The sequence below is a fragment of the Sphingopyxis sp. H053 genome (assembly GCF_001468225.1).
Lineage (GTDB): Bacteria > Pseudomonadota > Alphaproteobacteria > Sphingomonadales > Sphingomonadaceae > Sphingopyxis.
In genome coordinates, this window is sequence record NZ_LNRU01000001.1 from 230,687 (window position 1) to 284,147 (window position 53,461).

Consider the following 53,461-nt stretch of genomic DNA (forward strand, 5'->3'; position numbering starts at 1 on the left):
TGATGCGGCTGACTTTCGACGACGCCGATGTCGAGACCAAGAGCGACGACGATAGCGACGTTGTGGAAGTCTATATTCCGACACTCGACGACGGGCGGCTGGTGGTGTGGCAGGTCGAATTCGAGTCCGACGATCCGCGCTTTTCGGGGACGATGGAGATGCACTGGTATCTGTCGCGGCAGAGCGGCGGCACGCTGGTCACGATCGACGCGCATCATGTGCCGCCGGGAATTTCGGCGAAGGATCATGTCGAGGGGTTGAATAGCTCGCTGGCGAATTTGGCGGGGGTGGTGGAAGCGGCTAAGTAACTGCCCGTTTCCGCCCGCATCGAGCGAAGTCGAGATGCCCGTCAGTACGGCGCCACCCCGATGGGTGTCTCGACTTCGCTCGACACGAACGGAATTGGTGGGCAGCCCTAACCTTCGACCCCCTTTGCTTTCCCCCACGCCCGCGCGGCCGTGTAACCCAGATAACCCGTGCCGAAGAGCGCATAGAGCGACTCCGGGATACCCGCGAGATAGGCGTTCATGCCGTCGGCGATCCCCTTTGCCATCTCGGGCCGCGCCGCTGCGATCAGGCCCATCGGGATCGCCCAGAGCAGCAGCGCGTACATGACATAGAGGAAGCTCGGCCGCGCGCGGCTGGTCCACGGGTCGGCGCTGTTCGCCTCGGCGACGATCGCAGTCATTCGCGTGCGGATCGCTTCCATCTCCTGGCTGCCCTCCATCTTCAGCAACTCAAGCTTGGCGCGGTCGCGCGCTTCGGGGTCGGGGATGATCTTGTCGATCAGCTTGGCGATGGGGCCGATCAGGCCTTCGATAATGCTCATGGTCCTTTTCCTTTTTGCTAGAGAATCCTCACAACTTCACTCGGAATCGACATGTTCGCGGGGTCAGTGCTCGCCGATGCGATTGGCCAGCCAGCCGTAGAGGAAGGCTTCCTGACTCGGGCGACGTTCGGCGAGCGCGATGTAGCGTTCGCCCTGCAGCGCCTCCATCGCGCGCAGGAGGACGGTTTCGCCGTCCTTGCCGCGCGCTTTCAGGAAACCGTCGAGCGCCGACAGCGTGCGCGGACCCACCTCGCGATCGACCGCGATGTCGGGATAGTCGCGCGCCGCGCGGTTGAGCGCGTTGAGCGCGCGCTGGAGGAAACCCGCCGCGGTGCCGGTGCCCATATTGACGCCGGTGTCGAACAATTCGGCGGCGATTTTGGAGGCGCGCAGCGCGACCTTGTCGAAGCCGGGGCGCAGCCAATAGAGGCGGCGATAGATCGAGGCGGCCTCGCCGCGCGGCAGCTCGCGCATCGCGCCGGCATAGCCTTGCGCCCGCGCGACCGCCTCGGTGATCCCCCAGCAGGTCGGGCCGCCGCGGTCGGCGGGGTGGTTTACATATCGGCCTTCGCGGTCGATGACGGCATCGATCAAGATATCTGCATCGCAGGCAGACGGGTCTGGTCTTGGCATGATTCGCTCCTGTGGTTTGTTGGGCAGGTAAAACGAACCATATGGGAATATTGTAGGAAAGGATTTTCGCCATGCGGGCTTTGCAAATACGCGAATTGCTGTCCGATCATGCGGGGGCGGCGCTTGCGGATTTGCCCGTACCTTTGCCCGGACCCGGCGAAGTTCGTGTGCGGGTGCGCGCGGCGGCAGTGAATTTCCCCGATCTGTTGATGACGGGTGGCGGCTACCAGTTGAAGCCCGACCTGCCGTTCGTGTCGGGGCTGGAATTCGCGGGCGAGGTCGATGCAGTGGGTGAGGGTGTCGATGGCTGGGCGCCGGGCGACGCGGTGATCGGCGGCAACCGGTTCGGCGCGATGGCTGAATATGCCGCCGTTCCGGCGGTAAATCTTCGCCGGAAGCCCGAACGACTGAGCTGGGACGAGGCCGCTGCCTATCCGGTCGCTTATCTGACCGCCTATGTCGCACTGGTCCGCTGCGCGCGGGTCGAGCCGGGCGAGTGGGTGCTGGTCCATGGCGCCGCGGGCGGCGTCGGGCTGGCGACGGTCGATCTGGCGAAGGCGCTGGGTGCGCGTGTCATTGCGGCGGCGAGCAGCGCGGAAAAGCGCGAGGCGATTGCGCGGCTCTACGCGCCCGATGCGGTGATTTCCGCGGCACGGGGATTTCGCGAGGAGGTGAAGGCGCTGACCGATGGCAAGGGTGCCGATGTGATTTTCGATCCGGTCGGCGGCGACATATTCGACGAATCGACGCGCTGTATTGCGTTCGGCGGGCGCCTGCTTGTTATCGGTTTTGCGTCGGGGCGCATAGCCGAGGTGTCGGTGAACATGCCGCTGATCAAGGGCTTCTCGGTCGTCGGGGTGCGCGCGGGCGAATATGGGCGGCGCTTTCCCGAGCGCGGAGCGGAGAATGTCGCGGCGATCGATGCGCTGGCGGCCGCAGGGAAAATCCGGCCGCACGTCCATGCTTCGCTCGACCTTGCTGACTGGCGCGAAGGCTTTGCGATGCTCGAGCGGCGCGAGGTGGTGGGCAAGGTCGTGCTGAAACCGTGACGAGCCGAAGTCGCTGCCATAGTTTTGCGACACGCAAGCTGCCATGTCCGCGGCGGGGCGTCCCGGCGCTATTGCCGATATGACCAAAGGACATGGAATGAAGAAATTGACGATGATCGCCGCCTCGATCGGCATGGCTGTTCCGGGCATCGCTGCCGCCCAGCCGCCGCAGGATGGCGGCCGCATGTTCGCGATGATCGACACCAATGGCGATGGGAAGCTGGACAAGGCCGAGATTACCAAGATGGCTGAAATGCGTGCCCAGCAGCAGGGCGATCCGGCGATGGCCTCGCCCGAAAAGGTCGATGCCTTCATCAAGTTTCTCGATGCGAACGGCGACGGCGTGGTCGACAAGGCCGAACTGGCCGCGAAGCAAAAGGCGCGCGCGGAACCGCCGCCGTCGGCGGAGGAGGGCCAGCCCTAAAAGAGCGTCCAGAGCGGGTTGGCGGGGTCGGCGAGGAGTTTGGCGGTCAGGGCGAAGGACATGACCACAAGCAGCGGCCGCACCCCGCGCCCACCGAAACGGATCGCGAGCCGCGCGCCGAGCTGGTTGCCCGCGACATTGGCGGCGGCCATCGAGAGGCCGAGCAGCCACAGGACATGACCACCGACAATCATCGCGAGCAGGCCGGCGACATTGGTCGCGAGGTTGAGGAACTTTGCGTTGCCGATCGCGCGAACGAGCCCGAGCCCGCCGAGCGCGACGAGCGTGAGCGTCAGGAACGAGCCCGCGCCCGGGCCGAAGAAGCCGTCGTAGAAGCCGAGCGCCGTAACGATGAGGGTGAGCCCGAGCGGGCCGACGCGCGCGTGGCGATCGACGCTGCTCATCGGCGGCGCGAACAGGAAATAGAAGCCCATCGCGATGAGCAGCAGCGGAACGAGCGCGGCGAGGAAATCGGACCGGACATATTGGACCGCGGTCGCGCCGAGCACCGAGCCGGCAAAGGCTCCCGCCGCGGGCCATGCGAAGCGGCGAAGATCGACATGCCCCGAGCGCCAGAAGGTCAGGAAGGCCGAGCCGGTGCCGATCGTGCTTTGCAGCTTGTTCGTCGCGATCGCCGAGACCGGCGGAACGCCGACCGCCATCAATGCGGGAATGGTGAGGAGACCCCCGCCGCCCGCCATCGCGTCGATCGTCCCAGCGAGAAAGGCGACGCCGATCAGGAAGGCGAAGATTTCGGGGGCGAATTCCATGCGGCCGCTCCTAGGTGCGATCGCCTGGCTTGGCCAGCATGGAGCGGCGCCGCATAGCAATGCGGCAGACGCGCTGCGTCACACCGGCGTGTCGAGCTCGGCAAGGCGGCGCGGGAGAGTGAAGCCCGCACCGAAGCGGTCGCCGGGCTCCCCGATCATCTCGCTGCGCCCCGAATACCAGGCCTGGCCGGCGACCCGGACGCGCGACACGGCATCGAGTCCGGTTCCGCTCATCGCGGCGAGCGTTCCGACGAAGCCTTCGCCCGATACGCCCCGGATTTCGCAGCTGTCTCCCACTGTCATCTCGTCCTTCGCGGCGGCGAGCGCGATACGCGCCGTTACCCCGCTGCCGGTCGGGGAGCGGTCGATCTGTCCATCGGCGAAGATGCAAAGATTGTAGCTGGGCTGGCCGCCATGCATGCCGAGCGCCACATCGTCGGTCAGAATCGTGCCGTAGAGAAAGCCGAGATCGGGTTCGGTCGGATGGACGATGGGCCCGTTGGCACGGATCGCCTCGGTGATCGCGGTCGCGGCCTGTACGAGCTCTGCCAGCGGCGTTTCCATCAGCGACAGGCCGATGCGGCTCGCGGGCAGGATCGCGTAGAAGGCGCCGCCGAAAGCGATGTCGACGCGGACCGGGCCCAGGCCGGGAACCTCAACAGTCCGATCGAGCGCGCTCGCAAAAGATTCGACGCTCTCGAATGCGACACGGGTGACGCCGGCTTCGTCCGTCTCGACATCGACCTGGATGACGCCGCAAGGGGCCTCGAGCCCGAAGTGGGCCTTGCCGTCAACGCGCGCGACGCGCCCCGTGTCGACCGCCCAGCGGCCGATCGCGATGGTCGCGTGGCCGCACATCGTGCTGTATCCTTCCTGATGCGTGAAGAGCACCGCAAGGTCGGCCCCCGCTGCGCAGGGCTCGGTCGGGATCACGCCGTACATGCCGTCATGCCCGCGCGGTTCGAGCATCAGCATCGTGCGCAGGTGATCGAAGCGTGTCTGGGCATCGCGCCTTTTTTCCAGGATCGTGTTGCCGGCGAGTGGGGGATATCCGGCCTCGACGATACGGACGGGCTCGCCTGCGGTGTGCATGTCGACGATGCGGATGATCGTGGTTTCGCGATTCGATGTCATATCCGTATCTCAGTCGAGCGCGGCGCTTCAGGCAAGCACGATCTGCGCCGCCTGAAATAGGAAGGTCGCGCCGATGATCGTGACGATCCAGCGGCGGCCGGCGCGGAAGTGCGCGTCGCTGATGCGGTCGAGGATAAATGCCCGAAAGGATGGAAGTCAGAAATGCGGCCGCAACGATCAGAAGGCCCGCCTGCATATCCCCGCGCTTTCCGCTCGTGCGCTGCCCGCGCCTTGATGGGGTGGACGACGCCGATGCGTCGCGCCCGGCCCCGATGGCACGCTATCCTGTCAGGATGCTGTCAGATTGTCCGTTAAATTGGTCGGGACGAGAGGATTCGAACCTCCGACCCCCACACCCCCAGTGGCGGGTCATAGGATTACTCGCGATTGCTACAGATTGCGCAAGTTGCCATTAACCACGAAAAACGGCGACTTATAGATGACTTTTCCTTTACCGCGCTCGATTGCGGTGGCATCAGATTACCGAATGTCACCTACCCAAGACCTACCCGAAGGGATTTCACCTTGGCTAAGCCCAAACTGAATAACGGCGTCGTGGACCGGCTAGAGGCGCGCGTCAGCGACTATGTGACATGGTGTGGCGGCTTGCCGGGCTTTGGCGTCCGCGTGCGCCCATCGGGCCGCAAATCGTTCATCGTGCAATATGATTTCGAAGGTCGATCTCGCAAAGTGACGGTCGGTACGTTCCCCACGTTGACGGTTGAGCAAGCGCGGAAGAAAGCAACGGAATTGCTGGCGAAGGTCCAATTGGGTGAAGACGTTGCCGCGAAGCCGGTCGTCGAAGAAAACCCAACCGTCACCGAACTGTGCGACGAATATCTGAAAAAGGGTTGTGGGCATAAGAAGGCTTCGACGAAGGTTACGGACAAGGGGTGTATCGAGCGGCATATCAAGCCACTGTTGGGGCATCGCCGCGTCAAGGATTTGAAGCGTCGCCACATTGAAGATTTCTTCAGCGCGGTCGCGGCTGGCGAAACCGCGAAGAACGAAGTCATCGACGGCAAGCGTATTATCGTGAAGGGCGGCGAAGGCGCTGCCCGTCGCACGGTGCGCCTGTTCGGTGGCATTCTCACCTATGCCATTGGTCGCGAATACATTTCGGAGAATCCGCGTCGGGGCGTCAAAATCGGTAAGGATAACGCCAACGAACGCTATCTGTATGGTGATGAACTTCGCCGTCTTGGCGATGCGTTGCGCGAAGCTGAAACGATAGGCTTGCCATGGCAATTCAACGAAGGCGCGAAGGCAAAGCACAGGCCGAAGAACGCCGACATGTTGCGCGAAGTGATTTCGCCCCACGCCATCGCGGCGCTTCGTCTGTTGCTGTTGACCGGCTGTCGCTTAGGCGAAATTTTGACGCTGGAATGGACGCAAGTTGATTTGGAACGCGGCTTTCTTCGTCTGCCAGATTCGAAGACCGGGAAGAAGGAGGTTATCCTTGGCGCGCCCGCGTTGAAGGTGTTGGCGGAAATTCCGCGCGTGAAGGACAATCCATATGTCATCGTCGGTGAAACGAAGGGCAAGCCGCGTAGCGACCTAAAGCGGCCATGGCGGCGCGTGACTGCCCACGCTGGCTTGCCGGGCCTACGGTTGCATGACCTTCGCCATAGCTTCGCCAGCATGGGCGCGGCATCGGGCATGGGGCTTCCCATTGTGGGCAAACTGCTTGGCCATGCCTCGCCATCGACGACGGCGCGTTACGCGCATCTTGCCGACGACCCGCTTCGTCGTGCGTCGGACAGCATCGCTGGGAGCATCGCCGCCGCCCTCGGCGTAGCTTCGGAAACGTCCAATGTCGTTCCGCTTAAAGAAGGTGCGGCATAGTGTTCGACTTAATCGATAACGCCAACGTGCCGGGCTTTAACAACGCCGTTGTCATCGCCAAGGGAAGGGCGTTGGTCGCAAACGGAATGTCGGGCCGCGCCGCTGCCATCGAACTCTACGATATGTATTTTGCTAAAATCGACGTCCAACAATCAACGCGTGAACGGCGATTGAAGTATTTGGCTCGCGAGTTCAAAACGGCTTAGGTCGTCGAAATGTGTCCCTAGAGGTCTGTAATCTTGGGTAATATCTAGTCGTCTCCACTCTTTAGCAGTCAGGAGACGACAGTTGGCTGAACCAGCCTATCTTCGCCGCAATCAGGCGGCTGATTACCTTCAGGAACGCTATGGGTTCGGCACAACCGAAACCCTTGCCAAGCTGGCTTGCATCGGCGGCGGGCCGCGTTTTCGCAAGCTTGGCCGTTTCCCGGTCTATACCGCCGATGACCTTCAAGCATGGGCAGAAAGTCGTCTGTCGGACCCGGTGGCATCCACGTCAGAATATGCCGAACAGCGGCGCCAACATGTTATCGCCGCGTCATAGTTCACATGTTCTTCGAAAGTGCGCCGTCGCAGGACGAAAAGCAAATCATCATGCGCGAAGTGCTGGCGTTGATTCCGCCGGACTCTACGGAAACCGTTCGCATCGTCGCGCAATCGCTGAAGACTGACGGGCAAACATATGAACCAATATTTCTTGAATGGTCGAAGCCCTACGGGCGGCTAAAGGCGCGTAAGCTTTGGTCGTTGGCGAAGCCCGACCCGGACGTGCTTCACGACCTACTCGAAATGCGTGGCGAAGCCGCGAAGCGCCGCGAACGATTCAAGTTTCGAACAGCCGCCGAACTACAGGCGTTGCCATCGCAGCCATCGCGAATTGATGGCGTGTTCCCCGCCGAAGGATTTGCCGTCGTGTTCGGCGCGTCGGGGTCGGCCAAGTCGTTTCTATGCACAGCGGCAGCGGCGGCAATAGCAACTGGTGAACACTTCTTCGGCCATCGCAGCCGCCCCGCGCCGGTGCTCTACATCGCGCTTGAAGGCGAGGGCGGGTATCGCAACCGGACCCGCGCTTGGGAGCGACATAACAATCGGCCGTTCCCAACGGACGTTCGCTTTTCCATCGAAGCCTTCAGCCTAATTGATCCGCAGGACGTTGACGACCTTGCGTCGTTATGCCCGCCGGGCGTCGTAATCTTCATCGATACGTTGAATCGAGCAGCCCCCGGCGCGGACGAAAATAGCAGCAAAGACATGGGCGCCATAATCGCGGGGGCAAAGAGGCTTCAGCGCCTCACAGCCGGACTGATCGTTCTCGTTGCCCACAGTGGGAAAGACGCGGCGAAGGGCTTGCGCGGACATTCCAGTTTGTTTGCAGCGCTGGACGCCGCGATCTACGTCGAACGCAACGGCGACGCTCGAATGTGGCGCATCGATAAAGCGAAGGACGGCGAAGACGGAAAGGCGCACGGTTTTCGCCTTCACAGCATTGTTGTGGGTACAGACGAAGACGGCATCGACCTTACCAGTTGCGTAGTCGTGTCAGACGATGCAGCGGCCCCGCGCCGGGACTTCAAAGAACTTACACCCAATCAGCATTTGGGTATGTCGTCATTTCGCGAAGCCGCTGGCGAACATGGGGTCGTTGACGACAGCGGCACCTTTGTCGGTGTTCACGTCGAAGCTTGGCGTCCAAAGTTTTACCGCAATTCGACCAGTGACAATGACGATACCAAACGCAAAAATTTCAACCGCGCCCGGTCGGACTTGGTTCGGGATGGCTATTTGACGGTCGAAAGCGATCTCTATCGCGTGGGCGGCGCGCAAGGCGCGGTACAAAATGCTGTGATTGCCGCCGTGCTGATCGCGGAGCGGGACACCGGGACAACAGCGGGACATTCACGGGACAGTCCCGGTGCGCTCAGCGGGACGGGACGGGACACCACCCTTTAGGGGTGTCCCGCTGTCCCGGCGACGGTTGTGTGTTGGTTTGGCTACCCATTACCTGCCCAACGGTCAACGCGGTAAGTTGCGTCAAATTATATATTTGAAATTACGTCGAAAGTTTCGGCGAAGTTACCATCGGACCGCGCCTCTAGACGGCGACGGTCGTAGGTTGAAGGCAATAACGCAATGACCATCTCAGGATTTAACAACCGCGCCCACGAAATCATAAGCGGCGTTCTCGACCGTGCCGAAGATTGGATTGCGCGCAACGGCGTCTGCCCGGCCCACCAAGCCGACGCACACCTGACAACGAAATACATCGAAGCTTGCGCCAACATCATTCGCGGCGGCGTCGTCTATCTAGCCGCAGATGAACGTATCGGCGCTGACATATTCCTGTCGGGCCTTGGCGACGCGAAGTTCAAGCGACTTTCGCCGCGAACGCAGACGATGTGTGCGGAGCATCTATCGCACCATACGCACGTCTACTTCCCCAACTATCATACGGTGCTTCGGCTTGCCTACCTTCACGTTCTCCGGTCCGCATGTGGGCAAGTCCCATTCCATAGTCACGGCGTAGTCTTGCTTGCGGCGTCGACGTTGCCCGGCGTCTTGAGCGACGTTCGGCGCGAATGTCGTCGTCGTGGCCTAAATTATGATCGTGTTTTAGTTCCTGAAACGGAGAAGCATAAGAAAAGTATGTCGTTAAAGGTTATCGCGAATAAATGATTTAATATTACATTGAAGATTGAGTATTTGAAATAATATTATTGACTTGTGCTCGTATTGACTGGATTATGCAGCCGTATTGATTGTTTCATTTGTCTTATTGGCGGAATTATGTGGTCTTCATCATCGGCACCGGTAGGAAGTGAGCGGGTTTCCGCTCCGACCCCACTCCCCCCGAAGCCCAAACGCTATCGGTGCAAGCTATCGAGCGTCGCCGACGTGAACCGGGAAATTCAGCGGGTCTATCGTGAGGCGCGGTCGAATGTCCTCGATACGGGGGACGCGTCGAAGCTGGCGCATATCCTGTCGATGATTGCCCGCATTCACGAAACGACCGACCTTGAAACGCGGCTCGCGGCTTTGGAAGCTCGGTCGTGACATGGTCAGCGCCATCGCTCGTCGTATCGCCCGGCTCGAAAGCGATAGCGCCGCCGTCGTCCCCAACATCGTCGAAGTGGCGCACGGCGAAACCGACGACGAAGCCGTCGTTCGCTTCATCGCGAAATATGGCGCGCCGCCAAGGTCGTGCATCGTCGTGCCAATGCGCGTCACGGCCGACCAACGCGTCGAACGCGAAGCGGCATGGGCCGCGATGCAACGAAAGCTGATCGCGGACGCCCGCGACCGAAGATCGAAGGAAAGGAACGAACATGAATACGACCCCCGGTTTCACTCCGGTTCAAACGGACAAAGCCGTCGCATTCTGTCAGCAGCTTCGACTGCCGACGCAGCGGACGCCGATGCTTGGCGACCCCGCAAACTTCAAAAATGACAACGTCGTCTACAACGCGATGCAAGAGGTTCATTCCGTCGCCGACAGCAGCGCGGAAATGCTCGGCCGTATCTCGCAAGATTTGACGGTGACAGAACCGGTGCGCCACGAAAAGGCGGCGAAGGTTGCCAACAGGCTCGCAGCTACCGCTGAAACGACGCAGCGGACGCTGGAATCGCGGGCGAAGGAACTCGTCAAATCGAGCAGCGAAATTATGGGAACGCGCTTCACGGCGGACCCGTCCCGCAATGCGATCTACACTCGCGCGCTTGATTGGATTGCTCGCGAAGCGAAAAACGGTGACGGCGGCTACACAAATATTCGCGAAGCCATCTTGGACGAACCCGACTTCGCGCTGACGATGTATAACCATTCGTGGCGCCTGTTGGGTCTGCCCGAAGACGTCGTTTTGGACTTCAAAGAGAAGATCGTCGGGAAGTTCGCGCCGGAAGCACTCGAATATATCGACACATCGGTGAAGCTGGACAGGGTCGCGAAGCGTTATCCCGGCTTCATCGCGAATGTGCATTCGTCCTTCTATTCGCCGATTGAATTGGCGAAGCTTCAGACGCGCGTCGAAGTATGACCGTCGCTTCGACACGCCTTGCCCGGCTGGCCGCATGGCTGGACGTGTCGAGCGCCAACAAACCTAGCCCAATGGGCGATACGATGGTCTTCGGCCGTTATGCCGAAATCCTGCCTTGGGACTTCGACGAAGCCCCGACCGAAGACTTCGCCGAACATGCGTTGCCGCTGTTCGTACCGTACGCCCAAGCGGTCGGCGTCGCGTTGCCCGAAGCGGCCGACCTTAGCGCCCCGCCGGGCCAGCAACGAGCCTTCTTCAGATTGCACCATTTGCTGTTCCGCTTGGAAGACGCGGCTCTCGCGCTGCCTTGGCGCGGGAAGGCCCAGGGCGATCACTTGCCCCTATGTGCGGTCGTCGGCCTGACGGACCCCGCGCAGCCCATTGTCGACGCCGTCAGCGCGTCAGGGGCCGGTGCGATCGACCTAGACGCCATCCCGCTGCTCGCGGTCCCACTGTGGGCATTGGCGCCCAAAGAGCGCAACGAAATCGCCGGTCGGCTTCCCTTCGTGCCGCCCGGCTAGTCGGGGAGCGTTTCCTTTTCCTTCCGCACCCCCGACTGCCCCGGCTACGTTATGCCATGCGTGGTCGGGGCTTTTGTGTTAGCCGAATAGCAACTTGTTTGCGGTTATTTGGTCGCACGGAGGACGCGATGAATTTCGAAGTTAGCGAGCGAATTATTACGGATAAGTCGGAGAGTGAAATCCTCGACCACGCCTTCATCCAATTTAAGAAGGTGTCCGACAGCGCCAAAATGAAGGGCGACGAAATTGTCGCCAAGTCCATTGAAGCGACATTCGGCTCTATCAATCGTGCGGACACAACTATCGTTTCGGCTCGCAGGATCGACGACGGAATTTTGATCGTTGCTGACGTCCACTATCGCCCGTCGTTTGCGTTTTGGATTCTGCTGATATTGCTCGCGTTCACATGGATAGGCTGGATTCTTCCAATCGTGTTCTACCTGTCGCACAAATCGACGGTACGGAAGGCGGTCGAATCGTGTTTGCAGCGTGTGAACAACGAATGCAGCCGCTCGGCTCGCGCGGGATATGCAGCGCCGGTCGAAACCCAACCTTCGGCGATGGATGAACTCGCGAAGCTTGCAGATCTCAAAGAGCGAGGTTTCGTCACTGACGAAGAATTCGCCGCGAAGAAGCTGCAACTGCTGCGCGCTCGATAAACGTCGCAACCACATTCCTTCGCCTCATTGATGCGACGAGCATTTGTCGTTGAACAATGAAAAGTTCAATGAAATCAGCGTTGAAATGGTTGACGCACTTCGAAGCTCACTATTGGGCAGGGAATGGGTAGGCAGGCTGCGGACTTACGCCCCTTTGTTTGTGGCTTCGTGTTCTTCGACGTGCTGTTTGATAATGGCGTTAACGCGCGCGGCGCCCTTCTGAACGTCACCTTCGATGATGATGCTCGCCAAAACTCCAGTCAACACTACAAACGCCAATCGAATGAAGGTCTGGTCCTCTCGATAGCTTTCGACAGATTCATCGTCCAACATCGTGAAGACGGCATCACGCAATGCATCGTCGCGGAACGTCAATGGGTTTTGAGAATGTGCGCACGCATTTCGCATTTCGCGAATCATTTCAATGTGGGCACGTGTCTGACGGTCGATAATTCCGAAAGCTTGGGCGCACTTAATTCTTGAGGAAAACGTCCCCATCGGGCCGTTGAAATCGAACAGCGCGTCGATTTCGTTGTGATTTAAATGAGCGAGACGCTGTTTTATTGATTGAGTTAGCGTGTCCTCTATCATTGCAGCGGTCATAATTACCGTTCCACGGTCACTCTCATGTTGGAGAGATGCGCCGTGAGCTTCAATTGTCGCTTCGGTAATCTTTGCGCGTGAATGTGTTTTCAAAGACTTGGTGACTGCATTGCGTCCCGGTCGCGTCGAGCCTTTTTGCACCCCGTTAATCCTCCCGCATTTCAACGCTTTTTACATAATAAGATGCGATGGCTGAAGCTAAACTTCGACCGATGTTGTTCGAAATGAGGGCAAGTGAAATGAGGAATGGTGGACGGGCGAGGCATGCATTGAGTATCACGACCGCAATTGCGTTGAGCGGGGTGATGGCGACAAGCGCCGAGGCCGCTGAATATCTAACTGAAGTTGCAAGTGGAGTGTATCAAACTCCCGGCACCGCGCGTGAAATCGCGACCCGCGCTCAAACGTGTATTTCGCAGCACTTGGCGTCGGGGACGGTGGGCGGCCAACTCATTATCAACGCTGATTTGGACGGCGGTATTATCGTCGCAAACAGCGCCATTGAGTACGGCAGCATGCCGCGCTGGAAGATACGAAGCCGCTTCACGTTCGAAGCGAGGGAAGGGCGCTTTCGTATCCAGCAAAGCAGCCTTGAACGGTTCAGCGACCAGTTCAACGTAGGCTGGAATCCAATAGGCAAATGGACCGGCTCGCAATGGCGCAAAGCCGAAGAAGCGTTTGTCGGTTCGGCGGCGACCGTCGCGCAATGCGTCCAGAACAAAGTTGCGCGCGACGATTGGTAAAATCGCCGGGACAGGTTCCGTAGCCTACCCATAACCTGCCCGAGCGCTGATTGGCGCCGGGTAGGTTTGTCTAACTCATTGAAATAATTGGTCGGGACGAGAGGATTCGAACCTCCGACCCCCACACCCCCAGTGTGATGCGCTACCAGGCTGCGCTACGTCCCGACCGGCCCCCGTAAGGGCAGGCGAGGCCCCTAGCGCGGGTTGGCGGACGATGCAAGCGGGGATGGCGCGTTATTGCCTCGATTGACGGGGCGGGGTTGATATGGCGGGTATCATTCCCATTTCGGCCACGCTTGCCAAGGGGGAGGGGCGCAGCGACCGGTTGCGCGCATCTTCCCTGCGTGATAGGCGCCGCGCCATATTTGCGTGCCGGTTCCGCAAGGGGAATTGGCAATGCCTACGAACGGAAAGTTTTTCACTCATGTCGACGCAATTGCTTCTGACCCAGGCGGCCGGATCGGGCGGCGGGGCTGCCGGTTTCCTGATGCTGGTTCCCTATCTGCTGATCTTCGCGGTGTTCTGGTTCTTCCTGATCCGCCCGCAGCAGGTCCGCGCCAAGGAACATCGCGCCAAGGTCGCGGCGGTGAAGCCGCGCGACCAGGTCGTGACCGGCGGCGGCATCGTCGGCAAGATCACGCGCGTCGACGATGATTTCGTCGATGTCGAAATCGCACAGGGCGTGAAGATCAAGGTCGTCAAGTCGACCCTCGCCGACGTCCTGCAGCCCGGTGGCAAGCCCGCCAACGACTGACGCGGCGGGCTCCGCGCCCGCTGTGGTCCCGCTCTTGCTATCGGATTTCTAGACCATGCTCGATTTCCCGCGCTGGAAGACCATCGGCATCAGCATCATTCTGCTGCTCGGTATCCTTTTTTCCATCCCCAGCTTCCTGCCTGAAAAAACGAGGGACAGCTTGCCGTCGTTCCTGCAGGCGAAGGTCAATCTGGGCCTCGACCTCGCCGGCGGCAGCCACTTGCTGCTTGAAGCCGACATCGCCGACCTGCGCAAGACGCAGCTCGCGAATATGGAGAAGACCGTGCGCGCCGCGATGCGCGGCGAGAGCGGGCCCGACGACGATATCGCGATTGGCGAGTTGTCGACCGCGGGCGGCAAGATCAGCTTCCTCGTCCGCGATCTCGCGAAGCTCGACGAAGCCCGCGAACGCCTGTTCAACGAGACGCGTGGGGCACAGCTGACGGGCCAGCGCGACTGGACAGTCACCGTGGTCAATTCGACGCGGATCGAGATGACCCCGACGGGAGCCGGACAGGCGCAGGCCGTCGCGAACGCGATGGATACGGCGCGAGATATTATCGACAAGCGCGTCAACGCGCTGGGTACGCGCGAACCGACGATCATTCGCGAAGGCACCGACCGCGTCGTCGTGCAGGTCCCCGGCCTGCAGGACCCGGCGGCGCTGAAGGAACTGATCGGCAAGACCGCACGGCTTGAATTCCGCATGGTCGATGCCAACGCCGATCCCGCCGAAGCCGCCGCGGGCCGCGTTCCGGTCGGCAGCGAAATCGTCCCCTATGCCGAGGGCGAGGGCAGTGGCGCCGCGTTCGAAGTGCTGCGCCGCCAGGTGATGATCAGCGGCGAGCAGCTGATCGACGCCAAGCAAAGCTATGATCCCCAGAACAACCAGCCGGTCGTTTCGATCCGTTTCGATTCGGGCGGGTCGAGCACCTTTGCCAAGGTGACCGCGCAGAGCGTCGGAAAGCGTTTCGCGATGGTGCTCGACGGCAAGGTGCTGTCGGCGCCGTCGATCAACGAGCCGATCCTGGGCGGCAGCGCGCAGATTTCGGGCAGCTTCAGTGTTGCGAGCGCGAATGCGCTGGCGATTTCGCTGCGCTCGGGCGCCTTGCCGGTGAAGATGACCGTCGTCGAGGAACGCACGGTGACCCCCGAACTCGGCGCCGATTCGATCCGCAAGGGGGCGATCGCGGGTATCATTGCCACGGTGTCGGTGCTGGTACTGATGCTCGTCGTTTATGGCCGCTTCGGCGTCTATGCGTGCGTCGCGCTGGTCTTCAACGTCTTCCTGATCATCGCGGTCATGGCGGCATTCAATGCGACATTGACGTTGCCCGGGATCGCGGGCTTTGTGCTGACGATCGGCGCCGCGGTCGACGCGAACGTGCTGATCAACGAACGCATACGCGAAGAGCTGAAACGCGGGCGAAAGGTCTTTCAGGCCGTCGAACTGGGTTATAGCGAGGCGAGCCGCGCGATTTTCGACGCGAACGTCACCAACGTCATCGCCGCCGCTTTGATGTTCTGGTTCGGTTCGGGGCCGATCAAGGGCTTCGCGGTTGTTCTGACCATCGGGATCGTCACCAGCGTCTTCACCGCCGTTACCGTCACGCGCATGTTCGTAGCCCATTGGCTGCGGACCAAGCGCCCGACGTCGATCAATATTTAAGGGAGCGAAACGATGCGCTTGCTGAAACTCGTTCCTGACGACACCAACATCGACTTCCTGCGGTGGCGGAAAATCGCGTCATTCATGAGCTTTTTCCTCGTGGCCGTGTCGATCGCACTGGTCGCCGTGAAGGGCCTGAACCTCGGCGTCGACTTCGTCGGTGGCCAGTCGGTTCGCGTTGAATTCACTCAGGGGATGCCGCCAATCGACGAAATTCGCGAAAAGGTCGGCGACATCGGCCTTGGCGAAGCGACGATCCAGCAGTTCGGATCGGACAAGGCGGTGTCGATCCGCACCGCGCTCCCTGACGGCGACAAGGCCGCCGCCGAGCGCGCGGGGCAGCAGCTGGTATCGGGCATTCAAAAAGCCTTCCCGACCGCGAAGACCGGCTCGGTCGAAACCGTTTCGGGCAAGGTCTCGGGAGAATTGATACGCACCGGGGCGATCAGCCTGGGCCTCGCGATCCTCGGCATTTCCATATATATATGGATACGCTTCGAATGGCAGTTCGGCGTCGGTGCGCTTGGCCGCCTGTTCCATGAGGTATCGCTGACCTTCGGCCTGTTCGCGGTGACGCAGATGCAGTTCGACCTGAACAGCGTCGCGGCGCTGCTGACCATCGTCGGCTATTCGCTGAACGACACGATCGTCGTTTATGATCGAATTCGCGAGAATCTGAAAAAATACCGCAAGATGGAGATCGTTCCGCTTCTCAATCTCAGCATCAACGAAACGCTGTCGCGTACGGTCATGACGACGGTCGCCATGGTCCTGGCGCTCGGCATGCTGTTGCTCTTTGGCCCGGACGTGATTTTCGGCTTTACCGCGGCAATGCTGTTCGGCGTGTTTATCGGCGGCTATTCGTCGGTGCTGATGTCGACCCCGGTGCTCGTGTGGCTGAAAGTCGGCCCGCACAGCTTCGTGCCGCGCACGACGGCCGGGATGGACGGCGGCGAGCGCGTCGAGCGCAAGGACGACGGCGCGGTCGTCTGAGGCCCGTAGCTTTTAAAAAAACGGCGCCGGCCTGCTCTGCGAGTGGGCCGGCGTTGCCGTATCTAGAGACTTGCGCAGCGGCGGAGATGCGCGGCGAGTTCGCGGCCGTTGCGGTCCCAGTCGAAGCGGCCGCCAAGGCTGGCCGCGACGTCGGACGGTGAGGGCGGATTTGCGAGAACGGCCTGCACGGCCTCGACAATCGCGCGCGGTGTGCGTTCGACGATCCGGCCGGCGATTGGCGACGTCACCAGCTCGGCAGCCCCGCCCGCATCGCTGATCACGATGGGCGTGCCGCAAGCGAGCGCCTCGACCCACGCATTGGCGAGCCCTTCGCTGGCCGACGGCATCACGACAAGATCGGCGGCGCGATAGAGCTGCGGCAGGTCGGCGTTGGCGACGGGGCCCATGAAGTGGACGCGGGTTGCGACACCGAGCTTTTGCGCGAGCGCGCGGTAACGGCCTTCCTCATCGCCCGCGCCGGCAAGCCAGTAGTCGACGTCGGGCAGCGCGGGCAGCGCCTCGATGACGAGCGCCTGACCCTTGCGTTCGATCAGCGCGCCGACGGTGAGGATTGCGGGGCTGGCGTCCATGCCGAGCGCTACGCGCGCGGCGGCACGGTCGCCGGGGTGGAAGCGTGCGGTGTCGATGCCGGTGTAGTGGACGGCGACTTTCGCCGGGTCGATGCCGATCGCGGCCATGTCGCCGCGCATCGCTTCGGAGACGGCAAGCAGGCCGGCGGCTTTCCTGCCCGCTTCGATCACCTGCGACTGCGTCGCCGGGTCATGGCCGAAGTGGCTGATGTCGGCGCCGCGCGCCTTGGTCGAAAAGGGGAGGCCGAGCGCGTCCGCGACACGCATCGCGGCGGGGCCATCGGGATAGAAGAATTGCGCGTCGATCACGTCGAAGGACTGGCCGCGCACCGCGGACAGCGTGGCTCTTGCGACCTTTGCCGGATTGAATCTTGCGCCGACGCGCGGGATCAGCGTGAAGCGCGGGCGGAGGACGGTAAGCCCGTTCCAGACCTCGCTTCGCGGGAGGCTACGGAGCGCGCGATAGCGTTTGTGGAGTGAGAGCGGGAAGGGTGGCAGGCCGACCGGTGCGACGATAGCGAGGTCGATGCCGGGCTGCGCCGCGAGCGCGCGCAGGCTTTTTTCGACGAACAGGCCGAAGTTGGGCCGTGCCGCGTCGGGGAACAAAGTCGCGATCGACAGGACGCGCAAGGACGGAGCGGCGGACACTCAGAGCGTGCGGAGCAGGCGGACGGCGACCGCGGCCCACGGCGGGTTGCTCACGACCTGCTGGCGCTGGCCGGTGCCGAGCGGGAGCAGGTGGAGCTTTTCGCCGTCGACGTTGAGCAGGCGCGCGAAAAAGAAGCGGCCGGCGGGGCGCGGGACGAGCAGATCGCGGTTGAGCACGCTCGCCCAGTCGCCCTCGATGCGGCGGCACCAGATTTCATCGCCCGCGCGATAGTCGCCGATCGAGGAGGTGACGCGCACCGCGACCATATCCTCGCCCGGGCGGGCGGTCAGCGCCTGTTCGACGCGCGTCGGCGCCTGCGCGCCCTCGGCGCCGAGCAGCGCGGTGATCGTGAGCTGCGTGTCCTGCGGCAACTGGACGAGTTCGGCGGCGTCGACGCCGAGCGCGGCGGCGATGCGGTTCATCCAGCCGAGCGAGAGCGTGCGCGTCCCCGTTTCGAGGCGGCCGATCGTCTGCGCCGTCGTCGGCGGAACGCAGCGCTGGCCGACCTCTTCGAGCGTCAGCCCCTTGGCGCGGCGGACCGAGCGGATGCTGTTGATCATCGCAAAACCCTCAAATAACCAAATCGGTTTCTTCTTTCCTACAAAATATTCCAGTGTCAAGCCCGGTGTGTAGCAAAGGAGAATCGCATGACCGCACGCCGCCTCGAAACGCATCTTCATCCCGACGACCGGATCGATCCGGGCAAGGCGGGGCCGCAGGTGATGCGCCATGTGACGGTCAATGTCGGCGAAAGCCCGATCGCCTGGCTGGCGTCGCGGGGGTTGTTGACCGACGCGCAGCTTTGCGCCGGTGAACGGCTACGCGCCGATTATGAGCGCGCGGGGCTGGCGGCGCGGGTGACGATGCGGTGGGATGCGGCACCGCCGGGAAAGAGCCGCGGCGGCGCGCGCGCCTCGGATGCGTCGCTGGCGCGGATTGATGCGCACCGGCGCTTTCATGCCGCGCTCGACGCGGCCGGGCCGGGGCTGGCCGACATCTGCTGGCGCGTCATTTGCGCGGGCGAGGGGATTGGTGGGGCCGAGAAGGCGCTGGGCTGGCCCGCGCGGTCGGGCAAGCTGGTGCTGGGGCTGGCGCTCGACCGATTGGCGCGCTTTTACGGGACGGCATTATAAAACCGCATGACTGGAAGCGACTGGAAGTTGCCGGTCCACCTTTTTACTTCGTCATCCCCGCGAAAGCGGGGACCCAGCGAGCCGACGTTGCTACTGGGTTCCCGCTTTCGCGGGAATGACGATTGTTGGGAATGGCTCTAATCCACGCCAATGCCGACCCGTCGCGGAAGCGGAGGGTGCGACTTAACCGAGCGCCTCAACCTCTTCGGCCAGTTCCAGCCAGCGATCCTCCGCCGCCGCTTTTTCCTCCCGCAGCGTGTCGAGCTTCGCTGTCAGCGCATTGAAGCGCGCATTGTCGCGCGTGAACAGGCTGCCGTCGGAAAGGTCGATTTCGATTCCCGTCATTTCCTTTTCGATCTCCTCGATCCGGCCGGGCAGCATGTCGAAGTCGCGCTGGTCCTTGTAGCTCAATTTCTTGCGCGCGGTGGGGGGGGGCGGCGGCGCGGCGGTCGCGGCCTTGGCTTTGATGGTGTTGGGCTTGATCCGCTTGGCTTCCCAATCGGCATAGCCGCCCGCGACGATGTCGACCCTGCCCGATCCGTCGAGGCCGAGCGTGACGGTGACGGTGCGGTCGAGGAAGTCGCGGTCGTGGCTGACGAGCAGCACGGTGCCGGCATAGTCGGCGATGACTTCCTGCAACAGGTCGAGCGTTTCGAGGTCGAGATCGTTGGTCGGTTCGTCGAGCACGAGCAGGTTCGATTCGCGGGCGAATTCGCGCGCGAGGAGGAGGCGCGAGCGTTCGCCGCCCGAGAGCGCACCGACGCTGGCCTCCATGACGCCGGGGTCGAAGAGGAATTCCTTCAAATAGCCCTGGATATGTTTTTTGACGCCGCGCACCTCGACCCAGTCGCCGCCGTCGGAGAGGATGTCGCGCACGGTTTTGTCCGGCGACATCAGGCTGCGCTGTTGGTCGATGATGATGCCGTCGAGCGTCGGGGCGAGGGTGATGCTGCCTTCGTCGGGCTGGATTTCGCCGGTCAGCAGCTTGAGCAGGGTCGACTTGCCCGCGCCGTTCGCGCCGACGATGCCGATGCGGTCGCCGCGCTGGACGCGGAAATCGAAGTCCTTGATGATCGTGCGGTCGCCGAAGCTTTTCGATACGCCCTCGGCGACGATCACCGATTTCGAGCGCACATCGTCGTTGGCGAGGCCGAGCTTGGCGACCCCGGGGCCGCCGATCATCGCGGCGCGGGTCGCGCGCATTTCCTTGAGCTTCTCGAGGCGGCCCTGGTTGCGCTTGCGGCGCGCGGTGACACCGCGTTCGAGCCAATGCGCCTCGAGCCGCAGTTTCGAATCGAGGCGCTGGGCGGCGCGCGCTTCCTCGGCTGCGACGGCGTCGCTCCATTCCTCGAAGCCGCCGAAGCCGATTTCCTTGCGGCGGATGCTGCCGCGGTCGAGCCACAAAGTCTGGCGCGTCAGGCGGGTGAGGAAGGTACGGTCGTGGCTGATCGCGACGAACGCGCCGGTGTAACGCGCGAGCCAGCTTTCGAGCCAGTCGATCGCGGCGAGGTCGAGGTGGTTGGTCGGCTCGTCGAGCAGCAGCACGTCGGGGTTCTGCGCAAGCGCACGCGCGAGCGCGGCGCGGCGGCGCTCGCCGCCCGAGGCGCTGGCGGCGGTGCGGCTCATGTCGATGCCGAGCTGGTCGGCGATCGCGGCGACCTCATAGGCCTCGGGCGCGTTCGGCGCGGCGACGGCGAAATCCATCAGCGTCGCGAAGGGACGGAAATCGGGCTCCTGTTCGAGCATCACGACATGCGTGCCCGGGACGATCACGCGCTTGCCCTTGTCGGCGTCGATCTGGCCGGCGAGCAGTTTGAGCAAGGTCGTCTTGCCCGCGCCGTTGCGGCCGATCAGCGCGAGCCGGTCGCGTTCGCCGACATAGATGTCGAGGTCCTGGAACAGCCAGCCGCTGCCCTGCACAAGGCCAAGGCCTTCATAAGATAAAATCGGTGCTGCCATGATGAACGGCTCGCTACTGGCGCGTTCAGCATCATGCAAGCGCGCAGCGCACAAAGGCCGGAACGGGTTCGCTCCGTCTGCGTTACGGGGCGGACATAACAGATGACCGAAAGCCCGGTTCACAGGAGAATGAAATGACGAAGCAAATGTTCGCCGTTATGGCAACCGGACTGGCGCTGATGGCGGCAACGCCCGCGCTTGCTCAGCAGGGAGGTTCGACGGTGACAGCAGCAACGACCCAGGGCCCGATCCTGTCCTTTGCGGTCAGCGAGGAAGTGCGTTCGCGTCCCGACCAGGCGACCGTGGGCGCCGGCGTGACGACGACCGCGCCGACCGCGGTCGAATCGATGCGCGCCAATGCCGCCGCGATGGACAAGCTGATCGCCGCCGTAAAGGCGCGCGGGATCAAGGCCGAGGATATCCAGACGAGCGGCATCAACCTGTCGCCGCAGTATGACTATAATAATCGCGGTGATGGCCAGCCGCCGCGCTTCCTCGGTTATCAGGTGTCGAACAGCGTGCGCGTGACGACGTCGAAGATCGAAGACATCGGGCCGCTGCTCGACGCACTGGTCGCCGCGGGCGGCACGAACATCGACGGCCCGTCGTTCGGCATGAAGGATCCCGACGCGCAATTGGTCGGCGCGCGCGGCACCGCGATCAAGGCGGCCGAAGCGAAGGCGCAGGATTATGCGCGCCTCGCGGGCTTCCGCGGCGTCGAGCTGGTGTCGATCAGCGAAGGCGGCAGCTTTGGCCCGCAGCCGCCGATGCCGATGGTGCGCATGGCGATGGATGCCGGTTCGGCAAAGGCCACGCCGGTCGAGCCCGGTCGGGTCGCCAACACGCTGACGCTGAATTTCCAGTATCGTCTGGTGAAGTAAGCCAAAGATAGGCGTCGCCCCAGCGAGAGCTGGGGCCGCTATCGACCTTGCGCTATGTCGCGAGCGATCCCAGCTTTCGCTGGGATGACGTCAAATCGCCAACTCCCCCTCGGCCCATGGCCAGGGCCGTTCGCGAAACCATTTGGTGATGATATATTTGCGGCCCTTGCGGACCTTCATCCCGTGATGAAGCGTGTCGGGGTTCGCGGTGCCGTCGAGATGGACATTGTTCCACGCGAGCAGCTTGCCGGCCTCGGGCTGATGCATTTTGCCGGTCGCGAGGAAGCGCGTCGCGCCGCCGGCATCGGGTTCGTTGAGATAGATCATCAGCGTCCAGCTGCGCTGGCCGGGGATCGCGCAATAGGTTTCCCAGTCGGCGCCGTGCGGATCGAAATAGTCGGTGTGCGCCTTGAACTCCTGTCCGACGTCGTAACGCTGGCCCTGCATCGGCTCGCCATATTCGTGCGGGATGCCGGTGAGCTCGTGGAGGCGGTTGTTGACCGCGATCACGACCGGATCGCGGTGGTCGAGGTCGCAGGTCGTGCTGGTGCGAAAGGCGTCGTCGCCGTTCGGATCGGCGATCGTCGAGGGCCGCACGTCGCGGTCGATTTGCGTCATCAGCGCGGCGCAGGTTTCGGCGTCGAGAAAGCCCGACAGCATGAACTGTTGCAGCTTTGGCGTTGGCGCGCGGCGGATGCCGGGGACGGCGGCGAGCCGCTCGGCGGTACGGTCGGCGCCCGAGGTCGCCATGTCGACATGTTCATTCGCAGCCATGGCGCGCTTTTTAGCAGGGAAGCGCGTGCGAACAATGCTTGACGAGCGGGGGGATGCGCGCCTATTCGCCGCGCGCTGTCGAGGGTGCTTCGTGCGCCGCTCTTCGCTTATGTGGCGACCATAGCTCAGTTGGTTAGAGCGCCGGTTTGTGGTACCGGAGGTCGCGGGTTCGAGCCCCGTTGGTCGCCCCATTTTCTCTATCTTCGCGCATATGCGGGATTTGGGGTGACTCTCAGTCCCTATCGGATTATTGCGTCCTAACGTAATTTTCTAATGCGAGGATGAGTCTATGTCCGCTGTCTGGGATTTCGCCGATTTCGACGATCATGAACATGTCCACATGTTCCGCGATCGCGCCAGCGGGCTGACGGCGGTCATCGCCGTCCACTCGACGCACCTTGGCCCCGGTGCGGGCGGTGTGCGATACTGGCACTATCCGCAGCGCGCGGCGGCGATCACCGATGCGCTGCGCCTGTCGCGCGGCATGAGCTACAAGAACGCGATGGCGGGGCTGCCGATGGGCGGCGGTAAGGGCGTGATCCTCGCCGACGAGGGCGCAGCGAAGACCCCCGAACTGCTCGCGGCGTTCGGCCGCGCGGTCGAATCGCTGGGCGGCGCCTATGTGACCGCCGAGGATGTCGGGATCACCGACGCCGACATGGTCCAGATTTCGAAGCACACCAAGCATGTCAGCGGCCTGCCGGTGGCGAGCGGCGAAGCGGGCGGCGACCCCGGCCCGCTGACCGCGCTCGGCGTGTACCTCGGCATCAAGGCGGCGATTCGCGAAGGGTTGAAGACCGACAGCGCCAAGGATGTGCGCATCGCGATCCAGGGCGTCGGCAGCGTCGGTGGCGGCGTCGCGCGGCGGCTGGCAGCCGAGGGCGCGAAGCTGACCCTCGCCGACGTCAATCTGGCGCGCGCGAAGGAACTCGCCGACGAACTCGGCGCCGAACTCGCCGATTCGGCCGCGATCATGGAGGTCGAGGCCGATGTGCTGAGCCCCAATGCCTTGGGCGCGATCCTGACCGAGGCGAGCATCGAGAAACTGCGCGTGCCGATCGTCGCGGGCGGCGCGAACAACCAGCTCGCGACCGCGGCCGACGGCCAGCGCATCCACGACCGCGGCATCGTCTATGCCCCCGATTATGTGATCAACGCGGGCGGCATCATCAACGTCGCGCTCGAATATCTGGGGCAGGGCAGCCGCGAGGAAGTCGAGAGCCGCATCCACCTGATCCCCGGCCGGCTTGCCGAAATCTGGGCCGAGAGCAAGGCGAGCGGCACGCCGGCGTCGGTTGTGGCCGACCGGATGGCGCAGAAGCTGATCGGGCGGGGCTAACTCTTGAGCGTCGCCCCCGCGAAGGCGGGGGCCGCTGGAGAGGTAGCGTAAGGCCGATAGCGGCCCCCGCCTTCGCGGGGGCGACGGTTGTGGGATGGCCTCGGCGAGAAAACCCGCTAAGCCATCCCCCGATGAAACGGCATTTTTATCTGGTCGCGGGCTGGGCGTCGTTGGGGCTTGGTGCGATTGGCGCGTTCGTGCCGTTGTTGCCAACGGTGCCGTTCGTCATCCTTGCCGCCTTTTGCTTTGCGCGCTCGTCGCCGCGGCTCGAGAATTGGCTGCTGACGCACCCGCATTTCGGGCACCATATCGCCGCGTGGCGCGCGAAGGGCGCGATCAGCCGCAAAGGCAAGATCGCCGCGACGGCCGCCTTTGCCTTCAGTATTGTCCTTGCCGCGATCTTTTCGCCCTGGCCGTGGGTGATGGTGCCGGTGATCGCCGCCGCCGTTACCGGAAGCTGGATATGGACGCGGCCTGAGGGTTGAGGATTGCGTGTTCCCCGGCGAAAGCCGGGGCCCAGAATGCCACCGCAGCTTGCGCGCTCTGGGCCCCGGCTTTCGCCGGGGAGCAGAAAGGCAAATTGCTGGACCGCTTTCTCCGGCTCGCCTAAGGACGACGCGATCCGATGCACGCCTACGCTAATCCCACGCGCTTTCTTGCGATTGCCAAGCCGCTGACGCCGTGGTTGCTCGGCGCCGGGCTGTTGCTTGTGCTGGGCGGTGCGTGGGCCGGGCTCGCGATGGTGCCGGGCGATTACAAGCAGGGCGAAACCGCGCGCATCCTTTACGTCCATGTCCCGTCGGCCTGGCTCGGCATGGGCGGCTGGACGTCGCTGGCGATCGCCGGGCTGATCCAGCTTGTGTGGCGGCATCCGCTGTCGGGCATCGCCGCGCGCGCGATCGCCGTGCCGGGGATGCTGTTCACCGCGCTGTGCCTTGCGACCGGATCGATCTGGGGGCGCCCAACCTGGGGAACCTGGTGGGAATGGGACGGGCGGATGACGTCGATGCTCGTCCTCCTCTTTCTCTATGCGGGCTTTATCGCGCTGACGAGCGGCGACGACGGGCAGCGGCAGGGCGGTTCGTTGTCGCGCGGCGCGGCGATCTATGCGCTGGTCGGCGCGATCAATATTCCGATCATCAACCGCAGCGTCGTGTGGTGGAACAGCCTGCATCAGGGGCCGAGCATCACGCTGGGCGGATCGAGCATCGACGGGGCGCTGCTGTGGCCGTTGGGGTTGACCGTGCTCGGCTTTTCGTTGCTATTTGGCGCCATCGTCCTGATGCGGATGCGGCGGATCATCGCCGACAACCGTGTCGCGGCGCGGCTCAGGCGGCTGGCGGACGACGAGGGGATTTGACGCGTGACGGGGGTGATCAGCGGGGGCGGGCAATGGGCGTTTGTCGCCGCGGCCTATGGGCTGACGGTCGTCCTGACCGGCGCGGTACTTTGGGCGAGCTGGCGCGCGATGAAAAAGGCCGAGAAGCGCAGCGACGCGCTGCGAAAGGATCGTAAGTGAAGGCCAAGCATCAACGGCTGATTCTGGCGCTGGTCGCGCTGTGCGGCGTCGGCGGTGCCGGTGTGCTCGCGGCGAGCGCGCTGCGCGACGAGGCGGCCTATTTCCGCACGCCGGTCGAGATCGAGGGCGGCAAGGCGGAGGTCGGCGAGCCGATGCGGCTGGGCGGCATGGTCGCCAAGGGCAGCATTCAGCGGCAGGCCGATGGCCTCACGATCCGCTTCGTCGCGACCGACGGCAAGGCCTCGGTTCCGGTCGAATATAAGGGCATCGTCCCCGACCTGTTCGGCGAAGAGAGCGGCATGGTCGCCGACGGCCGGATGCGCGCCGACGGGACGTTTGTCGCCGATCGCATCCTCGCCAAGCATGACGAGCGCTATATGCCGCCGCAGATGGGCGATATGCCGAAGAATATGAAAACTGTGCCCAAAGCATGAGGGCGAAAAAAATCCGTCGCCCCCGCGAAGGCGGGGGCCGCTGGCGGCCTGAGCCAGCGACGCTGTGTAAAACGACGGCGGCCCCCGCCTCCGCGGGGGCGACGGTTAGATGATCGCCGAACTCGGTCTCGCGCTGTTGTGGATCGCGGCCGCGCTCGCGTGCCTCTCGCTTGTCGCCGGGACCTTGTTCCTGCGCGGCGGTTCGAAGGATCTGGCGGCGCTCGTGCGCCCGGCGAGCGTTGCGCAGGGCGTGCTCACCGCGGCCGCCTTCGGTTTGCTGATCGCGCTGTTCGTGCGCTCCGACATGTCGGTCGAACTGGTCGCGCGCAACAGCAACAGTTTGAAACCGATGATCTTCAAGGTCGCGGGGACGTGGGGCAATCACGAAGGCTCGATGCTGCTGTGGCTGATGATCCTGTCGCTGTCGGGCGGGCTGATCGCGATCTTCGAAAAGCGGCTGCGCGAGGACACGCTTGTCGCGACCCTCGCGGCGCAAGCGGCGCTGAGCCTCGGTTTCTTTGCCTTTCTTCTCTTCTCGTCGAACCCGTTCAAGCGGTTGCCTGTGGCGCCGCCCGACGGGCAGGGGCTCAACCCGCTGCTCCAGGACATCGGGCTCGCCTTCCATCCGCCGACGCTTTACGTCGGCTATGTCGGGCTGTCGGTCGCGTTCAGCTTTGCCGTCGGCGCGCTGATCACGCGCGAGATCGGCCCGGCGTTCGCCCGCGCGATGCGGCCGTGGGTGCTCGGGAGCTGGATTTTCCTGACGCTCGGCATCACTGCGGGCAGTTACTGGGCCTATTATGAGCTCGGTTGGGGTGGCTGGTGGTTCTGGGACCCGGTCGAGAATGTCTCGCTGATCCCGTGGCTTGCGGGCGCGGCGTTGCTTCATTCGGTCGCGGTGACCGCCACCCGCAATGCCCTGCGCGCGTGGACGGTGATGCTCGCGGTGATCGGCTTTTCGATGTCGATGGTCGGCACCTTCATCGTCCGCTCGGGACTGCTGACGAGCGTCCACAGCTTTGCGGTCGATCCCGAGCGCGGCACGTTCCTGCTCGCGCTGATGGCAATCTATATCGGCGGCGCTTTGACCCTGTTCGCGCTGCGGGCGGGGAGCGTGGCGGAGGGCAAGAAATTCGCGTTGCTCAGCCGCGAAGGCTCGCTCGTCATCAACAATCTGCTGCTCACGACGATCCTTGCGCTCGTCCTGCTCGGCACGCTTTATCCGATCGTCGCCGAGGCGATGGGCGAGAAGATTTCGGTCGGCCCGCCCTATTATAACAAGGTCGCGGGGCCGCTCGCGCTGATCCTCTGCCTCGTGATGGTTGCGGGTCCGCTGCTGAGCTGGCGCAAGGACGACGGGAAACGGCTGTGGTCACGCCTGCCGCTGGCGATTTTTGCGGGGGCGGTCGTTCTGTTCGGCCTTGTCCTGTTCGGTGGCAAGGTCGGAATTTTGCCGCTGCTCGGCATGACCGTCGCGGGCGTCGTCGCGGTCGCGAGCCTTGCGCCGCTGTGGGGACGCAACCTGCGGCGCACGCCGCTGCCGACGTGGGGCATGGTCGTCGCGCATTTCGGCGTCGCGGTGTGCCTTGCCGGCATGGGCGCCGAAAGCGCCTTCATCAAGGAACGGCTGGTCGCGGCGGCGCCGGGCGACGTGGTGAAGGTTGGCGATTTCGCGGTGAAGTTCGTCGGCGTCAGACCGATCGCCGGGCCGAATTATACCGCGATCGAGGGCACGCTGGTCGCGACGACATCGTCGGGCGGCAGCTTTACGATGCGGCCCGAAGCGCGCACCTTTCCGGGACTGATGGGCACGGCGCCGACCGAAACCAACGAGGCGGCGCTGCTGACGCGGCCGGGCGGACAGCTCTATGCCGTGCTCGGGCAGCCGGTGACGAGCGACGACGGCAGCGCCGACCGCTACCAGATCCGCCTGTGGTGGAAGCCGCTGGTGTGGTGGATCTGGCTCGGCGGCGCGCTGATCGCGATCGGCGCATCGCTGTCGCTGCTCGGCCGCGCACAATTGCTGAATATCTGGCGCGCGCGGCGCAGCCGCAAATCACAGGAGCGTTTTGCGCCATGAAGAACCGCTGGGTCCTATTCGCGCCGCTGGCGATCATGGGGCTGCTGTTCGGCGCCTTCATCTATCGGCTGACGACGCCCGCCGAGACGCTGATCCAGTCGCAGTGGATCGACAAGCCGATGCCGCTGTTCGACCTGCCGCCCGCAACCGCGGGCGTCGAGGGGCTGAAGAGCAGCCAGCTTGCCGACGGGCGGCCGCGGCTGGTCAATGTGTTCGCGAGCTGGTGCATTCCGTGCCGTGCCGAGGCGCCGCAACTCGAGGCGCTGAAGGCCGCGGGCGTGCCGATCGACGGCATCGCGATCCGCGACCGGCCCGAGGATGTCGCGATGTTCCTTCGCGAATATGGCAATCCCTTCGACCGCATCGGGGCCGACATGCAGAGCAGCGTCCAGATCGCGCTGGGATCGTCGGGCGTGCCCGAAACCTTCCTGATCGATGGCAAGGGCATCATTCGCGAGCAGATTCAGGGCGTGATCCTCGCCGATCAGGTGCCCGGGATTGTCGCGAAGCTTGAGGCGATGAAGTGAGGGGTGCTCTCGAACATTTCCGTGCCCCTGCGAAGGCAGGGGCCCATCTCCAAACCGTAGAATTTTGCGCCGCCGGACGTTTCAGGACGCGATGGCCGGTGATGGGCCCCTGCCTTCGCAGGGGCACGGCGGTTCTTTTGATGGCGTTGCTTGTTTTCTCCAGCATGGCGTCGAGTCCGCTGGCGGCGCAGGACCGCCTGCCGCCCGCGCCATACGCTTATCAGCAGCTCAAGGATCCGGCGCAGGAAGCGCGCGCCAAGGCGTTGATGGAAGAGCTGCGCTGTCTCGTCTGTCAGGGGCAGTCGATTGCGGATTCCGATGCGCCGCTCGCGGGCGATATGCGCCACGAAGTGCGCAGCAAGATCGCGGCGGGCGAAAGCCCGGCCGAAATCAAGACGTGGCTCGTCGCGCGCTATGGCAATTGGGTCAGCTACGATCCGCCGTTCGACGGCGCCACGGCGCTGCTCTGGCTCGGGCCGTTGCTCTTCCTCGCGCTTGGCGGGTGGCTGGCCTTTGGCCGGTTCCGCCGCGGTGCGAACGACGACGAGGAGGGCGCGGCATGATCTGGCTCTGGGTCGTACTCATTGCGCTGCTGACGATCGGCGGCATCTTCTGGGTCGGCAAGCTGCCCGCCGCGGCGCGGCCGCTGGCGGGGGCGGCGGTGATGCTGGGCCTTGCGGGCTATGCATTGCAGGGTCATCCGTCACTGCCCGGCAAGCCCGTCGCGGCGCCCGAGGAGCCCGAGGGGTTTGGCGAGGCGATCACCGACCAGCGGCAAGGCATGTCCGAACGCTTTGGTCCCGCGGCGCAGTGGCTCGGCATGTCCGACGGTTTCGCGCGCACCGGCAAGACCGAACTCGCGGCGAAGACGCTCGAAAAGGGGCTGGAGACCTATCCCGACAATGTCGACCTGTGGGTCGGGCTCGGCAATGCGCTGGCGGCGCATGGCGGCGGCGTGATGTCGCCCGCGGCGGCGCTGGCGTTCGACGAGGCGGCGAAGCGCGATCCGTCGCATCCGGCGCCGCCGTTCTTCGCGGGGCTCGCGCTGGCGCAGGGCGGCGACCTGAAAGGCGCCGAGACGGTGTGGAGCCAACTGCTCGCGCGCAGTCCCGCCGATGCGCCGTGGCGGCCCGATCTGGAGATGCGGCTCGCGCAATTGCGGCAGGCGCTTGGGCCGCAGCTGCCCGCCGAAATCCCGGCCGGCGTGCCGGCGCCGGACGTCCCAAATTGAAACCTATTCCAAAGGCTCAGGCTCGTCTAAAGGCCCGCAATGACTGCTGAGTCGCAACAGGCGGCGGGCGGCGCCGCGGGCGCCGTGACTGCTGGCGCCGAAACGGCCCATTACGGGCATGGGCATCACAGCGATGGCAAGCTGAAGCTTGCCGTCGGCGCGATCGGTGTCGTGTTCGGCGACATCGGTACGAGCCCGCTCTACGCGTTCCGCGAAACCTTTGCCGGCCATCATCCGATCGAGGCCGACCGGCTGCACATCTATGGCGTGCTGAGCCTCGTCTTCTGGTCGATGATGCTCGTCGTCACCTTCAAATATGTGCTGACGATCATGCGTGCCGACAACAAGGGCGAAGGGGGCAGCCTGGCGCTGCTCGCGCTGATCAGCCGTTCGTCGGGCGAGAAGCGCTGGACATGGCCAATCATCCTGCTCGGCGTGTTCGCGACCGCGCTCTTCTATGGCGACAGCATGATCACCCCCGCTATGTCGGTGCTCTCGGCGACCGAGGGCCTCAGCTACGTCAACAAGGGATTCGAGCCCTATATCGTGCCGATCGCGCTGACGATCCTGATCGGGCTGTTCGCGATCCAGGCGCGCGGGACGGCGAAGGTCGGGATGCTGTTCGGGCCGATCATGCTCGCTTATTTCACGATGCTGGCGATCCTCGGGATGATCCATATCGTCGATCATCCGGGGATCATCGTCGAAACGCTGAACCCGGTGAACGCGCTGCGCTTCTTCTATGTCGACGGTTTCACCGCCTTCATCGCGCTCGGCGCGGTCGTGCTCGCGGTGACGGGGGCCGAGGCGCTTTATGCCGACATGGGGCATTTCGGCCGCGGGCCGATCGGGCTCAGCTGGCTGACGTTTGTGCTGCCGGCGCTGATGCTGAACTATATGGGGCAGGGCGCGATGGTGCTCGAGGCGGACATGGGGCCGCGAAGCGACCTGATCGCCGATCCCTTCTTCCAGATGATGCCCGAGGCGTGGCAGGTGCCCGTCGTCATCCTGGCGATCCTCGCGACGATCATCGCCAGCCAGGCGGTGATTTCGGGCGCCTTTTCGCTGACTCAGCAGGCGATCCAATTGGGCTTCATGCCGCGCCTGCGTGTCGAGCACACCAGTGCGTCGGCGCAGGGGCAGATTTATATCCCGATCGTCAATTGGGGGCTGATGGTGATGGTGATCATCCTCGTCCTCTTCTTCGGATCGTCGAGCAACCTTGCCGCGGCCTATGGCATTGCGGTGACGGGGGCGATGTTCATCGATACCTGCCTGCTCAGCGTCGTCCTCTTCACATTGTGGAAATGGCCGGCGTGGAAGGCGCTGCCGGTGCTCGCGGTCTTCTTCATCGTCGACATCGCCTATTTCGGCGCAAATCTGATCAAGGTGCCCGACGGCGGCTGGGTGCCGCTCGCGATCGGGCTCATCATCTTCACTTTGCTCACCACCTGGTCGCGCGGACGCAAGCTGATGCAGCAGGAGATGGCCGAAGGCGCGATGCCGATCCCGGTGTTCGTGAAGTCGGCGGCGAACAGCGCGACGCGCGTGCCGGGCACCGCGGTGTTCATGACGTCGAGCAGCGACGGCGTGCCGCACGCGCTGCTCCACAACCTCAAGCACAACAAGGTGCTCCATGCGCGGATCATCCTGCTGACGATCAAGATCGCCGACGTGCCGTTCGTGCAGGAGGAGAAATTCTGCATGCTCGAGGATCTGGGACAGGGGTTCCACCGGCTGGTGCTCAACTATGGCTTCATGCAGCCGATCGACGTGCCCGAGGCGCTGACCCGCGTCACGAGCTGCGGCGGCGAGTTCAAGATGATCGAGACGAGCTTTTTCCTGTCGCGGCAGACGCTGATCGCGGCGAGCAAGCCCGGCATGCCGATCTGGCGCGAAAAGCTGTTCGCGTGGATGCTGCGCAATTCGGAAAGCGCGATGGAATATTTCCGCCTGCCAACCAATCGCGTCGTCGAACTGGGAAGCCAGGTCGCGATCTAGGTTAACTTTCCGACATCGGGCAATAAGCGTTTGTACATCGGGGCAAGTCTTGCGATGCAAGGGCGACCCAAAAAAAGGCCGCGCAACACTATGGATGTCGGCAACCCTGACGCTCTGATCCTGCCGGTCCCGCCGGAACCATTTGCCCTGATCGTCGGCGCGGCGATGCAGGGCGGTTCGAGCGAGGCCGTCGAAACCGCGCTACGTCGCATGGGGCTGCGGCCCGAGCGGGTCGAGGGCGAGGGCGGCGGCGCCGATGTCGCCGCGCGCGTTGCGGCGCCCTGTTTCCGCCTGACCTTCGGGGCGGTGTCGGTTCTGGCCGGCCCGGCGGCCGGTGCTGCGCTGGATCTTGCCGATCCCGACCACCCATCGACCAGCCTGCTTGCCGCGAGCCTGCCCCGACGATGGCGCGAGAGCGGGGCGTGCTGGGTCTTTATCCCCGAGCGCGACCCCAAGCGCGATGCGGCGCTGGGGCCATCGACCGTGCAGCCGACACGGATGCGCGAATTCTTCAAGATGATGGTGCTGCTGATCGACCTGTTCGATGCCAGCCATATTTTCTGGTCGCCGGCGCGGCTGTGGTCGGATGCGCCGCAATTTCGCGCGTCGATCGCCGAAATGCTGGCCAGCGGGATGCCGCCGGTGCTCCACCTCGTCGCGTTCCGGCGCCGCGAAAATGGCGCCGATGCCAGCATGGGAACACGGGGGCTGGTGCTGTTCGCGGGTCAGGAACTGGAGGCGCGGATTCCCGTCGGCTGGACCGTCGCCGAAATGGTCCGGCGGCTGTCCCGGCTTGCGCTCGACATGATGCTCAACGGCCCGGTCCAGCATGCGCGGACAATGCGCGGGCTGGAGGCGGGAGAATGGATTGAACTGCTGCCGCCTTTGCGCAGCACGGACCACAGGTCGACCGTCATCGTCGAGTTCGGCCGCGATAGTTGATGCCGCCGCGGGGATGGCAGGGCGCACCGCCGCCGCAAAGTGGGTTCCAGCGCCATCACCTGATCCCCATCGCCCTGACCCAGCGCCCGCAAATGGCAGCGATGTTTGAGCAACTGCATGCCGAAGGCTTCGCGCTCCAGCATTTTGGGCGCAACGGGTTGATGCTCCCCGCGTGCGAGCCGGTGGCGCTGCGGTCCGGCCACGCGCTGCACCGCGGGCCGCATCATGGCTATAGCGATGTCATCGCGGCGCGGGTCGAGCGGATCAGGGCGCATTTCGCACTTCACGCGCCAGCGATCCGCGAATGGCACGGCGCACCGCCGTCATGCGCCTGCGTCTGTTGCAGGACACGACGCGCCGCGCCCTGACCGATCGGCACGGCGCGGGTTTCTGGCTCAACCGGCGCGACCCGATGCGGCTGTTCGTCGACCGCCCCTATCTCGACGAGGCGATCGACAGGCTGTTCGGTGCGTAGGGTGATATCGGCTTTCGACCGATTGCGGACGACGCTAAACCGTCGCCCCCGCGAAGGCGGGGGCCGCTGGAGAGGTAGCGCAAGGCCGACGGCGGCCCCCGCCTTCGCGGGGGCGACGGTAAAAGGAACGACAGCTCACCACCCCGAAGCAGACATAGCTGAACGGCCTGGCAATCGGCGTCGGTACTTGGCTTAAAGCCTGACCTTCGCCTCAAGTTCGCGGCGCGCGGCGAGATATTGCGCTTCGAGTTCGGCGACATATTCGGCGACCGGGCGCACCGCGGTGACCGGGCCGATGCCCTGGCCCGATCCCCAGATGTCCTTCCACGCCTTGACCTTGGTGTTGCCGCCCGAGCCGAAGTTCATCGTCTTGAGGTCGCCTTCGGGCAGGTTTTCGGGGTCCATGCCCGCGGCGACGATCGACTGGCGGAGATAATTGCCGTGAACGCCGGTGAAGAGGTTCGAATAGACGATGTCGCCCGCGCGCCCCTCGACGATGCCGTTCTTGTAGGTGTCCTCGGCATTGGCTTCGGTCGTGGCGATGAAGGCGCTGCCGATATAGGCCAGGTCGGCGCCGCACGCCTGCGCGGCGAGGATCGAGCGGCCGTGGCCGATGGCGCCCGACAAGGCTACGGGTCCGTCGAACCATTCGCGGATTTCCTGTACAAGCGCGAAGGGCGATTGCCGGCCGGCATGGCCGCCCGCGCCCGCGGCGACGGGGATGAGGCCGTCGGCGCCCTTTTCGATCGCCTTGCGTGCGAAACGGTCGTCGATGATGTCGTGGAGCGTGATGCCGCCCCAGCCATGGACCGCCTGATTGAGCTCTTCGCGCGCGCCGAGCGAGGTGATCGTGATCGGCACCTTCCATTTCTCGCACGTCGCAATGTCGTCGAGCAGCCGGTCGTTCGATTTATGGACGATCTGGTTGACGGCGTAAGGCGCCGACAAGCGGTCGGGATTGGCGCGGTCCCACGCGGCGAGTTCCTCGGTGATCTGGTGCAGCCATTCATCGAGCAGCGATTGCGGGCGGGCATTGAGCGCCGGGAAGCTGCCGACGACGCCCGCCTTGCACTGCGCGATGACAAGCTCGGGTCCCGAAACGATGAACAATGGCGAGCCGATCACGGGCAGGCGCAGGCGGTCGAAAATCGGGGGAAGGGCCATGAATCAGTCTCTCCGGTTGCGGTTTGCAACTGACCTTAACGTAAACGGAAGGTTGCGCAAGCGGGTATCGGGCGAAGCGCGCGTGGCGGACGATCGCCGCGTTGACGGACGCGGATCGCTGAATTTTTGCCCTCGAAAAGCTACAAAATAAAAAAATTACGCTTTTGCGACACGGTCTTATCGGTTCGTCGCACCGTGCGTACGACGACCTGCGCAACTTTCGACTTCGCCGCGAGTAATCTTGTCCCAGAACGGACCACGCGAATACGCGGGCCCATCTGCGCGGGCGGCTGTTTAGAAGGAGAAGTATATGGGCGCCGTTTCCAAGAGTCCGAAAATTCTATTGGCGCTGGCCCTTTTGGCCGGCACCGCAACGGGGAGCCTCGCTGCCCAAGAGCAGGCCCCGAACGATGGCGAGGTCATGGCGACCGTTGTCGGCACGCTGCCTTCGCCCGACCAGATGACCAAGGGGCCCAAGGTCGAGGGCATCATCGCCGCGCGCACCGATGGCCGGATCAAGGTCGCGACCGCCGACGGCAACAGCACGACCGTGGCGATCGCCGACTACACCAAGATCAAGAGCAGCGGCGGCTTCCTGGGCCTCGATCGCGACAAGCTTGGCGCGGCTCAGCTGCTCAACGGCCTGCCCGTCACCATCGACACGCTGCAGTGGGATGGCGGACTGGTGGCAAGCCAGGTCCAACTCAAGAACAAGGACCTCCGCACCGCATCGATGATCCACACCGGCACCGATCAGCGCTTTGCCGAACAAACAGCGGCAACCGAGGCGCTGCGCAGCCGCGTGGGCGATATCGACCAGTATAATGTCAAAGGCACAACGAACGTGAACTTCGACACCGGCAAGGCAGTGCTGACCGAGCAGGCGAAAGCCGATCTCTGCAGCGCGGCATCGCAGGCCGACGGGATGGACAACGCCCTGCTGCTGGTCGTTGGCTACACCGATTCGACGGGCAGCCAGGAACTCAACCAGGTGCTTAGCGAAAAGCGCGCCAGCCGCGTCGTCAATCATCTTCAGCAGGCGTGCGGCTGGAAGCCCTATCGCATGCTGACCCCCACCGGGATGGCCGAAGCCGACCCGGCGGCGGACAACACCACGCCCGAAGGCAAGGCCCAGAATCGCCGCGTTGCGGTGAATATTCTGGTCAGCAAGGGTCTGGACGGTATGTAAGATGCGCGGGGTGGGCGGCGCCCACCCCGGCATTTCCGGCCGGAAGCGGCCGTGACGAAACGAAGGGCGGCCGCGAGGCCGCCCTTCGTCGTTTGCGGGTGGGTCAGGCCGCGAGCGGGCGGCGGCTGGCTTTGACAGCAAGGTAGCCGAACAGGATCGCGGTGAGGAGGAGTGCGCCCTGGGCTGCGACGAAGGGACCTTCGGTTCCGTTCGGGGCGAGCGCGTTGAGTGCGGGGACCTTCAGGAACGACTGCACGACCAGCACGAAGAGGTTGAGGTAGAGCGCGGCGGTGGCGCTGGCCGCATAGACCGTCGCTGCGCGGCCGGCGAGCTTGCGGCCATAATAGGCGGTGAATGCGAAAACGAGGATCAATGTCGAGAGGATCCCCGTGCCGAGCGCCGGGGTGAAAGCGACGATCGGGAACAGAAAGCCGGTCAGGCTGGTAAGCAATGTCGTCCAGAGGAAGACGCCGTTCGTCCGGGGCAGGATGCGGCCGCGAGCGTAGGCGGGAAGCGCGATGAGACCCGCGCCGATGCCGACGAAGCTGATCGCGACATGGAGGGCGGTGAACTGCGGGATGGTCAAACCGAGGATCATGACACGTCTCCTTTACGGGTGAGGAGGCGCGGTCGGGGGTCCGCGCCTCTCCCTTATCAGCTGTTGATGAAATCGAGAAGGTCGGCGTTGAACCGGTCCTGATGGGTGACGGTGAGGCCGTGGTCGGCGCCTTCATAGACCTTGAGCACGGCGTGCTTGACGATCTTGACCGTCGAGAGCGCCGCGGCGCCGATCGGCACGATCTGGTCGTCGTCGCCGTGGAGGACGAGCGTCGGCTTGTCGAACTTCTTGAGGTCTTCGTTGAAGTCGCTTTCCGAAAAGGCGCGGATGCTGTCGAGCAGGCCCTTGAGACCGCCGTTCATGCCCTGCCGCACGAAGTCGTCGCGCACCGCTTCGGAGACGACCGCGCCGTCGCGGTTATAGCCGTAAAAGGGCAGGCTCAGGTCCTTGAAGAATTGCGGGCGGTTGTCGAACGTGCCCTTGCGGATGCCGTCGAAGACGTCGATCGGCAGGCCGCCCGGATTGGCTTCGGTCTTGAGCATCAGCGGGGGGACCGCGCCGATCAGCGCGACTTTGGCAACGCGGGCGGTGCCGTGGCGGCCGATATAGCGGGTGACTTCGCCGCCGCCGGTCGAGTGGCCGACGAGGATCACGTCCTTGAGGCCCAGCTGTTCGATCAGTTCGGCGAGGTCGTCGGCGTACTGGTCCATATTGTTGTTGTCCCAGACCTGATCCGAGCGGCCATGGCTGCGGCGGTCGTGGGCGATGGTGCGGAAGCCCTGATTGGCGAAGAAGACCATCTGGGCGTCCCAGGCGTCGGCGCTGAGCGGCCAGCCGTGCGAGAAGACGATCGGCTGCGCGTCCTTCGGACCCCAGTCCTTGAAGAAGATGTTGGTGCCGTCCTTGGTGGTGATGGTGGTCATGATATGGTTCCTTTCGATGAACTTGGCGTTTTTGGGCGGGGGTGTCCGTCCCGGTGAAACAACAGATACGGCGATGCGCGCTTGATCGGGATTGGCGGACGCGACATTATCCGGGCCGATTCCGACAAAGGAGCCGCCATGCCCAAGCTGAAGGTGCCCGACCCCTCCGATATGCCGCTCGTCGAGGTCGGGATGATGACCTATCCCGACTGCCAGATGGGAATGGTCCACGGGATCACCGACCTGTTCGACGTCGCGGGGCGCTTTGCGGTGGATCACGGCCGCAGCCCGCTCCGCGTCAGCCATTGGCGACTGCAGGAGGGCGGGGGCTTTGCGCGCTGGTTCGACAGCCATCCGGGCGAGCCCGCGGGCAATTCGCCCGCGGTGCTGATCGCGCCGGGGAGCCTCCACAAATTGCTCGAGCCGGGCGAAGTCGAGCCCTATGCGCGCTGGCTGCTCGACCGGCACGCGCAGGGTACGGTGCTCGCGTCGAATTGCGGCGGGGCGTTTGCGCTGGCGGCGACGGGATTGCTCGCGGGGCGGCCGGCGACGACGCACTGGTTTTTCGCCGAGGAGTTTCGCAGCCGCTTTCCCGACGTGCGGATGGAGGCCGACCGGATGGTGATCGACGATGGCGACATCGTCACCGCGGGCGGGCTGATGGCGTGGACCGACCTTGGGCTGCGCATCGTCGAACGGCTGCTGGGTCCGACGGTGATGATGGAGACCGCGCGCTTCCTGCTGATCGATCCGTCGGGGCGCGAGCAGAAACATTATGCGAGCTTTGCGCCGAAGCTGACGCACGGCGACGAGGCTATATTGAAGGTGCAGCACTGGCTGCAGGCGCGAGGAGCCGGGCCGGTCGCGGTCGCCGAGATGGCGGGTGAGGCGGGGATGGAAGAGCGCACCTTCCAACGCCGATTCAAGGCGGCGACGGGAATGACGCCGGTCGAATATGTCCAGCATCTGCGCGTCGGCAAGGCGCGCGAACTGCTGGAGTTCACGAAGCGGACGGTCGACCAGATCGCGTGGAGCGTCGGCTATGAGGATGCGGCGGCGTTCCGCAAATTGTTCCACCGCCTGATCGGCCTGTCGCCGCATGAGTATCGGCAGCGTTTTTCGACCCCGCAGTCGCTGGCGGAGGTCGCCTGAAATTTTTTTCGCGCTCGTGTCGATTGGGCGGCGGTTCGTTCGTCGTGTTGGCAGGAGCCGCTGTTGGCCCGATCGAAGAGGAGATGGATGATGCGTGTAATGGTCTTTGTCAAAGCGACCGAGGACAGCGAAAAGGGCCTGCCGCCGACCGAGGACATGACCGAAATGTTCGAGGCGATGGGCAAGTATAACGAGGAGCTGGTGAACGCCGGCGTGATGGTCGACGGCGACGGGTTGAAACCCTCGTCGGCCGGCAAGCGCATCGCGTTCGACGGCGCGAGCCGCACGGTGATCGACGGCCCCTTCGCCGAGACGCGCGAACTCGTCGCGGGCTATTGGGTCTGGGAGGTCAAGGACATGGACGAGGCGGTCGCGTGGGCGAAGCGCTGCCCGAACCCGATGCCCGGGCCGAGCGAACTCGAAATCCGTCCTTTCTATGAAATGGAGGATTTCGGCGATGCGATGACGCCCGAGATTGCCGAGCGCGAACAGCGTCTCCGCGAAAAGCTGGGCGGCGATTAAGTCGTGCAGGCCGCCATGCTTGCCTCCCCGGCCGCGTTGGCCGAGAAGGCGGGCATGGCAGCCGACGAAACTCACCGGGCGATCGAGGCGGTGTTCCGGATCGAGCGGGCGCGGTTGATTGCCGCGCTCGCCCGGATGACGCGCGACGTCGACCGCGCCGAGGAGCTGGCGCAGGAGGCGCTGCTGATCGCGCTGACCGAATGGCCGAAGTCGGGGGTGCCCGATAATCCGGGCGCCTGGCTGACCGCGGCGGCGAAACGGCGGGTGATCGACGGCGTCCGGCACCATGCGATGCGGGAGCGGAAACATGCCGAAATCGCCCGCGAACTCGATGAGGAGCGCGATATGAGCGCGGAGGCCGTCGAGGCGGCGCTCGACGATCCGCTCGGCGACGAGCTGCTCGGGCTGATCTTCGCCGCCTGTCATCCGGTGATTTCGGCCGAGGCGCGCGCCGCGCTGACGCTGCGGCTGGTCGGCGGGTTGACGGTCGAGGAGATCGCCCGGGCTTTCCTGTCGAACGAGGCAACGATTGCAGCACGGATCACGCGCGCCAAGAAGGCGATCGCCAAGGCGGGAGTTACTTTCGAGGTTCCGCGCGGGGCCGAGCTTCAGGCACGCTTGGGGTCGGTGCTCGAGGTCGTCTATCTGATCTTCAACGAAGGCTATGCCGCGACCGCAGGGCCATCGCTCGTCCGACCGCCGCTTTGCGGCGAGGCGCAGCGACTGGGGCGTATCCTTGCCGGATTGATGCCCGAGCAGCCCGAGGTGCTGGGTTTGCTCGCGCTGATGGAAATTCAGGCGTCGCGGCTGGCGGCGCGCGCCGGCCCCGACGGGCGGTTCGTGCCGCTGACCGAACAGAACCGGGCGCGCTGGGACCAGTTGCTCATCCGCCGCGGATTGAATGCGCTCGATCGCGCCGAGGAACTGGGCGGAGCGCGCGGGCCCTATGTATTGCAGGCGGCGCTTGCGGCGTGCCATGCGCGGGCGCGCTCGGCGGAGGAGACCGACTGGCAGCGCATTGCCGGCCTCTACGACCGGCTGGGGCAGGTGATGCCGTCGCCGGTGGTCGAGCTCAATCGGGCGGTCGCGCATAGCATGGCGTTCGGCCCGGAGGCCGGATTGCGGCTGGTCGACGCGATCGCCGATGCGGCGGCGCTGCGCAATTATGCGCCGCTGCCGGCTGCGCGCGGCGATTTCCTGTTCCGCGCCGGGCGGCCGGGCGAAGCACGGGCACAGTTCGAGGCGGCGGCGGCGCTGTCGCTTAACGAGCGCGAGCGCGACTTTCTGCTGGCGCGCGCCGCGGCATGCACCGAATGACGTCGGTTCGTATCGAGACGATCGGGACCGAGGCACAGCCGCTCGTCGTCCTCGATGATTTCGCGCCCGATCCCGATGCCTTGCGAAATTTTGCACAGGCGGCCGATTTCGCCCCGGCACTCAACCATTTTCCGGGGGTGCGTGCGGCGTTACCCGCCGCCTATCTCGCGACGCAGCTCCCGGTCATGGCGGCCGCCGCCGCTCAAGCATTCGGGCGGACCGGGCCGGTCACCGTCGTCGATGCTAGCTTTTCAATCGTCTCGACACCGGCGGGCGAGCTGACCATCCCGCAACGCCTGCCGCATATCGACGCTTTCACCGAGGATCGCATCGCGCTGATCCATTATCTGTCGCCTGCTGGCGGCGATGGCACCGCCTTCTTCCGCCACCGCTCGACGGGCTTCGAGACGGTGGACGAAACGCGGCGCGACCTGTTCTTTCGGCACCTTGACATCGAAATGCGCCACGGCGGGGTGCCGCCGCCCGAATATGTTCAGGGCGATACGCCGCTTTTCGAATGCATCCGCACCGAGCCGGCGCGCTATAATCGCGCGCTCCTTTATCGCAGCTGGAACCTTCACAGCGGGGCGATCTCGCCAGATAATGCGCTGTCGGCCGACCCCGGCGTGGGACGTTTGACGGTGACTGGCTTTCTCTCCATCGGTTGACGGCGCATCCGCCGCGATTTCGGCACGGCTGCGCGACGGTTTGGCGCTGCTGTTCTGGAACGGGACAACGGTCCGCCGCACTTCGGTGTAAAGCCGACGACGAATGCCCTATGGGCGCCCGCGCCTTCTCATTGAAAACTGGACGATATACCCGTGGCTCTTCCGATCCGTATCCTGTTCCCTGCCGCGCTCGTAGCGACCGCGATGACGCTGCCCGCTCTTGCGCAAAGCAAGGCGATCACCGGGATCGACGCGCTGCGCGAGTGGAACCTCGTCGTGCTCGGTAACCTTGAATCCTCGTCCGAAGTCGAGGGTCGGACGTTCGTCGGTGGCAATCTCAGCGGCAATTCGTCGAACTATGGCATCCGCGCGACGACCTCGCCGAACGGGCAGCCGGGGCTGACCGTCGTCGGCAATGTCACGGGCAGCCACAAGAATCTGAACAACGGATCGGGCGCCGTGATCGGCGGCAACGTCTCGAGCGGTTTCAACCTCAACGGCCCGAACCAGACCGTGAAGGTCGGCGGAACGATCAGCAACACCAATATCAACCAGAATACCGTGATTTCGAACCTCGATGCGAGCAATCCGGCGTTCGGGCTGGGGCTGCAGCAGAACAAGGCCGAATTGAAGAGCAGCATGGGCAGCCTGTCGTTCGAAATGGGCACGCTCAAATCGAACAGCCAGCTGACCGTGCAGGGCAACCGCGGCTCCTTCACTGCGCAGCCGAATGCGCAGGGCCTGGCGGTGTTCAACATCACCGCGGCGGACCTCGACAAGATCGGCGAGATTCAGTTCAACCTGAACGGCGCGGACACCGCAATCGTCAACGTCAGCGGCCGGACGATCAACCTCAACGACAATTTCCTCGGCGGCACGAACAACCTCGGCGAACGGGTGATCTGGAATTTCCCCGAGGCCGAGGATCTTAAGCTGACCACCGCATGGGGCGGGTCGGTGCTCGCGCCGCTCGCCGATGCCGAGACGCGCAATTACATTCAGGGGTCGGCGGTGTTCGGCAACCTCAAGCAGAATGGCGAGATGCATATCGGGACGTTCAAGGGCGGTTATGCGACATCGCCGTCGGGCAGCAGTTCAAGCGGCGGCGATAGCTCGACGGGCGGCGGCGCGACGCCGGTTCCCGAACCGGAGATGTTTAGCCTGTTCGGGCTGTGCGTCGGCGGATTGATCCTGTTGCGGCGACGGCGCCCGGCGAAGCGGGACAAGGCTTAGCGCGCTTACTGTCGCTTTCATCCACCGGTGGATGACAGCGCACAAGTCGGGCGATGACGCGTGAGACAATCGCGCCATCGCCCCGACGAGATAGTTACATCGTCGTCGTTTGTGCGGGCGGCAGGCCGGTCGATTTGGCCTGCGCCGTCAGCTCTTCTTTCCGCGCGAGCATCCGTTCGCCGAGAGCGTCGAGGTCGACATCGGCGGCGCGCGCTTGCTGGAACATATTGTCGTGCTCTTTCTCTTCCTCTTTCACATGATGCTCGATCTCTTCCTTGAGCACGGTGACCTTGGAATCGAAAAATTCGTCGTCGGGACTGGAGGCGACGATCTCGTTGATCAGGATTTTGGCGCCGTCATGCTCGACATAGGCTTCCTTCAGGAGGTCGTCGTCGATCTTGCCCTTGAGCGCGGGGTAGAAAACTTCTTCCTCGATCTGCGCATGAATCTTGAGCTCGGTGCAGATCTGGTCGGCGATGCGGCCCTTTTCCTTGGCGCCGCCGGCCTTTTCGAAGCTTGCGAACAATGCCTCGACCTCGCGGTGGTCCTTGGTCAGGATGTGGGTGGCGTCAGTATCTTCGCGGTTCATTGCAGTCTCCGTTCATTGCCTCCCCCGGAGTGAAGGAGAAACGGGGGGCTGCGGCGAAGGTTGCGCGAGCCGAAGGCTAATATCCCCCCTGCGCGCCGGGCGGGCGGTAGAAGCGATGGCGGGTGACCGCGCCGTCGATGATGTGACCACGCAGACGCAGGCGCATTTCTTCTGCGCCGGCAGGCGTGGTGCAGATGAGGCGGGTGCCGCCCGATTGCAGCGGCTCGATCGCGCTGATGCTGACGCCTTGCGACAGGCAGATTTGCTTCACCTCGCTCTCGGGGAGCGCGAGATTCATCGCGCGGCTCATTCGAAGCCCGGATCGCGCGCCCACGCACGGATTGCGGTGGCAACCTGTTCGTAGCCGGTGTCGCTGGCGGTCGCGAGCGCGAGCGGGCGGCCGCCGAGTTCGGCGTTCTCGCTATTGAGAAAGGCGATCGCGGGATCGCGTCCGCCCATCGTCAGAAAGGCGAGCTGGCTGATGTCGCCCTGTCGCCGCGCGTCGTCGCGGGGCAGCGGGGTACGCTTTGGGCGGAAGAAGCTGTTCGACCGCGTCCTGGCGGGGACCGCGGTCCCTTCGGTGACGGTTGCTTCGGCGGGGCTCGTTTCGGGATTCATGGCGCGCGGCTCCTCCTTGTAAGCGGGAGCGCGCATGTCTCTCAGTCGCGGCGGCCTACGAAAAACGCGTGCCGCGATAACGCTTATATGGGGGCGCCGCAGGGACATTGTAAGGCACCGCCGGGGAATGGTTCCCCGGCGGTGCGCTTTGGTCTAGGCGATCTCCCCGGCGAGCGGGCGGACGGCGCGCGGGCGGCGATCGGGGCCGACGGCGACGAAGATAAAGATCGCCTGCGTGACCTTGTTATCCTCGTCGGCGTGACGATCGCGCGCCCAGGCTTCGACCTCGACATGCATCGAGGTGCGGCCGACTTTCACCAATCGCCCGAACACCGAGACCTCGTCGCCGACGAAGACGGGGCGGTGGAAGGACATGCCTTCCACCGAGATCGTCACCGCGCGCCCGCGTGCGTGGCGTGACGCCACCGACGACGCCGCGAGGTCCATCTGCGCCATCAGCCAACCGCCGAAGATGTCGCCATAAACATTGGCGTTGGCGGGCATGGCGGTGACGCGCACCGCGGGCTGGCCGGTCGGCATGGCAGGCTCAGTTTGCATTATAGGCGCCCCGGATGCGCATCGCCTGCGCGGCGGCGACCATCGCGATCAGCGCGGGGCGCACCTCGTCCCATTTGCGTGTCTTGAGCCCGCAGTCGGGGTTCACCCATATCTGCTGCGGCGGGACATGCTTGCCGGCGAGGGTCAGGAGGTCGGTCATCTCGCGCTCGGCGGGGATGCGCGGGCTGTGGATGTCGTAGACGCCGGGGCCGACTTCGTTCGGATAGGCGTAGGTGGCGAAGGCATCGAGCAGCTCCATCTGCGACCGCGCGGTCTCGATCGAGATGACGTCGGCGTCCATCGCGCCGATCGCGCGGATGATGTCGTTGAACTCCGAATAGCACATATGCGTGTGGATCTGCGTGTCGTCGCGGACGCCGCTGGCGGTGATGCGGAAGCTTTCGACCGCCCAATCCAGATAGTGCTGCCATTCGGAGCGGCGGAGCGGCAGGCCTTCGCGCAGCGCGGCTTCGTCGATCTGGATGATCGCGGCACCGGCGGCTTCGAGGTCCTGCACCTCGTCGCGGATCGCTAGCGCGATCTGGCGGCAGCTCGTCTCGCGCGGCTGGTCGTCGCGGACGAAGGACCAGTTGAGGATGGTGACGGGGCCGGTGAGCATGCCCTTCATCGGGCGGTCGGTCTGGTCCTGCGCATAGCGCCACCAGTCGACCGTCATCGGTGCGGGGCGCGAGACGTCGCCGTAGAGGATCGGCGGGCGGACGCAGCGCGAGCCATAGCTTTGCACCCAGCCGGCGCGGGTGAAGGCGAAGCCGGCGAGCTGCTCGCCGAAATATTGCACCATGTCGTTACGTTCGAACTCGCCGTGGACGAGGACGTCGAGGCCGATTTCCTCCTGCCATTTGACCGCGGCGCGCGTTTCGACGCGCAGATAGCGGTCGTAGGCGGCATCGTCGATCTCGCCCTTGATGTGCGCGGCGCGCGCCTTGCGGACCTCGGGAGTCTGCGGGAAGCTGCCGATCGTCGTGGTGGGGTAGGCGGGGAGGGCGAGGCGCTTTTGCTGCGCGTCGCGTCGGTCGGCGAAGGGCGAGGCGCGGCGGGTTGTGGCTTCGTCGAGCGCGGCGAGGCGGGCGGCGACTGCGGGGTCGTGGATTTTCGGTGAGGTCTGGCGTGCGACCGCGGCGATCCGCGAGGCCGAGAAGGCGGCGAAGCTCGCGTCCTCGCCTTCGTTCAGCGCCTTGGCGAGCGCCGCCAGTTCCTCGATCTTTTGCGCCGCGAAGCTTAGCCACTGGGCGATTTCGGGGTCGAGCGAGGTTTCGAGCACGAGGTCGACGGGGACGTGGAGGAGCGAGCAGGACGGGGCGAGGATGAGGTCGCGTTTGCCGGCGAGCTCCTTGAGGCGCCAGTAGAGGTCGGGGAGGTTGGCGCGCCAGATGTTGCGGCCGTCGACGACGCCGAGCGAGAGCAGAACGTGCGGCTGGAGCTTCGTCAGGGCGGGTTCGAGCTGGCCCGGCGCGCGGACGAGGTCGAGGTGGAGGCCGTGGACGGGAAGGTCGGCGACGAGACCCAGATTGTCGCCGAGACCGCCGAAGTAAGTCGTGAGCATCAGCTTCGGCCCGCGGGTGGCGAGGCGGGCGTAGGCGCGCTCGAAGGCGGTGCGCTGCTCCGCGCTGAGGTCGAGGACGAGGCAGGGCTCGTCGATCTGGACCCACTCGGCGCCGGCCTTGGCGAGTCGGGCGAGGATTTCGGCGTAGGCGTCGAGAAGCTGCGGCAGGAGTGCGAGCGGTTCGACGGCCTTGCCCTTGGCGAGCATCAGATAGGAGACGGGGCCGAGGAGGACGGGGCGCGTTTGATAACCCAGCGCCTTGGCTTCCTCAAATTCGTCGAAGATCTTGGTCGAAGCGATCTTGAACGTCTGACCCGCGGTGAGTTCGGGGACCATGAAATGATAGTTGGTGTCGAACCATTTGGTCATTTCCTGCGCGGTGGTGTCGTGGCTGTGGCCGCAGGCGGCGGGCCCCGTTGCATCACCTTGCGCGCCGCGCGCCATGGCGAAATAGAGGTCGGGGTCGACGGTGTCGCCGCTCCAGTCGTAGCGGGCGGGGACCGCGCCGATCAGCGCGCTGGTGTCGAGGACGTGATCGTAGAGCGAGAAGTCGTTCGAGGGCAGGATGTCGGCGCCGAGTGCCTTTTGCCGCGTCCAATTGAGGGCGCGGAGGCCCGATGCGGCGGTCTGCAATTCGGCGAGGGTTGATTTGCCCGCCCAATAGCTTTCGAGCGCGAATTTGAGCTCGCGGCGAAGGCCGATGCGGGGGAAGCCGAGGGTGGCGACGCTGACAGTCATTTCTTCAAGCACCTTGCAAGGGGCAAGGCGCCGGGCAGACGAGCAGGCACGCGTCTGCGCCCGCAAAGCAAGGGTCGGGCGCAGCCATGCATGCGGCCTGACCGGACACCCCGCCGGAGGACGTATCTGACGAGGCAGGTCTCCTGGCTCACGGATCGACGCGGCGGTCTGGCCTTCCCGGTTCCTTGCGAACCAGTGACACATAGCGACCATCGCTCACCGCTTACAGTTGCGGGGGCAGCGCCGGTTTTGCACCGGCTTCCCGTCTTAGCTCCACGCCGTGCAACGGGCGCGGAGAACCTCGACAGGTTGAAACATAACGAAATGGCGGGCTCTGTCAACACACATATAAAGAATTCTTTATATGACATTTCCGGGGCACGGATCGGGCGGCGCCCCGGCCCGGCGCGCCATGCCATCGTCAAGTCGTTTGTCGATTCGAAATGGCGACCCGTCGAACGTACTGCTGATGATACTGGGCAGTATGACAATGATATGCCGTATATTTTCGAGGTCGTGCGCCGCCCTTCGTGGTGCCGTCCGTATGTCCGTGTGACGCAGGAGACGCATCGCCGACCCAATATTTCGCCCCCGGCGGCGGTCACGGCTGGGCCAGCCGTCGGGACTGCCCCCTTCGTTTCCCCCACCGAAGGCTCTCCCCCAGTGAAGCTCCCCCAGCAAAACCCCAGCGGCTCCAACGACGGCGAATGCGACTGTCTGCCGCGTCCAGAAATACAAGCCGACAGGCCCGCGCTGACGACCTTTGTCCTGCGATACCAGGATGCCTGGTTCGGAATGGAAAAGCGCGTCGCGTTCGAGGCCGAAGATGTCGCGGCGGCGCTCGTGATGATGGAGCGCGAGCCGATTGGCGCGTGGGCCGAGCTCACGAGCGAGGGCGAACTGATCTGCCGCCGCGGGTATGAGCCGGGCGGCGCGGCGGACTATTGGGTCGTCGACTGAGGCGGGCGCGTCAGAAACGCTCGCCGACCATCTCCCCGCTCTTCGCGCACGGCGCGTTCGCGTTGCCGGGGGCGATCGCATAGGCCAACCCTCGTCATTCCCGCGAAGAGGAGAGGTTTCAACCGCTCGCCGATTTCCGCAGCTTTTCGCTCGCGGGCGCCGGATCGTTCGCGGGGGCGGGGAGGCCGAAGAAGGCGCGGCGGGCGGCTTCGCCGGCGCGGCGCAGCGGTTCGACGAGTTCGGCATGCGCGGCCTCCCACGCTTCTTCCTCGTCCGCGTCGAGCGTGCGCGCATAATCCTCGTCGCCGAACGCGCCTTCCTCGATGCCGATAAAACCGCCCGGCGGCGGGAAGTTGGTGCGCAGCTCGCCGGTTTCCTCGTCGTGCCAGACGGTCATTGCCGCGGCCTCTTCCTCGGGGGCCGGCCCCTCCTCGTCAGCGCTTTCGGGTCCGGCGTCGGAAATGGCGGAAATCTGCGCAACTTCATTCGCGATTGCGGTTCCGCGCCACAGGGTTGCGAGCGGATTGGCGCGGTTGCCGCGCGCGGCGAGCCAGAGCGCGAGGGCGGCGGCCATTCCGTCCCACTGCCCCTCGGCGTCGGTGTTTTCCGCCCCGGCGGCGCCCGGCGCCACAGCCTCGGCGGCGTCGAAGAGCGCGAGGAAGCCCGGCCAGTCGCCGGCGATGATCTGCGCGAACATTTCCTCGCCCAGCCATCCTCCTTTTTGGGAGGCGCGCGTTTCGACCATCTTGTCGAGCCGCGCGAGCATCGCGAGGCCGAGGCGGGAATCGAGGCGGCGGCGCTTGACGAAGCTGCGGCCCTCCTCGCGCTGGATCTCGGCGGTTTCGTCATGCCCCCAGATCGCGCGGTCGAGCAGCTCGTCGACGAGCCGCCCACGCGCGATCAGCAGCGCCGCGGCGCAGCCGAGCTTGAACGCCGCGCCCTCGGGCCGCTGCTTCAGCTGATAGACGGCGGACGGCGACATGCCGACCTTGGCCGCCGAAATCTTCACCGAACCGTTGGTGGCGAAGGCTTCGAGAAAGTCGCGCTGGAGCCGCGGCGTCCGGTGATAGCTGCCGGGGGCGGGGATGGTGGCGGGATTATGCGCAGCGTCGTTCATCAATTCGTCATTTCGGTTAGGTAAAATCGATAGAATGAACCATTTAGGTAAAATGTAGGAAAGCTAAAATCCCCCTTATTTCGATAAAAGTCGAATTGTATTTGACAGCCAGCGTAGATGCATTCATTTCCATCATATTCGAAATGAGGATTCGCAAATGAAAGCCGACGCTGCCATCGACGCCTTGGGCGCTCTTGCTCAGGAGCATCGCCTCGCGCTGTTCCGCTTGCTGGTACAGGCCGGCGATGGTGGCCTTGCCGCCGGTATGATCGCCGAGAAGCTGGGCGTGCCGAACAGTTCATTGTCATTCCACTTGACGCAGCTCCGCGAGGCCGGGCTGGTTTTGCAGGAACGGCAGCATCGTTCGATCATCTATCGCGCCAACTATCCGGCGATGAATTCGCTGGTCGCGTACCTCTTGGAAAATTGCTGTGCCGGCGCCGCCGATTGCGGCGCGGGCGTGGCGTGTGAAACCCCCGCACAGGAAAGGAAAAGCGCATGAAGCGTCTGCATGTCCACGTCGGCGTCGAGAATCTCGATGCCTCGATCGGCTTTTATTCGACCATGTTCGGTGCCGAGCCGAGTGTCGTGAAGGACGATTATGCCAAATGGATGCTCGAAGATCCGCGCGTCAATTTTGCAATCTCGGCGGGCAATCATGCGCGTAAGGGCATCGAGCATCTCGGCATACAGGCCGAAAGCGCCGAAGAGCTCGGCGAGGTCTATGGCCGCCTGAAAGCAGCCGACGGGCCGGTGCTCGAAGAGGGGCGGACAACCTGCTGCTACGCAAAGTCGGAGAAAAGTTGGATTGCCGATCCCGACGGTATCGTTTGGGAAGCCTTCTTTACCGATGGCGAGGCGACGACCTATGGCGACAGCCCCGCGCTCGATCAGCTTGCGAGCAACGATACTGGTTCGACCTGCTGCGTTCCCAAGTCGGTCGGCGCGGCATGACCCGACCGTTCAACGTCCTTTTCCTTTGCACGGGCAATTCGGCGCGTTCGATCATGTCCGAGGCGATTTTGAACCGCGAAGGCGAGGGCTGCTTTCAGGCCTATTCGGCAGGCAGTTTCCCGAAGGGCGAGGTGCATCCTGCCGCTTTGGCGCTGCTTGGCGAGCTGGGCTATTCGACTGAGGGCTATCGCTCGAAGAGCTGGGACGAGTTTGCCGGGCCTGATGCGCCGCCGCTCGATTTCATCTTCACCGTCTGCGACAACGCCGCCGGCGAGATGTGCCCGATCTGGCCGGGCAAGCCGGTGACAGCGCATTGGGGCATCGAAGACCCGGCTGCCGTTGAAGGCGACGGGCAGCGCGAGGCTTTCTGGCAAGCCTATCTTGCGCTTAAACGGCGCATCGATCTGCTGCTTGCCCTGCCGCTCGCGAGTCTCGACGAACTGAGCCTTGCGGAACGGTTGCGCGCCATTGGGAAGACCGCCGATGAGGAGGCGGCGCTTGGCTGACGTCGCGCTGCTCGGGCGGCGTATCGCGGCCGAGGGCGTAGGCGCCTTCTTCCTGTTCGCCTGTGTCATCGGGTCGGGGATCATGGCGCAGGCACTGTCGGGCGGGAATGACGGCGTCGCTTTGCTCGCCAACACGATTGCGACCGGCGCCATCCTGTTTGTGCTGATTACGATGCTCGGTCCGATTTCGGGCGCGCATTTCAATCCGGCGGTCACGCTCGTTGTTGCGCTTCGGCGCGAACTGCCTTGGCTCGAAGCTGGCGCCTATGTCGCGGCACAGCTTGCCTTTGGTATCCTGGGTGCGTGGGCGGCCCATCTGATGTTCGATCTGCCGACGCTCCAGTTTTCGGCGAAAGCGAGAACCGGACTGGGGCAGTGGGCCGGCGAGTTCGTCGCCACTTTCGGCCTTGTGCTGACGATATTCGGCACGGTGAAATACAAGCCGCAGGCCGTGGCGGCCTCGGTCGGGCTGTATATCACCGCCGCCTATTGGTTCACGTCATCGACCAGCTTTGCAAATCCGGCAATCACCGTAGCGCGCAGCCTTTCGGACACCTTCGCGGGGATTGCGCCGCATGACGTGCCGTTGTTTGTTGTCGCGCAAGTCGCTGGCGCCATCGGCGCCAGCGGCGTTGCCGTGCTTCTGTTTCCGCGTAGCGACTAGGCGCCGTTGGCGGCGCTTAGGATCGCCCTAACACTCGCCGTCGCGACGTCGGTATCCAGCCCGCAGCCGAACAGGCTCTTCCCGTCCGCGGTGCGGCATTCGACGTATGCCGCGGCCTGCACATTGCTGCCCTGGCCGATCGCGTGCTCGCTATAGTCGACGATGTCCATGATCGGGCCGCCGCTTTCCGCCAGCGCGGCGATGACGCTGCTCATCAGGCCGTTGCCGCGGCCGCTGACGCTGCGCGTCGCGCCGTCAATGGTGAGCTTGCCGGCGAAGATGCGGTCGGTGCCCGCATGGCTCTCCGACCAGTCGACGAGTTGGAAGCGCTTGCCCTCGGTCACCAGATAGGCGTGGTCGAAGGCGCCCCAGATGTCCTCGGCGCCGAGTTCGCGGCTCGTTTCGTCGGCCAAGGCCTGCACGACGTGGCTGAAACTCGCCTGCATTTTCTTGGGCAGTTTCAGGCCCTTGTCCTGTTCGAGCACCCATGCGACGCCGCCCTTGCCCGACTGGCTGTTGACGCGGATCACCGCTTCATAGCTGCGGCCGAGGTCGGCGGGGTCGATGGGCAGGTAGGGGACTTCCCAGCGCTCGTCATTCTGGCGCTCGCGCGCGGCGAAGCCTTTCTTGATCGCGTCCTGATGGCTGCCCGAAAAGGCGGTGTAGACGAGCTCGCCGCCATAGGGATGGCGCGGGTGGACGGGGAGCTGGTTGCAATATTCGACCGTCTGGATGACCTCGTCGATGTTCGAGAAGTCCAGCTGCGGGTCGACGCCCTGCGTGTACATGTTGAGCGCGATGGTGACGAGGCAGGTGTTGCCGGTGCGCTCGCCATTGCCGAACAGGCAGCCCTCGACGCGGTCGGCGCCCGCGAGCAGGCCGAGCTCGGCCGCCGCGACGCCGGTGCCGCGGTCGTTGTGGGTGTGCAGGCTGATGATCGCCTTGTCGCGGCCGGGCAGATTTTTGCCGAAATATTCGATCTGGTCGGCGTAGATGTTCGGGGTCGCCGCCTCGACCGTCGCGGGCAGGTTGAGGATGATCGGGTTTTCGGTGGTGGGCTGGAGGATGTCCATCACCGCGGCGCACACCTCGATTGAGAAATCGATTTCGGCGGTCGAGAAGGTTTCGGGGCTGTATTCGAAGCGCCAGTTCGTCTGCGGCAGACGCGCGGCGTTGTCGCGGAGCTGCTTTGCGCCCTCGATCGCGATCTGCTTGATCTCGGCCATTTCCATGCCGAAGACGATCTTGCGCCACGCGGGGCTGACCGCGTTATAGACGTGGACGATCGCGGTCTTTGCGCCCGCGAGGCTGTCGAAGCTGGTGCGGATGAGGTCGGCGCGGCTTTGCGTCAGCACCTGCGGGGTGACGTCGTCGGGGATGCGGCCCGATTTGACGAGGCCGGAGATGAAGTCGAACTCGGTCGCGCCGGCGCTGGGGAAGCCGACTTCGATTTCTTTCAGGCCGATGCGGACGAGCAGGTCGAAGAAACGCGCCTTTTTCTCGGCATCCATCGGGTCGATCAGCGCCTGATTGCCGTCGCGCATGTCGGTGGAGAGCCAGATCGGCGCCTGGGTGGTGACGCGGCCGGGCCATTCGCGATTGCTCAAGGGAATCTGCGGAAAGGCGCTATACTTGACCGAGGGGTCGCGGAGCATGGTCATGATGTTTGGACTTCTTCTGGTGGTTGCGATGCTGTGTCGATCGGACCCTTGAGCGGGTGGCCGCGACTAGCGCGCAGCCAGTGTCACGCCCAAGGGCGTGTAAGTCGCAGAAGAAGAAGGGCGTTGCCGCGCATGGGGAGGCTATTGGTTCAAAATGTCGCGTTTGGCAAGGGGGGAGTGTGAAAATTGCGTGATTGCGCCTCCTTCGTCATCCCCGCGAAGGCGGGGATCCCGCTATTGCGGTAAAAGCGGGACCCCCCGCCTTCGCGGGGGTGACGAGTGAAGAACGGCGGCGGGCTCAGCCTGTCACCCATTCGACCTTCGGATCGGTGAAATCGACAACGTCGGCGAGCTCGCTGACGTTCGGATAACCATAGCCGACGAGGTTGATGAAGGTCTGGATATTGAGCGCGAGCGCGGCCGATTTGAGCGGCACCGGGCTGCGGTGGTTCGAGAAATTATTGTTGCAATAGATGAGGATGGGGCGATCGGTGCTGGCGCCGATCACCGCGGCGAGGCTCTCGGCGGTGAAGTCGGTGAGCGGCAGGTTGACCGCGCCCTTGATATGGCCGCGCGCGAAGGCGTCCTTCGAGCGCGCGTCGAGGAGGAGGGTGCCGGGCTTTGCGGCCTCGGCCTTGAAGGCGTCGAAGGCGATGAGGCGCGTCGCGCGCGCCTGGGCGACGCTGGCGGTCAGCGCCTGGAAGGCGGGATAATCGATTTGCGGGTTCGCTTGCGCCAGCGCGGGGGTGGCGGCGGTGAGGGCGAGAGCGAGAAGCAGGGTGCGCATGGTGATCCTCCCTTGAATATGGGGAGGCTACGCCGCGGTTGCTGGCTCTGCGATGAACCGAAAATGGCGCCGGGCCGCAAGGGATCTTGCGGCCCGGCGCAGTGCAGGGGGTGGTGGCGGGGCGAGCGTCAAGCGGCTTCGCTCTCGTCGTCTTCGTCCCACGGTTCGAAAACCTCGTCCTCAATCAGATTGTCGACCGCGTGGATGCGCACGCCGATGCACCAGTCCAGAAGCGGGCCTTCCCACGCGGCCTCGACTTCGCTGAGGACTTCGGCGGCGTCCGCCGGGCGATCGCCGACGAGGTCGAAATCCTGCACGCCGTCGTCGGGCGGGGTGATGTAGACATGCGGGTCGAGCCGGATATTCGCCCAGCCGATGGTGGGGGCAAGACCCTCGACCTCGACGACGAGCAGCGGATTTTCCTCGTCGCCGTCGATCGAGGCGTTCACTTCGACAATTTCGCGTACCAGTTCGCTCATCACATGGCTCCTGTACGAAAAGGGGCGGGACCATCGCTGGTCCCGCCCCATGTTTACGCGGTGCGTGTGACAGATTGGCGTGAGCTTACTGCTTTTCGAACGCCGCGTGGATTTCGAGTTCGACCGCGTCGCTGACGTAGGGAATGCCCATCGAGACGCCGAAATCGCTGCGCTTGATCGTGGTTTCGGCCTGGAAACCGATGGTTTCCTTCTTGTTCATGCCCATGCCCGCGCCGTGGAAATCGACGTCGAGCGTGACGGGCTTGGTCACGCCGTTGAGCGTCAGATTGCCGGTGACCTTGGCCTCGTCGCCGTCGCTGTCGAGCACGACGCTGGTCGAGACGAATTT

Annotated in this window: 64 protein-coding genes, 2 tRNA genes, 1 pseudogene and 1 riboswitch (2 of these 68 cut by a window edge); of the genes and pseudogenes, 44 read left to right on the top strand and 23 right to left on the bottom strand. The window is 64.2% G+C overall.

Going from position 1 to position 53,461, the window contains the following annotated elements; translation table 11 throughout:
* Positions 1-308, top strand: partial view of an SRPBCC domain-containing protein gene (locus ATE70_RS01015; RefSeq protein ID WP_058536103.1) — the 3' portion only. 175 nt of this gene lie to the left of the window's left edge; 308 of the gene's 483 nt are visible here — the last part of the coding sequence; its start codon lies beyond the left edge, outside the window; it ends in the stop codon at positions 306-308.
* 107 nt (positions 309-415) lie between these two features.
* Here ATE70_RS01015 and ATE70_RS01020 read toward each other — a convergent pair whose 3' ends face one another.
* Together ATE70_RS01020 and ATE70_RS01025 are read right to left on the bottom strand one after the other, a co-directional pair.
* Positions 416-829, bottom strand: coding sequence for a holin family protein (locus ATE70_RS01020; protein ID WP_037518792.1), 414 nt, complete (start codon positions 827-829; stop codon positions 416-418).
* Positions 830-892: 63 nt separating this feature from the next.
* The gene (locus tag ATE70_RS01025) at positions 893-1,462 is read right to left on the bottom strand and encodes a glycoside hydrolase family 108 protein (RefSeq protein ID WP_058536104.1); all 570 of its coding nucleotides are present in this window, start codon (positions 1,460-1,462) and stop codon (positions 893-895) included.
* A 71-nt stretch (positions 1,463-1,533) separates the two neighbouring features.
* Between ATE70_RS01025 and ATE70_RS01030 the strand changes: the two genes are divergently transcribed.
* Together ATE70_RS01030 and ATE70_RS01035 are read left to right on the top strand one after the other, a co-directional pair.
* Positions 1,534-2,511 (top strand): NADPH:quinone oxidoreductase family protein, encoded by a 978-nt coding sequence (locus tag ATE70_RS01030; protein WP_058536105.1) that lies wholly within the window; start codon positions 1,534-1,536, stop codon positions 2,509-2,511.
* Positions 2,512-2,608: 97 nt separating this feature from the next.
* The gene (locus tag ATE70_RS01035; RefSeq protein ID WP_058799806.1) at positions 2,609-2,935 is read left to right on the top strand and encodes an EF-hand domain-containing protein; all 327 of its coding nucleotides are present in this window, start codon (positions 2,609-2,611) and stop codon (positions 2,933-2,935) included.
* Here the strand turns inward: ATE70_RS01035 and ATE70_RS01040 are convergent.
* Positions 2,932-3,705: a TSUP family transporter gene (locus ATE70_RS01040; RefSeq protein ID WP_058536107.1), complete on the bottom strand. Its 774-nt coding sequence runs from the start codon at positions 3,703-3,705 to the stop codon at positions 2,932-2,934. The genes ATE70_RS01035 and ATE70_RS01040 overlap by 4 nt on opposite strands.
* A 78-nt stretch (positions 3,706-3,783) precedes the next feature.
* Positions 3,784-4,839 (bottom strand): proline racemase family protein, encoded by a 1,056-nt coding sequence (locus tag ATE70_RS01045; protein WP_058536108.1) that lies wholly within the window; start codon positions 4,837-4,839, stop codon positions 3,784-3,786.
* A 525-nt stretch (positions 4,840-5,364) separates the two neighbouring features.
* Here ATE70_RS01045 and ATE70_RS01050 point away from each other — a divergent pair.
* The 10 genes from ATE70_RS01050 to ATE70_RS01090 all read left to right on the top strand — a co-directional run bounded on the left by ATE70_RS01050 (position 5,365) and on the right by ATE70_RS01090 (position 11,894).
* The gene (locus tag ATE70_RS01050) at positions 5,365-6,684 is read left to right on the top strand and encodes a site-specific integrase (protein WP_058800975.1); all 1,320 of its coding nucleotides are present in this window, start codon (positions 5,365-5,367) and stop codon (positions 6,682-6,684) included.
* A complete protein-coding gene (locus ATE70_RS01055) occupies positions 6,684-6,890 on the top strand; it encodes a hypothetical protein (RefSeq protein ID WP_058536110.1) in 207 nt (68 codons plus the stop codon). The genes ATE70_RS01050 and ATE70_RS01055 overlap by 1 nt, the downstream gene beginning before the upstream one ends.
* Positions 6,891-6,972: 82 nt before the next feature.
* Positions 6,973-7,227 carry a hypothetical protein gene (locus tag ATE70_RS01060; protein WP_058536111.1) on the top strand — a complete coding sequence of 85 codons (255 nt, stop codon included), beginning with the start codon at positions 6,973-6,975 and terminating at the stop codon, positions 7,225-7,227.
* 5 nt (positions 7,228-7,232) lie between these two features.
* A complete protein-coding gene (locus ATE70_RS01065; protein ID WP_058536112.1) occupies positions 7,233-8,633 on the top strand; it encodes an AAA family ATPase in 1,401 nt (466 codons plus the stop codon).
* 180 nt (positions 8,634-8,813) lie between these two features.
* Positions 8,814-9,356, top strand: a complete 543-nt coding sequence (locus tag ATE70_RS01070; RefSeq protein WP_058536113.1) for a hypothetical protein — start codon at positions 8,814-8,816, stop codon at positions 9,354-9,356.
* A 219-nt stretch (positions 9,357-9,575) separates the two neighbouring features.
* Positions 9,576-9,734, top strand: a complete 159-nt coding sequence (locus tag ATE70_RS25065; protein WP_197411345.1) for a hypothetical protein — start codon at positions 9,576-9,578, stop codon at positions 9,732-9,734.
* Position 9,735: 1 nt separating this feature from the next.
* On the top strand, positions 9,736-10,128 hold the full coding sequence (locus ATE70_RS01075) for a hypothetical protein (protein ID WP_058536114.1): 393 nt from the start codon (positions 9,736-9,738) through the stop codon (positions 10,126-10,128).
* Entirely contained in the window at positions 10,097-10,714 is a 618-nt protein-coding gene (locus ATE70_RS01080) for a hypothetical protein (RefSeq protein WP_058536115.1), read from the top strand. Before ATE70_RS01075 ends, ATE70_RS01080 begins: the two co-directional genes overlap by 32 nt.
* Positions 10,711-11,235 (top strand): hypothetical protein, encoded by a 525-nt coding sequence (locus ATE70_RS01085; protein WP_058536116.1) that lies wholly within the window; start codon positions 10,711-10,713, stop codon positions 11,233-11,235. The genes ATE70_RS01080 and ATE70_RS01085 overlap by 4 nt, the downstream gene beginning before the upstream one ends.
* A 128-nt stretch (positions 11,236-11,363) precedes the next feature.
* Positions 11,364-11,894, top strand: coding sequence for an SHOCT domain-containing protein (locus tag ATE70_RS01090; protein WP_058536117.1), 531 nt, complete (start codon positions 11,364-11,366; stop codon positions 11,892-11,894).
* A gap of 144 nt (positions 11,895-12,038) precedes the next feature.
* Here ATE70_RS01090 and ATE70_RS01095 read toward each other — a convergent pair whose 3' ends face one another.
* Entirely contained in the window at positions 12,039-12,638 is a 600-nt protein-coding gene (locus ATE70_RS01095) for an MltR family transcriptional regulator (protein WP_156419574.1), read from the bottom strand.
* A gap of 128 nt (positions 12,639-12,766) precedes the next feature.
* On the opposite strand from ATE70_RS01095, the gene ATE70_RS01100 reads away from it, so the two are divergent.
* Complete coding sequence (locus ATE70_RS01100; protein ID WP_156419575.1) at positions 12,767-13,240, top strand: hypothetical protein; 474 nt, start codon at positions 12,767-12,769, stop codon at positions 13,238-13,240.
* A gap of 88 nt (positions 13,241-13,328) precedes the next feature.
* Here the strand turns inward: ATE70_RS01100 and ATE70_RS01105 are convergent.
* Positions 13,329-13,405: transfer RNA gene (locus tag ATE70_RS01105), tRNA-Pro, on the bottom strand.
* A gap of 259 nt (positions 13,406-13,664) precedes the next feature.
* Between ATE70_RS01105 and yajC the strand changes: the two genes are divergently transcribed.
* From yajC to secF, 3 genes are read left to right on the top strand one after another with little or no spacing between them, the layout of a single operon-like run.
* Positions 13,665-13,994 carry a preprotein translocase subunit YajC gene (gene yajC, locus ATE70_RS01110; protein WP_052182143.1) on the top strand — a complete coding sequence of 110 codons (330 nt, stop codon included), beginning with the start codon at positions 13,665-13,667 and terminating at the stop codon, positions 13,992-13,994.
* Positions 13,995-14,049: 55 nt separating this feature from the next.
* Entirely contained in the window at positions 14,050-15,663 is a 1,614-nt protein-coding gene (gene secD / locus ATE70_RS01115) for a protein translocase subunit SecD (protein WP_058536120.1), read from the top strand.
* Positions 15,664-15,675: 12 nt separating this feature from the next.
* A complete protein-coding gene (secF, locus tag ATE70_RS01120) occupies positions 15,676-16,656 on the top strand; it encodes a protein translocase subunit SecF (RefSeq protein ID WP_058536121.1) in 981 nt (326 codons plus the stop codon).
* Positions 16,657-16,718: 62 nt separating this feature from the next.
* Here secF and ATE70_RS01125 read toward each other — a convergent pair whose 3' ends face one another.
* Positions 16,719-17,894 (bottom strand): glycosyltransferase, encoded by a 1,176-nt coding sequence (locus tag ATE70_RS01125; RefSeq protein WP_058536122.1) that lies wholly within the window; start codon positions 17,892-17,894, stop codon positions 16,719-16,721.
* The gene (locus ATE70_RS01130) at positions 17,895-18,455 is read right to left on the bottom strand and encodes a helix-turn-helix domain-containing protein (RefSeq protein ID WP_058536123.1); all 561 of its coding nucleotides are present in this window, start codon (positions 18,453-18,455) and stop codon (positions 17,895-17,897) included.
* A gap of 87 nt (positions 18,456-18,542) precedes the next feature.
* On the opposite strand from ATE70_RS01130, the gene ATE70_RS01135 reads away from it, so the two are divergent.
* On the top strand, positions 18,543-19,028 hold the full coding sequence (locus ATE70_RS01135; protein ID WP_058536124.1) for a DUF6456 domain-containing protein: 486 nt from the start codon (positions 18,543-18,545) through the stop codon (positions 19,026-19,028).
* Between the two features lie 183 nt (positions 19,029-19,211).
* Here the strand turns inward: ATE70_RS01135 and ATE70_RS01140 are convergent, their stop codons facing one another.
* Positions 19,212-20,987, bottom strand: a complete 1,776-nt coding sequence (locus ATE70_RS01140; protein WP_058536125.1) for an ABC-F family ATP-binding cassette domain-containing protein — start codon at positions 20,985-20,987, stop codon at positions 19,212-19,214.
* Positions 20,988-21,121: 134 nt separating this feature from the next.
* Between ATE70_RS01140 and ATE70_RS01145 the strand changes: the two genes are divergently transcribed.
* Complete coding sequence (locus ATE70_RS01145; RefSeq protein ID WP_058536126.1) at positions 21,122-21,868, top strand: SIMPL domain-containing protein; 747 nt, start codon at positions 21,122-21,124, stop codon at positions 21,866-21,868.
* Between the two features lie 90 nt (positions 21,869-21,958).
* Here ATE70_RS01145 and ATE70_RS01150 read toward each other — a convergent pair whose 3' ends face one another.
* Positions 21,959-22,642 carry a 2OG-Fe(II) oxygenase gene (locus tag ATE70_RS01150; RefSeq protein WP_231732548.1) on the bottom strand — a complete coding sequence of 228 codons (684 nt, stop codon included), beginning with the start codon at positions 22,640-22,642 and terminating at the stop codon, positions 21,959-21,961.
* 114 nt (positions 22,643-22,756) lie between these two features.
* Here ATE70_RS01150 and ATE70_RS01155 point away from each other — a divergent pair.
* The 14 genes from ATE70_RS01155 to ATE70_RS24635 all read left to right on the top strand — a co-directional run bounded on the left by ATE70_RS01155 (position 22,757) and on the right by ATE70_RS24635 (position 33,190).
* A tRNA-His gene (locus tag ATE70_RS01155) sits at positions 22,757-22,833 on the top strand.
* Positions 22,834-22,931: 98 nt separating this feature from the next.
* Positions 22,932-23,981, top strand: coding sequence for a Glu/Leu/Phe/Val family dehydrogenase (locus tag ATE70_RS01160; RefSeq protein WP_058536127.1), 1,050 nt, complete (start codon positions 22,932-22,934; stop codon positions 23,979-23,981).
* Between the two features lie 131 nt (positions 23,982-24,112).
* Complete coding sequence (locus tag ATE70_RS01165; RefSeq protein ID WP_058536128.1) at positions 24,113-24,466, top strand: YbaN family protein; 354 nt, start codon at positions 24,113-24,115, stop codon at positions 24,464-24,466.
* 140 nt (positions 24,467-24,606) lie between these two features.
* Positions 24,607-25,341 (top strand): heme ABC transporter permease CcmC, encoded by a 735-nt coding sequence (ccmC, locus tag ATE70_RS01170; protein ID WP_058536129.1) that lies wholly within the window; start codon positions 24,607-24,609, stop codon positions 25,339-25,341.
* Between the two features lie 3 nt (positions 25,342-25,344).
* On the top strand, positions 25,345-25,500 hold the full coding sequence (locus ATE70_RS24630) for a heme exporter protein CcmD (RefSeq protein WP_156419576.1): 156 nt from the start codon (positions 25,345-25,347) through the stop codon (positions 25,498-25,500).
* Entirely contained in the window at positions 25,497-25,934 is a 438-nt protein-coding gene (gene ccmE / locus ATE70_RS01175; RefSeq protein ID WP_058536130.1) for a cytochrome c maturation protein CcmE, read from the top strand. Before ATE70_RS24630 ends, ccmE begins: the two co-directional genes overlap by 4 nt.
* 109 nt (positions 25,935-26,043) lie before the next feature.
* On the top strand, positions 26,044-28,014 hold the full coding sequence (locus tag ATE70_RS01180; protein WP_058536131.1) for a heme lyase CcmF/NrfE family subunit: 1,971 nt from the start codon (positions 26,044-26,046) through the stop codon (positions 28,012-28,014).
* On the top strand, positions 28,011-28,541 hold the full coding sequence (locus ATE70_RS01185; protein WP_058536132.1) for a DsbE family thiol:disulfide interchange protein: 531 nt from the start codon (positions 28,011-28,013) through the stop codon (positions 28,539-28,541). The genes ATE70_RS01180 and ATE70_RS01185 overlap by 4 nt, the downstream gene beginning before the upstream one ends.
* A gap of 140 nt (positions 28,542-28,681) precedes the next feature.
* Positions 28,682-29,104, top strand: coding sequence for a cytochrome c-type biogenesis protein (locus ATE70_RS01190; RefSeq protein ID WP_156419577.1), 423 nt, complete (start codon positions 28,682-28,684; stop codon positions 29,102-29,104).
* Positions 29,101-29,772, top strand: coding sequence for a tetratricopeptide repeat protein (locus tag ATE70_RS01195; RefSeq protein WP_058536134.1), 672 nt, complete (start codon positions 29,101-29,103; stop codon positions 29,770-29,772). Before ATE70_RS01190 ends, ATE70_RS01195 begins: the two co-directional genes overlap by 4 nt.
* 39 nt (positions 29,773-29,811) lie before the next feature.
* A complete protein-coding gene (locus ATE70_RS01200) occupies positions 29,812-31,773 on the top strand; it encodes a potassium transporter Kup (RefSeq protein WP_058536135.1) in 1,962 nt (653 codons plus the stop codon).
* Positions 31,774-31,863: 90 nt separating this feature from the next.
* Complete coding sequence (locus ATE70_RS01205) at positions 31,864-32,715, top strand: hypothetical protein (protein WP_058536136.1); 852 nt, start codon at positions 31,864-31,866, stop codon at positions 32,713-32,715.
* Positions 32,715-33,083, top strand: a complete 369-nt coding sequence (locus ATE70_RS25790; RefSeq protein WP_058536137.1) for an AHH domain-containing protein — start codon at positions 32,715-32,717, stop codon at positions 33,081-33,083. The genes ATE70_RS01205 and ATE70_RS25790 overlap by 1 nt, the downstream gene beginning before the upstream one ends.
* Positions 33,020-33,190 carry a hypothetical protein gene (locus tag ATE70_RS24635; protein WP_197411375.1) on the top strand — a complete coding sequence of 57 codons (171 nt, stop codon included), beginning with the start codon at positions 33,020-33,022 and terminating at the stop codon, positions 33,188-33,190. Before ATE70_RS25790 ends, ATE70_RS24635 begins: the two co-directional genes overlap by 64 nt.
* A gap of 192 nt (positions 33,191-33,382) precedes the next feature.
* Here ATE70_RS24635 and ATE70_RS01215 read toward each other — a convergent pair whose 3' ends face one another.
* Positions 33,383-34,354 (bottom strand): NAD(P)H-dependent flavin oxidoreductase, encoded by a 972-nt coding sequence (locus ATE70_RS01215; protein WP_058536138.1) that lies wholly within the window; start codon positions 34,352-34,354, stop codon positions 33,383-33,385.
* 310 nt (positions 34,355-34,664) lie between these two features.
* On the opposite strand from ATE70_RS01215, the gene ATE70_RS01220 reads away from it, so the two are divergent.
* Positions 34,665-35,543: an OmpA family protein gene (locus ATE70_RS01220; RefSeq protein WP_058536139.1), complete on the top strand. Its 879-nt coding sequence runs from the start codon at positions 34,665-34,667 to the stop codon at positions 35,541-35,543.
* Between the two features lie 103 nt (positions 35,544-35,646).
* Here ATE70_RS01220 and ATE70_RS01225 read toward each other — a convergent pair whose 3' ends face one another.
* Positions 35,647-36,141 carry a hypothetical protein gene (locus ATE70_RS01225; RefSeq protein ID WP_058536140.1) on the bottom strand — a complete coding sequence of 165 codons (495 nt, stop codon included), beginning with the start codon at positions 36,139-36,141 and terminating at the stop codon, positions 35,647-35,649.
* Between the two features lie 56 nt (positions 36,142-36,197).
* Complete coding sequence (locus tag ATE70_RS01230) at positions 36,198-37,025, bottom strand: alpha/beta fold hydrolase (protein ID WP_058536141.1); 828 nt, start codon at positions 37,023-37,025, stop codon at positions 36,198-36,200.
* A gap of 138 nt (positions 37,026-37,163) precedes the next feature.
* Here ATE70_RS01230 and ATE70_RS01235 point away from each other — a divergent pair, with 138 nt between their 5' ends.
* From ATE70_RS01235 to ATE70_RS01255, 5 genes and pseudogenes are all read left to right on the top strand, one after another.
* Entirely contained in the window at positions 37,164-38,177 is a 1,014-nt protein-coding gene (locus tag ATE70_RS01235) for a GlxA family transcriptional regulator (RefSeq protein ID WP_197411346.1), read from the top strand.
* Positions 38,178-38,267: 90 nt separating this feature from the next.
* A pseudogene (locus ATE70_RS01240) lies at positions 38,268-38,618 on the top strand (YciI family protein); the annotation flags it as partial.
* A 135-nt stretch (positions 38,619-38,753) separates the two neighbouring features.
* A complete protein-coding gene (locus ATE70_RS01245; protein WP_058536496.1) occupies positions 38,754-40,016 on the top strand; it encodes an RNA polymerase sigma factor in 1,263 nt (420 codons plus the stop codon).
* Entirely contained in the window at positions 40,013-40,684 is a 672-nt protein-coding gene (locus tag ATE70_RS01250) for a DUF6445 family protein (RefSeq protein WP_197411371.1), read from the top strand. The genes ATE70_RS01245 and ATE70_RS01250 overlap by 4 nt, the downstream gene beginning before the upstream one ends.
* Positions 40,685-40,888: 204 nt before the next feature.
* Complete coding sequence (locus tag ATE70_RS01255) at positions 40,889-41,917, top strand: choice-of-anchor A family protein (protein ID WP_058536497.1); 1,029 nt, start codon at positions 40,889-40,891, stop codon at positions 41,915-41,917.
* 94 nt (positions 41,918-42,011) lie between these two features.
* Here the strand turns inward: ATE70_RS01255 and ATE70_RS01260 are convergent, their stop codons facing one another.
* The 5 genes from ATE70_RS01260 to metE all read right to left on the bottom strand — a co-directional run bounded on the left by ATE70_RS01260 (position 42,012) and on the right by metE (position 45,984).
* Positions 42,012-42,506, bottom strand: coding sequence for a hemerythrin domain-containing protein (locus ATE70_RS01260; RefSeq protein ID WP_058536143.1), 495 nt, complete (start codon positions 42,504-42,506; stop codon positions 42,012-42,014).
* A 76-nt stretch (positions 42,507-42,582) separates the two neighbouring features.
* Entirely contained in the window at positions 42,583-42,804 is a 222-nt protein-coding gene (locus tag ATE70_RS01265) for a hypothetical protein (RefSeq protein WP_231732549.1), read from the bottom strand.
* 8 nt (positions 42,805-42,812) lie between these two features.
* Positions 42,813-43,124 (bottom strand): antitoxin Xre/MbcA/ParS toxin-binding domain-containing protein, encoded by a 312-nt coding sequence (locus ATE70_RS01270; RefSeq protein ID WP_058800977.1) that lies wholly within the window; start codon positions 43,122-43,124, stop codon positions 42,813-42,815.
* Between the two features lie 153 nt (positions 43,125-43,277).
* Positions 43,278-43,664: an acyl-CoA thioesterase gene (locus ATE70_RS01275; RefSeq protein ID WP_231740050.1), complete on the bottom strand. Its 387-nt coding sequence runs from the start codon at positions 43,662-43,664 to the stop codon at positions 43,278-43,280.
* Between the two features lie 7 nt (positions 43,665-43,671).
* Positions 43,672-45,984 (bottom strand): 5-methyltetrahydropteroyltriglutamate--homocysteine S-methyltransferase, encoded by a 2,313-nt coding sequence (gene metE / locus ATE70_RS01280; protein WP_058536147.1) that lies wholly within the window; start codon positions 45,982-45,984, stop codon positions 43,672-43,674.
* 116 nt (positions 45,985-46,100) lie between these two features.
* Positions 46,101-46,303: riboswitch (cobalamin riboswitch) on the bottom strand.
* A 344-nt stretch (positions 46,304-46,647) separates the two neighbouring features.
* On the opposite strand from metE, the gene ATE70_RS24640 reads away from it, so the two are divergent.
* On the top strand, positions 46,648-46,944 hold the full coding sequence (locus ATE70_RS24640; RefSeq protein ID WP_156419579.1) for a hypothetical protein: 297 nt from the start codon (positions 46,648-46,650) through the stop codon (positions 46,942-46,944).
* Between the two features lie 118 nt (positions 46,945-47,062).
* Here ATE70_RS24640 and ATE70_RS01285 read toward each other — a convergent pair whose 3' ends face one another.
* Positions 47,063-48,061, bottom strand: coding sequence for a hypothetical protein (locus ATE70_RS01285; RefSeq protein ID WP_058536148.1), 999 nt, complete (start codon positions 48,059-48,061; stop codon positions 47,063-47,065).
* A 157-nt stretch (positions 48,062-48,218) separates the two neighbouring features.
* Here ATE70_RS01285 and ATE70_RS01290 point away from each other — a divergent pair, with 157 nt between their 5' ends.
* Genes ATE70_RS01290 through ATE70_RS01305 form a run of 4 tightly spaced genes read left to right on the top strand, consistent with a single transcriptional unit; the run spans position 48,219 to position 50,185 of the window.
* Positions 48,219-48,563, top strand: a complete 345-nt coding sequence (locus ATE70_RS01290) for an ArsR/SmtB family transcription factor (protein WP_058536149.1) — start codon at positions 48,219-48,221, stop codon at positions 48,561-48,563.
* Positions 48,560-49,015 (top strand): ArsI/CadI family heavy metal resistance metalloenzyme, encoded by a 456-nt coding sequence (locus ATE70_RS01295; RefSeq protein ID WP_058536150.1) that lies wholly within the window; start codon positions 48,560-48,562, stop codon positions 49,013-49,015. Before ATE70_RS01290 ends, ATE70_RS01295 begins: the two co-directional genes overlap by 4 nt.
* Positions 49,012-49,521, top strand: a complete 510-nt coding sequence (locus tag ATE70_RS01300; RefSeq protein WP_058536151.1) for an arsenate reductase ArsC — start codon at positions 49,012-49,014, stop codon at positions 49,519-49,521. The genes ATE70_RS01295 and ATE70_RS01300 overlap by 4 nt, the downstream gene beginning before the upstream one ends.
* On the top strand, positions 49,514-50,185 hold the full coding sequence (locus ATE70_RS01305) for an aquaporin (RefSeq protein ID WP_443028776.1): 672 nt from the start codon (positions 49,514-49,516) through the stop codon (positions 50,183-50,185). The genes ATE70_RS01300 and ATE70_RS01305 overlap by 8 nt, the downstream gene beginning before the upstream one ends.
* Here ATE70_RS01305 and leuA read toward each other — a convergent pair.
* The 4 genes from leuA to ATE70_RS01325 all read right to left on the bottom strand — a co-directional run.
* Complete coding sequence (gene leuA, locus ATE70_RS01310; protein ID WP_058536153.1) at positions 50,182-51,846, bottom strand: 2-isopropylmalate synthase; 1,665 nt, start codon at positions 51,844-51,846, stop codon at positions 50,182-50,184. The two genes, ATE70_RS01305 and leuA, sit on opposite strands and share 4 nt — an antisense overlap.
* Positions 51,847-52,144: 298 nt before the next feature.
* The gene (locus ATE70_RS01315; protein WP_058536154.1) at positions 52,145-52,633 is read right to left on the bottom strand and encodes a rhodanese-like domain-containing protein; all 489 of its coding nucleotides are present in this window, start codon (positions 52,631-52,633) and stop codon (positions 52,145-52,147) included.
* Positions 52,634-52,761: 128 nt separating this feature from the next.
* A complete protein-coding gene (locus ATE70_RS01320; protein WP_058536155.1) occupies positions 52,762-53,112 on the bottom strand; it encodes a hypothetical protein in 351 nt (116 codons plus the stop codon).
* 85 nt (positions 53,113-53,197) lie between these two features.
* Positions 53,198-53,461, bottom strand: the end of a protein-coding gene (locus tag ATE70_RS01325) for a YceI family protein (protein WP_058536156.1). The gene runs 375 nt beyond the window's last position; 264 of the gene's 639 nt are visible here — the last part of the coding sequence; its start codon lies off the right edge, out of view; the stop codon is at positions 53,198-53,200.

Bases quoted from the DNA above. Each gene is read 5' to 3' on its own strand.
- ATE70_RS01020 (WP_037518792.1), bottom strand. From the start codon at position 829: ATGAGCATTATCGAAGGCCTGATCGGCCCCATCGCCAAGCTGATCGAC.
- ATE70_RS01025 (WP_058536104.1), bottom strand. From the start codon at position 1,462: ATGCCAAGACCAGACCCGTCTGCCTGCGATGCAGATATCTTGATCGAT.
- ATE70_RS01030 (WP_058536105.1), top strand. From the start codon at position 1,534: ATGCGGGCTTTGCAAATACGCGAATTGCTGTCCGATCATGCGGGGGCG.
- ATE70_RS01035 (WP_058799806.1), top strand. From the start codon at position 2,609: ATGAAGAAATTGACGATGATCGCCGCCTCGATCGGCATGGCTGTTCCG.
- ATE70_RS01040 (WP_058536107.1), bottom strand. From the start codon at position 3,705: ATGGAATTCGCCCCCGAAATCTTCGCCTTCCTGATCGGCGTCGCCTTT.
- ATE70_RS01045 (WP_058536108.1), bottom strand. From the start codon at position 4,839: ATGACATCGAATCGCGAAACCACGATCATCCGCATCGTCGACATGCAC.
- ATE70_RS01065 (WP_058536112.1), top strand. From the start codon at position 7,233: ATGTTCTTCGAAAGTGCGCCGTCGCAGGACGAAAAGCAAATCATCATG.
- ATE70_RS01070 (WP_058536113.1), top strand. From the start codon at position 8,814: ATGACCATCTCAGGATTTAACAACCGCGCCCACGAAATCATAAGCGGC.
- ATE70_RS01075 (WP_058536114.1), top strand. From the start codon at position 9,736: ATGGTCAGCGCCATCGCTCGTCGTATCGCCCGGCTCGAAAGCGATAGC.
- ATE70_RS01080 (WP_058536115.1), top strand. From the start codon at position 10,097: ATGCTTGGCGACCCCGCAAACTTCAAAAATGACAACGTCGTCTACAAC.
- ATE70_RS01085 (WP_058536116.1), top strand. From the start codon at position 10,711: ATGACCGTCGCTTCGACACGCCTTGCCCGGCTGGCCGCATGGCTGGAC.
- ATE70_RS01090 (WP_058536117.1), top strand. From the start codon at position 11,364: ATGAATTTCGAAGTTAGCGAGCGAATTATTACGGATAAGTCGGAGAGT.
- yajC (WP_052182143.1), top strand. From the start codon at position 13,665: ATGTCGACGCAATTGCTTCTGACCCAGGCGGCCGGATCGGGCGGCGGG.
- secD (WP_058536120.1), top strand. From the start codon at position 14,050: ATGCTCGATTTCCCGCGCTGGAAGACCATCGGCATCAGCATCATTCTG.
- secF (WP_058536121.1), top strand. From the start codon at position 15,676: ATGCGCTTGCTGAAACTCGTTCCTGACGACACCAACATCGACTTCCTG.
- ATE70_RS01130 (WP_058536123.1), bottom strand. From the start codon at position 18,455: ATGATCAACAGCATCCGCTCGGTCCGCCGCGCCAAGGGGCTGACGCTC.
- ATE70_RS01135 (WP_058536124.1), top strand. From the start codon at position 18,543: ATGACCGCACGCCGCCTCGAAACGCATCTTCATCCCGACGACCGGATC.
- ATE70_RS01140 (WP_058536125.1), bottom strand. From the start codon at position 20,987: ATGGCAGCACCGATTTTATCTTATGAAGGCCTTGGCCTTGTGCAGGGC.
- ATE70_RS01145 (WP_058536126.1), top strand. From the start codon at position 21,122: ATGACGAAGCAAATGTTCGCCGTTATGGCAACCGGACTGGCGCTGATG.
- ATE70_RS01150 (WP_231732548.1), bottom strand. From the start codon at position 22,642: ATGGCTGCGAATGAACATGTCGACATGGCGACCTCGGGCGCCGACCGT.
- ATE70_RS01160 (WP_058536127.1), top strand. From the start codon at position 22,932: ATGTCCGCTGTCTGGGATTTCGCCGATTTCGACGATCATGAACATGTC.
- ATE70_RS01165 (WP_058536128.1), top strand. From the start codon at position 24,113: ATGAAACGGCATTTTTATCTGGTCGCGGGCTGGGCGTCGTTGGGGCTT.
- ccmC (WP_058536129.1), top strand. From the start codon at position 24,607: ATGCACGCCTACGCTAATCCCACGCGCTTTCTTGCGATTGCCAAGCCG.
- ATE70_RS01180 (WP_058536131.1), top strand. From the start codon at position 26,044: ATGATCGCCGAACTCGGTCTCGCGCTGTTGTGGATCGCGGCCGCGCTC.
- ATE70_RS01185 (WP_058536132.1), top strand. From the start codon at position 28,011: ATGAAGAACCGCTGGGTCCTATTCGCGCCGCTGGCGATCATGGGGCTG.
- ATE70_RS01190 (WP_156419577.1), top strand. From the start codon at position 28,682: ATGGCGTTGCTTGTTTTCTCCAGCATGGCGTCGAGTCCGCTGGCGGCG.
- ATE70_RS01195 (WP_058536134.1), top strand. From the start codon at position 29,101: ATGATCTGGCTCTGGGTCGTACTCATTGCGCTGCTGACGATCGGCGGC.
- ATE70_RS01200 (WP_058536135.1), top strand. From the start codon at position 29,812: ATGACTGCTGAGTCGCAACAGGCGGCGGGCGGCGCCGCGGGCGCCGTG.
- ATE70_RS01205 (WP_058536136.1), top strand. From the start codon at position 31,864: ATGGATGTCGGCAACCCTGACGCTCTGATCCTGCCGGTCCCGCCGGAA.
- ATE70_RS25790 (WP_058536137.1), top strand. From the start codon at position 32,715: ATGCCGCCGCGGGGATGGCAGGGCGCACCGCCGCCGCAAAGTGGGTTC.
- ATE70_RS24635 (WP_197411375.1), top strand. From the start codon at position 33,020: ATGGCACGGCGCACCGCCGTCATGCGCCTGCGTCTGTTGCAGGACACG.
- ATE70_RS01215 (WP_058536138.1), bottom strand. From the start codon at position 34,354: ATGGCCCTTCCCCCGATTTTCGACCGCCTGCGCCTGCCCGTGATCGGC.
- ATE70_RS01220 (WP_058536139.1), top strand. From the start codon at position 34,665: ATGGGCGCCGTTTCCAAGAGTCCGAAAATTCTATTGGCGCTGGCCCTT.
- ATE70_RS01225 (WP_058536140.1), bottom strand. From the start codon at position 36,141: ATGATCCTCGGTTTGACCATCCCGCAGTTCACCGCCCTCCATGTCGCG.
- ATE70_RS01230 (WP_058536141.1), bottom strand. From the start codon at position 37,025: ATGACCACCATCACCACCAAGGACGGCACCAACATCTTCTTCAAGGAC.
- ATE70_RS01235 (WP_197411346.1), top strand. From the start codon at position 37,164: ATGCCCAAGCTGAAGGTGCCCGACCCCTCCGATATGCCGCTCGTCGAG.
- ATE70_RS01245 (WP_058536496.1), top strand. From the start codon at position 38,754: ATGGCAGCCGACGAAACTCACCGGGCGATCGAGGCGGTGTTCCGGATC.
- ATE70_RS01250 (WP_197411371.1), top strand. From the start codon at position 40,013: ATGACGTCGGTTCGTATCGAGACGATCGGGACCGAGGCACAGCCGCTC.
- ATE70_RS01255 (WP_058536497.1), top strand. From the start codon at position 40,889: ATGACGCTGCCCGCTCTTGCGCAAAGCAAGGCGATCACCGGGATCGAC.
- ATE70_RS01260 (WP_058536143.1), bottom strand. From the start codon at position 42,506: ATGAACCGCGAAGATACTGACGCCACCCACATCCTGACCAAGGACCAC.
- ATE70_RS01265 (WP_231732549.1), bottom strand. From the start codon at position 42,804: ATGAATCTCGCGCTCCCCGAGAGCGAGGTGAAGCAAATCTGCCTGTCG.
- ATE70_RS01270 (WP_058800977.1), bottom strand. From the start codon at position 43,124: ATGAATCCCGAAACGAGCCCCGCCGAAGCAACCGTCACCGAAGGGACC.
- ATE70_RS01275 (WP_231740050.1), bottom strand. From the start codon at position 43,664: ATGCCGACCGGCCAGCCCGCGGTGCGCGTCACCGCCATGCCCGCCAAC.
- metE (WP_058536147.1), bottom strand. From the start codon at position 45,984: ATGACTGTCAGCGTCGCCACCCTCGGCTTCCCCCGCATCGGCCTTCGC.
- ATE70_RS01285 (WP_058536148.1), bottom strand. From the start codon at position 48,061: ATGAACGACGCTGCGCATAATCCCGCCACCATCCCCGCCCCCGGCAGC.
- ATE70_RS01290 (WP_058536149.1), top strand. From the start codon at position 48,219: ATGAAAGCCGACGCTGCCATCGACGCCTTGGGCGCTCTTGCTCAGGAG.
- ATE70_RS01295 (WP_058536150.1), top strand. From the start codon at position 48,560: ATGAAGCGTCTGCATGTCCACGTCGGCGTCGAGAATCTCGATGCCTCG.
- ATE70_RS01300 (WP_058536151.1), top strand. From the start codon at position 49,012: ATGACCCGACCGTTCAACGTCCTTTTCCTTTGCACGGGCAATTCGGCG.
- leuA (WP_058536153.1), bottom strand. From the start codon at position 51,846: ATGACCATGCTCCGCGACCCCTCGGTCAAGTATAGCGCCTTTCCGCAG.
- ATE70_RS01315 (WP_058536154.1), bottom strand. From the start codon at position 52,633: ATGCGCACCCTGCTTCTCGCTCTCGCCCTCACCGCCGCCACCCCCGCG.
- ATE70_RS01320 (WP_058536155.1), bottom strand. From the start codon at position 53,112: ATGAGCGAACTGGTACGCGAAATTGTCGAAGTGAACGCCTCGATCGAC.